The 56513-nt window shown below is 63.4% G+C and carries 51 protein-coding genes and 4 tRNA genes (1 of these 55 running past the window's edge); 31 read left to right on the plus strand and 24 right to left on the minus strand.

What is annotated here, in order from left to right; genetic code table 11:
• A protein-coding gene (locus BLR57_RS07020; protein WP_089695848.1) for a hypothetical protein crosses the window boundary here: on the plus strand, positions 1-292 show its 3' portion. Its footprint begins 53 nt before the window's first position; only the last 292 of its 345 coding nucleotides appear in the window; the start codon falls outside the window, past its left edge; the stop codon is at positions 290-292.
• Positions 293-351: 59 nt separating this feature from the next.
• Here the strand turns inward: BLR57_RS07020 and glyA are convergent, their stop codons facing one another.
• Complete coding sequence (gene glyA, locus BLR57_RS07025) at positions 352-1599, minus strand: serine hydroxymethyltransferase (protein ID WP_089695850.1); 1248 nt, start codon at positions 1597-1599, stop codon at positions 352-354.
• Between the two features lie 120 nt (positions 1600-1719).
• On the opposite strand from glyA, the gene BLR57_RS07030 reads away from it, so the two are divergent.
• Positions 1720-3762, plus strand: coding sequence for a hypothetical protein (locus BLR57_RS07030; RefSeq protein WP_089695852.1), 2043 nt, complete (start codon positions 1720-1722; stop codon positions 3760-3762).
• Positions 3763-3816: 54 nt separating this feature from the next.
• On the opposite strand, the gene BLR57_RS07035 is transcribed toward BLR57_RS07030, so the two are convergent.
• Positions 3817-4020: a hypothetical protein gene (locus BLR57_RS07035; RefSeq protein ID WP_089695854.1), complete on the minus strand. Its 204-nt coding sequence runs from the start codon at positions 4018-4020 to the stop codon at positions 3817-3819.
• 183 nt (positions 4021-4203) lie between these two features.
• Here BLR57_RS07035 and tbsP point away from each other — a divergent pair, with 183 nt between their 5' ends.
• Both tbsP and BLR57_RS07045 read left to right on the plus strand, forming a co-directional pair.
• Positions 4204-5022, plus strand: a complete 819-nt coding sequence (tbsP, locus tag BLR57_RS07040) for a transcriptional regulator TbsP (RefSeq protein ID WP_089695856.1) — start codon at positions 4204-4206, stop codon at positions 5020-5022.
• 254 nt (positions 5023-5276) lie between these two features.
• Entirely contained in the window at positions 5277-6983 is a 1707-nt protein-coding gene (locus BLR57_RS07045; protein WP_089695858.1) for a YcaO-like family protein, read from the plus strand.
• A gap of 24 nt (positions 6984-7007) precedes the next feature.
• On the opposite strand, the gene BLR57_RS07050 is transcribed toward BLR57_RS07045, so the two are convergent.
• The 3 genes from BLR57_RS07050 to BLR57_RS07060 form a co-directional block, all read right to left on the minus strand.
• Positions 7008-8144, minus strand: coding sequence for a DUF63 family protein (locus tag BLR57_RS07050; RefSeq protein ID WP_089695860.1), 1137 nt, complete (start codon positions 8142-8144; stop codon positions 7008-7010).
• A gap of 59 nt (positions 8145-8203) precedes the next feature.
• The gene (locus BLR57_RS07055) at positions 8204-8653 is read right to left on the minus strand and encodes an Lrp/AsnC family transcriptional regulator (RefSeq protein ID WP_089697620.1); all 450 of its coding nucleotides are present in this window, start codon (positions 8651-8653) and stop codon (positions 8204-8206) included.
• Positions 8654-8876: 223 nt separating this feature from the next.
• The gene (locus BLR57_RS07060; protein ID WP_089695862.1) at positions 8877-9677 is read right to left on the minus strand and encodes an inositol monophosphatase family protein; all 801 of its coding nucleotides are present in this window, start codon (positions 9675-9677) and stop codon (positions 8877-8879) included.
• Positions 9678-9777: 100 nt separating this feature from the next.
• Between BLR57_RS07060 and BLR57_RS07065 the strand changes: the two genes are divergently transcribed.
• The 3 genes from BLR57_RS07065 to BLR57_RS07075 all read left to right on the plus strand — a co-directional run bounded on the left by BLR57_RS07065 (position 9778) and on the right by BLR57_RS07075 (position 11918).
• Positions 9778-10050, plus strand: coding sequence for a DUF8101 family protein (locus BLR57_RS07065; protein ID WP_089695864.1), 273 nt, complete (start codon positions 9778-9780; stop codon positions 10048-10050).
• 1006 nt (positions 10051-11056) lie between these two features.
• Positions 11057-11329: a hypothetical protein gene (locus BLR57_RS07070; protein WP_089695866.1), complete on the plus strand. Its 273-nt coding sequence runs from the start codon at positions 11057-11059 to the stop codon at positions 11327-11329.
• Between the two features lie 76 nt (positions 11330-11405).
• The gene (locus tag BLR57_RS07075) at positions 11406-11918 is read left to right on the plus strand and encodes a cytochrome b N-terminal domain-containing protein (protein ID WP_089695869.1); all 513 of its coding nucleotides are present in this window, start codon (positions 11406-11408) and stop codon (positions 11916-11918) included.
• A 254-nt stretch (positions 11919-12172) separates the two neighbouring features.
• Here the strand turns inward: BLR57_RS07075 and BLR57_RS07080 are convergent.
• A tRNA-Leu gene (locus BLR57_RS07080) sits at positions 12173-12256 on the minus strand.
• Between the two features lie 171 nt (positions 12257-12427).
• On the opposite strand from BLR57_RS07080, the gene BLR57_RS07085 reads away from it, so the two are divergent.
• Together BLR57_RS07085 and BLR57_RS07090 are read left to right on the plus strand one after the other, a co-directional pair.
• The gene (locus tag BLR57_RS07085; protein WP_089695872.1) at positions 12428-12919 is read left to right on the plus strand and encodes a DUF309 domain-containing protein; all 492 of its coding nucleotides are present in this window, start codon (positions 12428-12430) and stop codon (positions 12917-12919) included.
• Positions 12920-13006: 87 nt separating this feature from the next.
• Entirely contained in the window at positions 13007-13810 is an 804-nt protein-coding gene (locus tag BLR57_RS07090) for a M14 family metallopeptidase (RefSeq protein WP_089695875.1), read from the plus strand.
• 86 nt (positions 13811-13896) lie between these two features.
• Here BLR57_RS07090 and BLR57_RS07095 read toward each other — a convergent pair whose 3' ends face one another.
• Together BLR57_RS07095 and BLR57_RS07100 are read right to left on the minus strand one after the other, a co-directional pair.
• Positions 13897-14346, minus strand: coding sequence for a UPF0179 family protein (locus BLR57_RS07095; RefSeq protein ID WP_089695877.1), 450 nt, complete (start codon positions 14344-14346; stop codon positions 13897-13899).
• 65 nt (positions 14347-14411) lie between these two features.
• The gene (locus tag BLR57_RS07100) at positions 14412-14801 is read right to left on the minus strand and encodes a DUF5820 family protein (RefSeq protein ID WP_089695879.1); all 390 of its coding nucleotides are present in this window, start codon (positions 14799-14801) and stop codon (positions 14412-14414) included.
• Between the two features lie 470 nt (positions 14802-15271).
• Here BLR57_RS07100 and BLR57_RS07105 point away from each other — a divergent pair, with 470 nt between their 5' ends.
• The 5 genes from BLR57_RS07105 (at position 15272) to BLR57_RS07125 (ending at position 24653) form a co-directional block, all read left to right on the plus strand.
• A complete protein-coding gene (locus BLR57_RS07105; protein ID WP_089695881.1) occupies positions 15272-17344 on the plus strand; it encodes a PrkA family serine protein kinase in 2073 nt (690 codons plus the stop codon).
• A 2-nt stretch (positions 17345-17346) separates the two neighbouring features.
• Positions 17347-19611, plus strand: coding sequence for a PrkA family serine protein kinase (locus tag BLR57_RS07110; RefSeq protein ID WP_089695883.1), 2265 nt, complete (start codon positions 17347-17349; stop codon positions 19609-19611).
• Complete coding sequence (locus BLR57_RS07115; RefSeq protein ID WP_089695886.1) at positions 19602-20921, plus strand: YeaH/YhbH family protein; 1320 nt, start codon at positions 19602-19604, stop codon at positions 20919-20921. Before BLR57_RS07110 ends, BLR57_RS07115 begins: the two co-directional genes overlap by 10 nt.
• Before the next feature lie 48 nt (positions 20922-20969).
• Positions 20970-22994, plus strand: a complete 2025-nt coding sequence (locus tag BLR57_RS07120) for a SpoVR family protein (protein WP_089695888.1) — start codon at positions 20970-20972, stop codon at positions 22992-22994.
• Positions 22995-23162: 168 nt separating this feature from the next.
• Positions 23163-24653, plus strand: coding sequence for a DASH family cryptochrome (locus BLR57_RS07125; RefSeq protein ID WP_089695892.1), 1491 nt, complete (start codon positions 23163-23165; stop codon positions 24651-24653).
• 20 nt (positions 24654-24673) lie between these two features.
• Here BLR57_RS07125 and BLR57_RS07130 read toward each other — a convergent pair whose 3' ends face one another.
• The 3 genes from BLR57_RS07130 to BLR57_RS07140 all read right to left on the minus strand — a co-directional run bounded on the left by BLR57_RS07130 (position 24674) and on the right by BLR57_RS07140 (position 26846).
• Positions 24674-25096: a disulfide bond formation protein B gene (locus BLR57_RS07130; RefSeq protein WP_089695894.1), complete on the minus strand. Its 423-nt coding sequence runs from the start codon at positions 25094-25096 to the stop codon at positions 24674-24676.
• A gap of 32 nt (positions 25097-25128) precedes the next feature.
• Positions 25129-25824: a DUF7344 domain-containing protein gene (locus BLR57_RS07135; RefSeq protein WP_244509950.1), complete on the minus strand. Its 696-nt coding sequence runs from the start codon at positions 25822-25824 to the stop codon at positions 25129-25131.
• Between the two features lie 725 nt (positions 25825-26549).
• Positions 26550-26846, minus strand: a complete 297-nt coding sequence (locus BLR57_RS07140; RefSeq protein ID WP_089695897.1) for a hypothetical protein — start codon at positions 26844-26846, stop codon at positions 26550-26552.
• A gap of 1002 nt (positions 26847-27848) precedes the next feature.
• On the opposite strand from BLR57_RS07140, the gene BLR57_RS07145 reads away from it, so the two are divergent.
• Positions 27849-31730, plus strand: a complete 3882-nt coding sequence (locus BLR57_RS07145) for an Eco57I restriction-modification methylase domain-containing protein (protein ID WP_089695899.1) — start codon at positions 27849-27851, stop codon at positions 31728-31730.
• Positions 31731-32037: 307 nt separating this feature from the next.
• On the opposite strand, the gene BLR57_RS07150 is transcribed toward BLR57_RS07145, so the two are convergent.
• The 5 genes from BLR57_RS07150 to BLR57_RS07170 form a co-directional block, all read right to left on the minus strand.
• Positions 32038-32763 carry a hypothetical protein gene (locus BLR57_RS07150; protein WP_089695901.1) on the minus strand — a complete coding sequence of 242 codons (726 nt, stop codon included), beginning with the start codon at positions 32761-32763 and terminating at the stop codon, positions 32038-32040.
• Positions 32764-32978: 215 nt separating this feature from the next.
• A complete protein-coding gene (locus BLR57_RS07155) occupies positions 32979-33473 on the minus strand; it encodes a hypothetical protein (RefSeq protein WP_139173291.1) in 495 nt (164 codons plus the stop codon).
• 5 nt (positions 33474-33478) lie between these two features.
• Positions 33479-34591: a tyrosine-type recombinase/integrase gene (locus BLR57_RS07160; protein WP_089695904.1), complete on the minus strand. Its 1113-nt coding sequence runs from the start codon at positions 34589-34591 to the stop codon at positions 33479-33481.
• Positions 34592-34742: 151 nt separating this feature from the next.
• A tRNA-Glu gene (locus BLR57_RS07165) sits at positions 34743-34817 on the minus strand.
• Between the two features lie 79 nt (positions 34818-34896).
• Positions 34897-36873, minus strand: coding sequence for a 3-hydroxyacyl-CoA dehydrogenase/enoyl-CoA hydratase family protein (locus tag BLR57_RS07170; RefSeq protein WP_089695906.1), 1977 nt, complete (start codon positions 36871-36873; stop codon positions 34897-34899).
• 140 nt (positions 36874-37013) lie between these two features.
• Here BLR57_RS07170 and BLR57_RS07175 point away from each other — a divergent pair, with 140 nt between their 5' ends.
• Positions 37014-37628 (plus strand): DNA-3-methyladenine glycosylase family protein, encoded by a 615-nt coding sequence (locus tag BLR57_RS07175; RefSeq protein WP_244509952.1) that lies wholly within the window; start codon positions 37014-37016, stop codon positions 37626-37628.
• A gap of 49 nt (positions 37629-37677) precedes the next feature.
• Positions 37678-38289 (plus strand): class I SAM-dependent methyltransferase, encoded by a 612-nt coding sequence (locus tag BLR57_RS07180; protein ID WP_089697621.1) that lies wholly within the window; start codon positions 37678-37680, stop codon positions 38287-38289.
• A gap of 148 nt (positions 38290-38437) precedes the next feature.
• On the opposite strand, the gene BLR57_RS07185 is transcribed toward BLR57_RS07180, so the two are convergent.
• A complete protein-coding gene (locus BLR57_RS07185; RefSeq protein ID WP_089695911.1) occupies positions 38438-39802 on the minus strand; it encodes a putative ATP-dependent zinc protease in 1365 nt (454 codons plus the stop codon).
• A 117-nt stretch (positions 39803-39919) separates the two neighbouring features.
• Here BLR57_RS07185 and BLR57_RS07190 point away from each other — a divergent pair, with 117 nt between their 5' ends.
• The 8 genes from BLR57_RS07190 (at position 39920) to BLR57_RS07225 (ending at position 45845) form a co-directional block, all read left to right on the plus strand.
• Entirely contained in the window at positions 39920-40945 is a 1026-nt protein-coding gene (locus BLR57_RS07190) for a succinylglutamate desuccinylase/aspartoacylase family protein (RefSeq protein ID WP_089695912.1), read from the plus strand.
• A 241-nt stretch (positions 40946-41186) separates the two neighbouring features.
• Complete coding sequence (gene sdhC, locus BLR57_RS07195; protein ID WP_089695914.1) at positions 41187-41579, plus strand: succinate dehydrogenase, cytochrome b556 subunit; 393 nt, start codon at positions 41187-41189, stop codon at positions 41577-41579.
• 1 nt (position 41580) lies between these two features.
• Positions 41581-41952 (plus strand): succinate dehydrogenase/fumarate reductase transmembrane subunit, encoded by a 372-nt coding sequence (locus tag BLR57_RS07200; protein ID WP_089695916.1) that lies wholly within the window; start codon positions 41581-41583, stop codon positions 41950-41952.
• A 1-nt stretch (position 41953) separates the two neighbouring features.
• On the plus strand, positions 41954-42832 hold the full coding sequence (locus BLR57_RS07205) for a succinate dehydrogenase/fumarate reductase iron-sulfur subunit (protein WP_089695918.1): 879 nt from the start codon (positions 41954-41956) through the stop codon (positions 42830-42832).
• A gap of 17 nt (positions 42833-42849) precedes the next feature.
• Positions 42850-44685: an FAD-binding protein gene (locus BLR57_RS07210; protein ID WP_089695920.1), complete on the plus strand. Its 1836-nt coding sequence runs from the start codon at positions 42850-42852 to the stop codon at positions 44683-44685.
• Positions 44686-44819: 134 nt separating this feature from the next.
• Positions 44820-44913, plus strand: a tRNA-Pro gene (locus BLR57_RS07215).
• 182 nt (positions 44914-45095) lie between these two features.
• Positions 45096-45311: a TrmB family transcriptional regulator gene (locus tag BLR57_RS07220; RefSeq protein WP_089695921.1), complete on the plus strand. Its 216-nt coding sequence runs from the start codon at positions 45096-45098 to the stop codon at positions 45309-45311.
• 294 nt (positions 45312-45605) lie between these two features.
• Positions 45606-45845, plus strand: coding sequence for a DUF7999 family protein (locus tag BLR57_RS07225; protein ID WP_089695923.1), 240 nt, complete (start codon positions 45606-45608; stop codon positions 45843-45845).
• 36 nt (positions 45846-45881) lie between these two features.
• Here the strand turns inward: BLR57_RS07225 and BLR57_RS07230 are convergent.
• Both BLR57_RS07230 and BLR57_RS07235 read right to left on the minus strand, forming a co-directional pair.
• Positions 45882-45955, minus strand: a tRNA-Thr gene (locus BLR57_RS07230).
• A gap of 31 nt (positions 45956-45986) precedes the next feature.
• On the minus strand, positions 45987-46466 hold the full coding sequence (locus tag BLR57_RS07235; protein ID WP_089695925.1) for a GNAT family N-acetyltransferase: 480 nt from the start codon (positions 46464-46466) through the stop codon (positions 45987-45989).
• Positions 46467-46669: 203 nt separating this feature from the next.
• Here BLR57_RS07235 and BLR57_RS07240 point away from each other — a divergent pair, with 203 nt between their 5' ends.
• From BLR57_RS07240 to BLR57_RS07260, 5 genes are all read left to right on the plus strand, one after another.
• Positions 46670-47776 carry a branched-chain amino acid ABC transporter permease gene (locus tag BLR57_RS07240; RefSeq protein WP_089695927.1) on the plus strand — a complete coding sequence of 369 codons (1107 nt, stop codon included), beginning with the start codon at positions 46670-46672 and terminating at the stop codon, positions 47774-47776.
• Entirely contained in the window at positions 47773-49110 is a 1338-nt protein-coding gene (locus BLR57_RS07245; protein ID WP_089695929.1) for a branched-chain amino acid ABC transporter permease, read from the plus strand. Before BLR57_RS07240 ends, BLR57_RS07245 begins: the two co-directional genes overlap by 4 nt.
• Complete coding sequence (locus BLR57_RS07250) at positions 49103-49948, plus strand: ABC transporter ATP-binding protein (RefSeq protein WP_089695931.1); 846 nt, start codon at positions 49103-49105, stop codon at positions 49946-49948. Before BLR57_RS07245 ends, BLR57_RS07250 begins: the two co-directional genes overlap by 8 nt.
• 79 nt (positions 49949-50027) lie before the next feature.
• Positions 50028-50732: an ABC transporter ATP-binding protein gene (locus BLR57_RS07255; protein ID WP_089697622.1), complete on the plus strand. Its 705-nt coding sequence runs from the start codon at positions 50028-50030 to the stop codon at positions 50730-50732.
• A gap of 171 nt (positions 50733-50903) precedes the next feature.
• Complete coding sequence (locus tag BLR57_RS07260; RefSeq protein WP_089695933.1) at positions 50904-51221, plus strand: RPA12/RPB9/RPC11 RNA polymerase family protein; 318 nt, start codon at positions 50904-50906, stop codon at positions 51219-51221.
• Positions 51222-51315: 94 nt separating this feature from the next.
• Here the strand turns inward: BLR57_RS07260 and BLR57_RS07265 are convergent, their stop codons facing one another.
• The 3 genes from BLR57_RS07265 to BLR57_RS07275 form a co-directional block, all read right to left on the minus strand.
• Positions 51316-52650 carry an ABC transporter substrate-binding protein gene (locus tag BLR57_RS07265; protein WP_089695935.1) on the minus strand — a complete coding sequence of 445 codons (1335 nt, stop codon included), beginning with the start codon at positions 52648-52650 and terminating at the stop codon, positions 51316-51318.
• A gap of 128 nt (positions 52651-52778) precedes the next feature.
• The gene (locus BLR57_RS07270; protein WP_089695937.1) at positions 52779-53342 is read right to left on the minus strand and encodes a CBS domain-containing protein; all 564 of its coding nucleotides are present in this window, start codon (positions 53340-53342) and stop codon (positions 52779-52781) included.
• 46 nt (positions 53343-53388) lie between these two features.
• The gene (locus BLR57_RS07275) at positions 53389-54192 is read right to left on the minus strand and encodes a GTP cyclohydrolase III (protein WP_089695965.1); all 804 of its coding nucleotides are present in this window, start codon (positions 54190-54192) and stop codon (positions 53389-53391) included.
• A 161-nt stretch (positions 54193-54353) separates the two neighbouring features.
• Between BLR57_RS07275 and udk the strand changes: the two genes are divergently transcribed.
• Entirely contained in the window at positions 54354-55049 is a 696-nt protein-coding gene (gene udk, locus BLR57_RS07280) for a uridine kinase (RefSeq protein WP_089695968.1), read from the plus strand.
• Between the two features lie 30 nt (positions 55050-55079).
• Here udk and BLR57_RS07285 read toward each other — a convergent pair whose 3' ends face one another.
• The gene (locus tag BLR57_RS07285; protein ID WP_089695971.1) at positions 55080-55406 is read right to left on the minus strand and encodes a DUF5785 family protein; all 327 of its coding nucleotides are present in this window, start codon (positions 55404-55406) and stop codon (positions 55080-55082) included.
• A 51-nt stretch (positions 55407-55457) separates the two neighbouring features.
• Positions 55458-56090, minus strand: a complete 633-nt coding sequence (locus tag BLR57_RS07290) for a hypothetical protein (RefSeq protein WP_089695973.1) — start codon at positions 56088-56090, stop codon at positions 55458-55460.
• Positions 56091-56513 lie beyond the last annotated feature (423 nt).

The following is a 56513-nucleotide window of genomic DNA, read 5'->3' on the forward strand; positions in this document are numbered from 1 at the left end:
GAGACGGTTCTCACGGTCGGTCCGCAAGCACACGTTCGACCTCGTCCGCCATCCGATTCGGACCGTCGTACAGACTTCGTTGATGACCGCGATCTTCCTCTTCTTGTTCGTCCTCGTCACCAACCCCGAGGGACTCGCGACGCTGGCAGCGACGGATGGAGCTGGGGTCACCGATGTGCTCGCCGTGCTCCCGCATCCCGTGTTGCTCGTGCCGCTCGTCGCCGGTCTCGTCCTCCTCGTGCTCTTCGCGACGGTCTCGGCGAACGTGAAGAACGATATGCGGTTCCGGTGACGGCGCGGGAGACGAGAGCGTGAGAAAGAACGGCCGAAAACGGCTCGTGAGGTCGGTACCTACTCGTAGAGCGTGAACTGCTCGGTGAGACCCTGAACGCGCTCGGTGACCTCCGCGAGCACGTCGGTGTCGTCGTGGTTATCGACGACGCGGTAGATGAGGTCGCCGACCTCTTCCGTGGCTGCCTCGTCGAAGCCGCGGGTCGTCAGTGCGGGCGTCCCGGCGCGGATGCCCGAGGGGTTGAACGCCGAGCGCGTCTCGCCGGGGACGGTGTTGGCGTTGAGGACGATGCCCGTCGACTCCAGGGCGTCCTCGGCGTCGCCGCCGGTCAGGTCCGGATGCGACTCCCGGAGGTCGACGAGCACAAGATGGGTGTCGGTGCCCTCGGAGACGACCTTCAGACCGTGCTCCTGGAAGCGGTCCGAGAGCGTCTTCGCGTTGTCGACGACCTGCTGGGCGTACGTCTCGAACTCGGGCTGGAGTGCCTCTTTGAAGCCGACTGCCTTGCCAGCGATGTTGTGCATGAGGGGACCGCCCTGCCCGCCGGGGAAGACCGCCTTGTCGATGTCGGAGGCGTACTCCTCGCGGGTCATGATGATGCCACCGCGACCGGCGCGGATGGTCTTGTGCGTGCTGCCGGTGACGAAGTCCGCGTGCGGGACGGGCGAGGGGTGGACGCCCGCGGCGACGAGGCCCGTGATGTGGGCGATGTCCGCGAGATGGTAGGCGTCGACGTCGTCGGCGATCTCGCCGATGGTGTCCCACTCGACGGCGCGCGGGTAGGCCGAGTAGCCCGAGACGATGATGTCCGGCTCGAATTCGCGGGCCTTCTCCTCCAGCTCGCTGTAGTCGATGTAGCCCGTCTCGGGGTCGACGTGGTACTGTTCGACCTCGTAGAGCTGGCCGGTGAAGTTCGCCGGATGGCCGTGCGAGAGGTGGCCGCCGTGGGTCAGATCGAGCGAGAGAATCTTGTCGCCAGCGTCGAGCATGGCGAGATAGACGCCCATGTTGGCCTGCGTGCCGGAGTGCGGCTGGACGTTGACGTGCTCCGCGCCCCACAGTTCCTTGGCGCGGTCGATTGCGAGGGTCTCGACCTCGTCGGCGTACTCACAGCCCGCGTAGTAGCGTTTGCCGGGATAGCCCTCGGCGTACTTGTTCGTGAGAGCAGACCCCTGCGCTTCGAGGACGGCCTCGGAGACGTGGTTTTCGGAGGCGATCATCGCCAGTGTGTCGCGTTGCCGGTCGACTTCGCCTTCGAGCGCGTCGGCGACTGCCGGGTCGACGTCCCGGACGTGACTGTAGTCCATATCGGCTCTCGGAGGCACGGGCACATGAAGCTGTGTACTATCGGCGAGAATTCCCGAGAGTTTCGATTTCCCGTGTCGACAGAGATATACGTCCGCCGTGGAAGGTTGTGACGACCGGGAATGATCGAGGTCGAATCGACCGGAACAGGGGTTCGTGCCGTCGATTCAGCGAAGACGTCCATCGAAGTCAGCTCCGACGACTGGACGACGCTCGACGGAACCGGAGCGGTGCCACGGCCGACGGATACCACCGTCTCCGGAGAGACGTCAACGCTCAGTTTTCCGCCCGTCTTCGTCGTCGCCGAACGTCTCGACGGCGACGAGACGTTCGAACTCGGCAGCGACGTCGGCCCCATCGATCTCCCACCCGACGAGTACGTCGTCCGCGTCGATGGCAACGTCCTCACCTACGTGCAGTTCGACGGTCCCGCCCGCCTGGAGAAGCCGGGGTTCGAGCGCACCGTCCTCAGCTTCCCGCACCGAACCACAGTCACCCTCGGCTTCCGCAGCCGGGTGCAGTCGCCGCCGGAGACCGTTACCGTTCCCCGGACGCCAAGCGGTGTCGCGACCGCGCTCTCGGTACTGTCGTCGGGCCACCGGACGACCACGCCCGACCGCACCTTCCCGACGATGCGCGGCCATCCGCCGCTGGTCGAATTCGGTGCCGAGACCCACGTCCCCGACGTGGTCACCGAACGGCGCGAAGCCGTCGACGTCGGCCTCGTCGTCCCCCCACGGCTCGACTATCTCATCCCGTCGTCGTCGCTGGTCCACTATCTCGGTGCGACCGTCAGCGTCGAGCCAGGCGCGACGCCGCGACTCCGAGTCGCCGACCGGACGCACGAGCTGTCGACGCTCCCGACGTTCCAAGACGAGTGTGCGTCCCTGCTCAGGCGTGTCTTCATGCTGGACTGTCTGGTCCGCAACGCCGGTCCCTACGGGACTGACCTCGCGGAGATGCCCGCGCTCGACGACCTCGGTCTTGACGCCGACGACCTGTACGAGACGTCCATCGCCACGCGGGTCGACGCCTACCTCGACGTGCCGTTCGACAGCGTCTCCGAACGGCTGCCCGAGTGGCATCTGTCGATGTACGTCGACCCGACGTTCGACCACGTCGAGGCCTTGCCGTATCTGCTCCACACGGTCCCGAACGTGTTCCTTCCGACCTCCAAACCCCTGTCGGGCGACGAGCGGCTGACGCGCTCGCTCGACGACTTCTACCGCCAGCAGACCTCGAGCGTGTCCGTCGACCTCGTCGACCCGGACCTCGGTCCCGGCCGCGTCCACGGCTGGCTGGCGGACGGCGCGCCCATCGACGCGTTCACCGCGGTCCCCGAGGCCTACGCCAACCGGTTCGACTACCTCCAGCGTACCTCCGACGCCATCTCGGTCGTCGCCGTGCTCAACGACAACGACATGGCCGACGAACACGCCGAGGCGGCCCGTATCTACCGCCAGCGTGCCAGCGACCTCGACATCGACATCGCCGTCCGCGAACATCTCTCGACGGACGAACTCGCCGAGGTGTTCGAGACGCCGACCGACCTCGTCCACTACATTGGCCACTGCGAGGAGTCCGGCCTGCGGTGTCGCGACGGCAACCTCTCGCTATCCAGTCTCCGCGAGTCGAACGCCCAAACGTTCTTCCTCAACGCCTGCGGGTCGTTCCACGAGGGCGTCGAACTCGTCCGACAGGGCAGCGTCGCCGGCGCGGTGACGTTCAACAAAGTCCTCGACAGCCACGCCGCCCGCGTCGGCACGGCGTTCGCCCGGTTCCTGATGAACGGGTTCAGCATCGAGCAGGCACTCACGCTCGCCCGTCGCCGTATCATGATGGGGAAAGACTACACCGTCGTCGGCGACGGCACACACGTGCTCACGCAGAGCGACGACTACGTCCCGGCGACGGCAGAGCTGTGGCACGCCACCGACGAGGGCTACTTCGACCTCGACTACGAAGTGTTCTCACCGGCTGCCCACGGCGGCTACTACCAGCCGTATCTCCCCGGAAACGAGCAGTCACATCTCATCGGACAGAAGACGAGTCACCGACTCGACCGCGAGACGCTGGACGAGTTCCTCGAGCGTGCCGACGTGCCCATCGTCTACGACGGCGACATCCACTGGTCGGGGACGCTGCTGGAGACGCTCGACGAGTGAGGGCGTGAATAGCGTCGCTCGCCGTTCGATAATCGAGAAGACAGCGGGAGGGCGTTACGGACCGGTCGACGCGCCGTGACCGCCGTTCGGTTCGTAGAGACCGCCACCGCTGATGGGTTCGAGTTCGGCACTCACAGTTCCCTGCGTGAGGAGCAGTACGAGGAGGAACGCTGCAACGAAGAGAGCGCGCGGGTGGGCCGCAACGAACGCAGTCACGTTGGAGAGTTCCGAGCGGGCGACAATGGGTGTGCTTCGCATAGCCAAGTCAAGTGTAAAGACCAAAACGTATATATTTTTCTTTCATGTTGACAGGCGTACATTCATACCCTATTGGTCTAGTTATTATCAGTCATAGGGTGCTTAGCCTGTCGTCAGCGGTGGTTGCTCCAGTCGTGCTGCGGTAATATTAAATATCCCTCCGACCATTATCACTGTAGGATTATGAGCTCGAATTTACTAGAGAACCAAATCGAGGATATCCTCCGTACCGTCCTCTCGGACGCCGGAGACGAACTCCTCATCGTCGATCCGTCAGCCGGGACCATCGAAGAGCTCGTCGAAGTCACGACAGCCTTCGACGGTGAACTGCCGTCGATGCATCTCGTCGCCGACGAGTCGGTCTTGAAAGAGGTCATGGACGACTTCATCGTCGCCAGCAACGCGGCCGACCTCATCGACGCCGGGACCCTCGTGATGCGGACGACCGAGGCGGACATCGACAACTCGCTGCTCATCACCGACGACGCCGTGATGGCACTCGTCAGTGCGGGCGACCACGTGGCCGCGCTCTCGACGGACGACGCGGACTTCGTCGACAGCGCGACCGAGACCTACACCGACCTCTTCGAGGCCTCGCCGGACTTCCGTCTCCGGACACCCGCCATCTCGCGTGTCCGCGACACGCTCCGGACCGAAATCAGCGAGGAGACCGAGGCCGACTTCAACGGCGTCCTCGCCTCGCTCGAGACCGCCCGCGGCGACGGCAACGGACTCGACGAGGTCACCATCAGCCTCCTCGTCGCCGCCAAGAACGACGTGCTCCTCTACGACATCTCGAAGTGGGGCGAGGACGTCGGCATCGCCAGCAAGGCGACGTTCTCCCGGACGAAGACCAAGCTCGAAGACATGGGTCTCATCGACACCGAGAAGGTCCCCATCGACGTGGGCCGCCCGCGACTCCGCCTGAAGCTCGGCGACGACCGTCTCCGTGACGCCAGCACCGACCAGCTCGCTGGCGTCGCACAGAGCCTCCTGAACTGAACAGTACTTCTCCGTTTTTCCTTCGTTGAGCGGTACGCATCGACTTTTTACAGACACACTGAGTCCGCGCGGCTGACAGCTGACACTGGAGAGGGCTGACAGTCGGCACGCTGCGATCCGTGAAATGCTTTGCCGTCCGTTCGCGGGACGTTCCACGGTGAGACTCACTTCACGGGTCGCGGTGGCCCCGTCTTCGGACATAAACCCTCGCCGCCACCAGACGACTTTTCTCCCTCTCGGCCGACCACGCCGCCATGGACATCGGTCTCGTCGGCAGCGGTCCGGCCGCGGAGGCGGCACGGGCGGCCTTCACCGACATCGACGCCTCGGTCGCAGAGACAGCCGTCGGCGACCTCGCTCGGTTCGACCTCGGTCTCGTCGTCGCACCCGCCGGCGCGGACGTCTTCGAGCGCGCGAACGACGCGGCCGAGCGGTGGCTCGCCGTCGAAATCGGCGGACTCGGCGGGCACGCACTCGACGGCGTCGACGCCGCAGTCTCGGCGTTCACGGCCGAGTCGGGCTGCTACACCTGCCTCCGCGCGCGCGTGGCTTCAAATCTCGACGCCGCAGCCGACCGGCCGCGCGGTGACCGCAGTGCCGTCCGTCTCGCCGGGGCAGTCGCCGGGCGTCGGGCGGTCCAGCTGCTCTCGGGCGCGGAGTTAGGAGGAACCGTCGTCGAGGTTCCCGGTCCCGAACGCGAGTTCCTACCGGTACCGGGCTGTGACTGCGGTGCGACGCCCGACCGGACGCTCGAACTCACCCACCGCGACGTGTCCGTCGACGACTCGCTCTCGCGGGCCGAACGCGGGCTGGACGACCGCCTCGGACTCGTCCGGCAGGTCGGCGAACGGGAGTCCTTCCCCGTCCCGTACTACCTCGCACAGACCGCCGAGACGACCGTCTTCAGCGACGCGCGCGCCGCGGAGTTCGCCGCCGGTGTCGACCCCGACTGGGACCGTGCGTTCATGAAGGCACTCGGCGAGGGACTCGAACGCTACAGCGCGGGCGTCTACCGAGCCGCTGACTTCACGACCGCGCCCGAGGTGAACCTCTCGGGGACCGTCTCGCCCCGCGCGTTCGCCCGGCCCGAGGGCTTCTCGGCTCCCGACCCCGAGACGCCCGTCCAGTGGGTCGAGGGGACCGACCTCGCTTCGGGCGAGGAGGCACTGTTGCCCGCGGAGTACGTCCACTTTCCGCCGCCGACGCGGGGCGACCGGACGAAGCCAGCCATCACCACGGGGCTGGGTCTCGGCAACTCGACGGTCGAAGCGGTCCTCTCCGGACTCTACGAGGTGGTCGAGCGCGACGCGACGATGCTCGCGTGGTACTCGACGTTCGACCCGCTCGGACTCCGCGTCGACGACCCGGTCTTCGACGAACTCGTCGGCCGGGCGCGGGCGGAGGAGCTGTCGGTGACGCCGCTGCTCGTCACGCAGGACGTCGACGTGCCGGTCGTCGCCGTCGCCGTCCACCGCGAAGGAGAGGAGTGGCCGCAGTTCGCGATGGGGTCGGGCGCGGACCTCGATGCGGCTGCCGCGGCCCGCTCTGCACTCGCCGAAGCGTTACAGAACTGGATGGAACTCCGAACGATGGGGCCCGAGCAGGCGGCGGCAGAGGAGGGTGCCATCGGCGAGTACGCCGACTTCCCGTCGGCGGCCCGGCGGTTCGTCGACGTCGACGGTTCGCTGCCCGCCGAGAGCGTCGGCGAGACCGACCGCTCGGGCGAGGACGAACTGGAGACCGTCGTCGGCCGCGTCGCCGACGCCGGACTCGACGTCTACGCGGCCCGGACGACGCCGCGCGACGTCGAGCGGTTGGGCTTCGAAGCCGTCCGCGTGCTGAGTCCGCAGGCACAGCCGCTGTTCACCGGCGAGCCGTTCTTCGGCGACCGCGCTCTGGAGGTTCCGGAGTCGATGGGCTTCGAGGCGCGGCTGGACCGGCCGTTCCATCCGTATCCGTAAGTCGCTGAAAAGAGGTTTAGCCGTTCAGACGCCGAAGGTCGCCCGAAGCATATCGCGCGTTCCCGGGCCGAGACCGACGGCGAGAATCGCGATGAGCAAGAGCATGGTGTAGCGCGGACTCTCCTCGAAGATCTCCTCCTCGAACACCCAGACGACGAGCGTCGCGGCCACGAGCTTGACGAGGAGGAACGGCCAGGCGTCGCCCGTGACGGCCAGTACCGACGCGGGCAACGTCGCCGCGGTGATGTCGACGATGGCCTGGTTGACGGGGTGCTTCGGGACGAGGTTGGGACCGGCACCGAGTTTGGTCATGAAGTCGAGACCGACCACGTTGGCGACGCCGTCGACGGCGTGGCCCCAGATGATGACGAAGCCGATGGTTCCGGTCCCCTTGTTCACCTCGGGGACGTACCGTTCGACGAGTTTCCACGTCACGACCGCCGAGAGCGTCGCGCCGACGAGCATGACCGTGATGACCTGCGGGTAGAACGTGACGCCGTTTCCGCCGGTGACGGCGAGATAGGCCAGATAGCCGAGGGTCGGCAGGAGCGCGAGCAGGCCGAAGCCGAGAAGCGGCCGAGCGTAGTCGTCGACGACGCCGTTGCGGTCGAGGGCGACGGCGGCGACGACGGCGACGAGGGTGATGGCGAAGACGGTGACGTAGATGACCGGGCTGATGAAGAGCGTGTTCAACGGGTAGGAGATGAGTGCCTCCGCGCCCGCGGTGTCGTTGGCGTCCTCGACGACGCGGAGCGCGCCGCCGAAGAACATGAACGGCAGCAACGCGAAGAAGAACTCTCTGTCCTCACCGATGTCCAGTCGCTGCAGGAGGAAGACGACGCCGATCAGTGCGATGAGCAGGACGACGATGTAGCCGACCTCCGAGACGAGCGTGTAGCCCGGATACGCGACGGGTTCGGCCGCGGCGGTGCAGGCACTCGAACTGGAGAGATACTGGGTCACGCCGCCTTCGCGAATCGCACAGACCGCGGAGTTGGCGTCGGCCTGTACCGGACCCCAGAAGTAGTGCCAGACGAAGCCGTCGTAGACGATGCGGGGGAAGACCAGAGAGCCGCCGACCAGCCCGACGAGCAGGGCGAGGACGCTCCCGCCCCACAGCCGCTCGGGCTCGATACCGAGGCGCTCGCTCACCGTAGACATATGCCAACTGGCGACGCGGCCGATGTTGAGGGTTCCGGTCTCGTGCGTTTCGGCCGCAGTTAGAGTGGCAGCTCCTCGCTCTCGTAGTCGGTGCCGAGAATGACCATCGTCTGCGACCGAGAGAAGCCCTCCATCGCGGCGATGTGCTCGAACATCAGCTCTCGGAGACCGTCGGTATCGGCCGCGTAGACCCGCAACACCACATCCCACTCGCCCGTCGTCAGGTGGACCTCTTGGACGCCGTCGAGGTCTCGAAGCTGCTGAAGCGTCTCCTCCTCGTGACCCTGTTCGACCGTCAGCCCGACGAGCGCCGACGTGCCGAAGCCGACGGCCTTCGGATTCACCGCTGCGTGGTAGCCCTCGATGACACCGGCCTCCTCCATCCGCCCCACCCGGTCGTGGACGGTCGCACTCGACATATCGATCTGCCGGGCGATCTCGCTGAACGGGGTCCGGGCGTCTCGCTGGAGGATACGGAGAATCGCGCGGTCCGTGTCGTCGAGTTCCATACCGGAGACAGAGCCAGGAACGACTTTGCCCTTGTGAATCGCGCAGGCGGCGCGGGGGCCGTCGTCGTTGGTTTTGTTGGCATAGTGCCGCTCAGTCGTCCACACCACCGCGGCTGCACGAGACGCGCGCCAAGACGCGCGTCAGTGTGGTGCCGCTCAGTCGTCTACACCTCCGCGACTGGCGCGTCCTGCGCGACAAGCCGCGCGCAGAGACGCGTGTCGCTCAGTCGTCCAGTCCCTCGATAGCCCGCGTCGCCGCCAGCACTTCGTCGTGGACCGCCCCGTTCGAGGCGACGAGACCCGTCGAGTCGTGTCGCCACGGCTCGCCGTGGATGTCGGTGACCGTCCCGCCCGCCTGCCGGACCATGTGGACGCCCGAGACGGTGTCCCACGGGTTCGTGACCTCGTTCGTCAGCGTCCCCTCCAGTGACCCGGCGGCGACCATCGCCAGCACCACCTGCGCGCTGCCGAACCGCCGGAGGTCGCCGAAGCGTTCGACGATCTCGCGGGTCGCCGCGGCGTACTCCTCGCGGTGGTCGAAGTCCCACCAGAAGGTCGGGACGACCGTCGCCCGCTCGGGGTCGGCGACGTCGCTGACGGTGACCGGGGTTCCGTTGAGATAGGTGCCCTCGCTGTCGGCCGTGTAGACGTCGCCGCAGGCGGGGAGGACGTTGGCGGCGGCGACCGGCTCGCCGTCCTGCGTCGCGGCGACGGCGGTGGTCCACGTGCGGATGTTGCGAACGTAGTTGTTCGTCCCGTCGATAGGGTCGATCACCCACGCCGCGCCGTCGTCGGGGACGGTCTTACGGACGTCCTCTTCCTCGCCGACGATCGCGTCGTCGGGGTAGTGCTCGGCGATGACCTCGATGACGCGCCGCTGGGTGTCACGGTCGGCCTGCGTGACCACGTCGGTCTTCCCGCCCTTCGTCTCGACGTCGATACCGTTGCGGAACGAGGAGAGGGCGACCTCGCCGCCAGCGGTCGCGGCGCGCTCGGCGAGCGCGACACGGGATGGTTCGCTCATGCCACCGACTGCGGCGGAGGGATGTGTATAGCCGTCGGTTCGTCAGCCCAACTGACAGTCCGAGTCGAACTTATTGTTCGCCAGTGCGTCTCTCAGTGTCATGGCATCGCTCCCTCCGGACGTCCACGCGACGCTGACACAACTCCTCTCGACGGCCGAGCGTAACGTCCGCGACGGCGAGACGGACGCCGTGGCCGACCTCGTCGCGACCGTCGAGACCGTCACGAAGAACAAAGTCCCGCGGAGTTCGCTCAAGGAGCGACTTCTCCACGGCTGTGCGGAACTCGACGGACTCGTCGGCGACGAGCCAGCCGTGGCAGCCGAGTATCTCCGGTCGATGTGCCAACTCGTGGAAGCCACCGACCGGCAGTAACTGTCTGTCTCTGTCTGACTCTCGACACCGACTACAGCTCGACAGTAACCGAAAACGGGGGTCGAAAACGGGGGTCGAAAACAGGAGCGTAACCGACAACCAGAACCGCCGCTCGCGAGGGAGAGAATCGAAGAAGCGAGACACGCGATTTGGACCCGGACGAGAGACGTTTTCAACAGCCCCTACGACCCGTCCGTCCACGCCCGATTTCTCGAACGCGCCGATTTCACGAACACTGTTTTCACAGCATCCGATACTTGGTCTTTCCACCGCTCTTCTATGGAGCGGTCCTGGGCTGCTACGGTTCTCCGGCGGTGCGTTGTCCTTGTTCTCCTGTTACGGAGCCTTTGGTTGTTGCACCTCACCACTGCCGGTTTCACCCGACTGCGGCCGTCCGGTGTGTCCTCGCGGACTCGCACACTGTTGTATGTCACCACACTACATGAACGTTTTTCAGGGTTCTCCCGACTGTCCCGGTAGTCGACACGACGGGCGAGACCGCACCTCGGCTCTCCGTCGATCGCGGAACGCTCCTCACGACGACGGTCGCGTCCGCTCGTGAGGGTGAGAATCGAAGAAGCGAGACGCACGATTTGGACCCGGACGAGAGACGTTTTCAACAGCCCTTTCGACTCGTCCGTCCACGCCCGATTTCTCGAACGCGTCGGTTTCACGAACGCCGTTTCCACGGCATCCGATACTTGGTCTTCCCTCTGTTCTCTCTGGAACAGTCCTGGGCTGTGGCGGTTCTCCGGCGGCGCGTTGTCCTCGTCCTCGTTTTACCGAGTCTTTGGTTGTTGCACCTCACCGCTGTCGGTCTTATCCGACTGCGGCCGTCCGGTGTGTCCTCGTGGACTCGCTCTTCATAGTATGCCGCATTACATAATGAACATTTTGCATGGTTTGCGGGACTATCTCGGCCACCGACAGATCGCCCCGGTTCCAGCAAATTAACTCATTTGTGAATCCGCGTACCTTTTTGACCCTCCTTCCGGTATGCTGTTCTATGCACCCGGAGACGGCAGTTCGACAGCTGGAGTACGCGGTCGCCTCGAAACTCGAAGACGATACCTGGGGACACTGGGAAGCGACAGTCTACGCCGACGTCTTCGAGCACGTCGCAGAACGCGGAACGAGCGCCGACGTGGCCGAAGTGGTCGGCCACATCTCCGAGAAAGTCAGCGACGGCTACCGCCCGAACCCGGCGGACGTGAAGGCCCACGCCGACTCCCTCCTGACTGCTGGCGGCCGACCCATCACCGACGGCGGCGAAGAGTAACCACCGTCGTCGGGTCGCTGCCGACGGCTCTTTTCGCGCCCCAAGCCTTTTCGAGCGACTGCCCCAACGCCGGGTTATGTCCTCCACTTCCCTCGATAGCGAACCGCTCGAAGGCTGGCTCCTCGCCGGTCTCGTCGTCCTCGTCGTCGCCGTCGAACTCCTCCTCGTCTTACGCCCGGCACTCGGCGCGAGCGAGACGGTCCGCGTCGCACTCGCCGCGCTCGTCCTGCTCGTCGTCCCGACCGTCGTCGTCGGCGGCGTCGCCCGCGAGACGCTCCCTCCGGCCGCGCTCGTCGTCTCGCTCCCCCTTGCGGTGCTCTACGCTTACACCGGCCTGCTCCTCCCGTGGACACAGCTGTCGTTTCGACTCGGCCAACTCGGCGTCGAACTCGCCCTGGCGGTTCCCGTCGTCGGTGGCGACCTCGCTGGACTGCTGTTCGGTGGCTCCACGCTCGGCCAGCCGACGCTCGAACACGCCGCCTTCGGCCACCGGCTCTCTGTCGTCGCCGGGGTGGCCGCCGTCGTCGCTGCGGCGGTCCGGTCGCGGTCGACGTCGACCCACTTGGCTCGCGGCGATACCCGCGAGTGACGGTCCCGCAGCTCGCGGGATTGTTCACTACAGGAATGCAACGGGAGGGATTTGAGCCACTCCCAGACGTGCTCGCTTCGCTGCGCGCGTCTGGTCTCCTTCAAATCCCTCTGTCAGCGTCTCCACTCCTCACTGTCGTTCGTCGGGAGAGTGCAAAGGGAGGGATTTGAACCACGGTCACTCACTTCGTTCGTTCCCTGATTCAAATCCCTCGTAGAGATTCCTGTGGCTCGCGGGGTTGCTCGCCACAGGAATGCAAAGGGAGGGATTTGAACCCACGGACTCCTACGAGAGCGGATCTTGAGTCCGCCGCCGTTTCCAGGCTTGGCTACCTTTGCGCAGCGTCTTGTAGACAACCGGCTTATAATTATCCAGCGATTTCACGGTGGCCCCGGCCGGTCGTCTGACCGCTTCGTCCGCCACGCTCAGACGCTCGAGCACTATGCCGCACGCGACGTGTCGAAGAGTGACCAACAACTCATTAGGAGCTTCGCGTCGACTGGCTCGGTATGGACGAACACACCCGCGATCCTAGCGTCGCCCCACCGCTCGGCAATCCGACGGGGTGGCGCGTCGACCACCGCCGGTGGGAGCACGCAACGCTCCGTCGGGCGACCGAACACGGCGTCCGACTGTTCAACGACGGCGCGTACCACGAGAGCCACGACTGCTTCGAGGACGAGTGGTACAACTACGGCCGCGGCAGCCCCGAGAGTGCCTTCCTCCACGGAATGGTGCAGGTCGCCGCCGGAGCGTACAAACATTTCGACTTCGAGAACGACACCGGGATGCGGTCGCTCTTCCGGACCGCCCTCCAGTATCTCCACGGGATTCCCAACGACTTCTACGGCGTCGATCTCGAAGACATCCGCGAGACGCTCTCGGCCGCGCTCGACGACCCGACACGGCTCCACGGGTGGCGCATCTCGCTCGACGACCACCGCCCGACCGCCTACGACATCGACTACGAGTACGCCGAGGAACTGGAACACGGTCCCTGACCGACCGGACCGTCCGCGGCCACGAGACGACTGTCTCCGCAAGTCAGATTCTTAAGGCACTTTAGCCGGCAGGTGGTAGGGCGAGCAATGAGAGTCTATCATCTCGGGGAGGGAACCCCCGAAGTCGCCGTCGTGGGGAGTATCCACGGCGACGAGCCGTGTGGCGTCCGGGCCATCGAACGGCTGGTCGCCGAGGACCCCGACGTCGAACGCCCAATCAAACTCATCGTCGCCAACGAGGAGGCCCTCGATGCTGGTGTCCGCTATCTCGACGAGGACCTCAACCGGGCGTTCCCGGGCGACCCCGACGCCGACAGCCACGAACGCCGTCTCGCACACGAACTGAAACAGGAGCTTCGCGACTGTACCGTCCTCTCGCTGCACTCGACGCAGTCCTACGGCGAACCGTTCGCGCTCGTCGACACCGTCGACGCCGTCACCCGCGCCATCTGCCCTCGTCTCCCCGTCGACGTCGTCGTCGAGACCGAGAAGTTCACCGAGGGGCGACTCATCAAACATCCTCACACCATCGAGGTCGAATGTGGCTTCCAGGGTTCCGACGAGGCCGCCGAAAACGCCTACTGGCTGATTCGCGCGTTCCTCGCCGCCACCTCCGTGCTCCCGGCCCCGACGGCCGAGGACCCGGTCGACGCGGGCGGCCGCAAGGACGTCACCGTCTTCCGTCTCTTAGAGAAGATTCCGAAGGGACCCGCCGAGGAGTACGAGGTCTTCGCGACCAACTTCGTCGAGGTCCAAGCGGGCGAGCGGTTCGCCGCAGCCGACGGCGAGGACTTCTACGCCGACGAAGCCTTCTATCCGATCTTGCTCTCGCCGTACGGCTATCAGGACGTCTTCGGCTACGCAGCGGAGAAGGTCGGCGTCCTCGACTGACTCACTCTCCGCTCGTCGCGACGACGTGGCTCGGTCGTCGTCTCCCGGTGCCTACTCGTCTCTCGATTTTCTCCGTTTCTCAGCACCTACTCGTCTCTCGGTTCCAGTTCGACGCGCGTGAGCGTCCGGTCCAGATAGCAGTGGTCGTGTGGCGGCTCGCCGACGACCTCCTGAATCCGGTATTCGGTGTCGAAGTCTGCGCCCTCGGGGACGCAGAGTTCGTGACTCGGACACTCGGTGTGCGGGCAGGGGCCTTCGAGTTTCGCCTTGCTCCCGGCGTAGGCTCCCTTGGAGGCGACGTTGGCAGGGACGGTGGTCGGTTCGACCTCGACGGCTTTGACGCCGGTGTCGTGGACCGCGCAGTCGAGCGTCTGTGTGTTCTCGCGGACGTCCGTGATCCGGTAGCGCGAGCCCTCTGTGAGGTTGAGACACTGGGTTCGATAGGGACAGCCCTCACAGAGCGTCGACTCACCCTGGTAGACGAACTCGCGGCCGGGTTCGGCGAGACGGGCCCCGATGAGCGTGACTTTGGACATGGCCCGCCCTTCGTCACCCGTGGGAAAAAGACTCCCGTCTCGGGGGGTCCGTTCGGTGCTCCCCCTCAGCCGTCGTCGCGGTCGAGCAGCCGGTCGAGTTCGTCGAAGTAGTCCTCGCGGGGGACCTGATACAGCCCGCGGTAGTCGACCGCGCCGTCGACGAACCGCTCGGCGTAGTCGACCGCGCCGACGACGGCGTCTTCGCGGCTGTCGAACTCCTCGGTCCCGGCCTCGATGTCGGGTTCGAGAAAGAGCGTCGCGTGCCAGACGTCGGTCGAGACCTGTGAGGCACCGGGTCGCTTCGAGCGCGACCCGTTGGAGACGAAGATGGTCGGCATACAGGGTGCCGGAAAGTCCTCGGTGTTGAACACGTCGGGACGGTAGGCCAGGATGGCGCGTCCCTCGGGTTCGTCGTTCCAGACGACCCAGCCGTCGGGCAGCGAATCGAAGCTCATAGCTCCCGGTTCTGCACGGAGCCCCAAATCCTGTTCGTTCGCGTCTCCCCCCGGAGACCACCGTACCGGTCCGTCCGGCTCCGAATACTGTCCGTCGGGCCGGAGTGTCGAGATCGTGAGAGAACCGACCGCGACCACAGCCACGTCGCCGACTTTGGTACGTCACGATTCCGAGATATCTCCCGAAACCAGAGAAAGCGTTATGTGTTACCGTCACTCATACTTCTAATAGTCTCGGTCTGTCTGACCGGACATCTGCCCTCCCGCGCGGACCGCCCGCCACCGGCCGCCATCCTCCGACCTTCGGACGGTGCTGTCTGGCGCGCGCACGGGACTCTGGCACACCTACACGCCGTGTCGGCGGCCGTCTGACGCCGACCACCCCGGTGGTGACCCGGCTTCTCTCTGTCTCTCTCAGCACACGCCGCGTGTGCCCCTCTGCGGTCAGACGAGACACGAACCCAATCACAATGACTGGAGATATAGACACACTCGCAGAACTCAGCCAGAAGTACAAGGAGTCGATGCCAGCGGACCTGCGAGACGCCAAGTCCTTCGACTGGTATCTCGAAACGCTGTACGAGGACCCACGAATCGCACGCAACGCCCACCAGCGGGTGGCCGATATGTTCGATTTCTACGGGACCGAGTACAACGAGGACCTCGGTATCGTCGAATACCGGCTGGCCTCCGAAGACCCCCTCCACGACGGAGAGAACGTCTTCTACGGCCGGGAGATCCACGACGCGATCCACGAGTTCGTCAACAAGATCAAGAGCGGGGCCCGCGGTCTCGGTCCCGAGAAACGCATCAAACTGCTCCTCGGTCCCGTCGGCTCGGGGAAGTCACACTTCGACTTCCTCTCGCGACGCTACTTCGAGGACTACACCCTCCGCGACGAGGGGCGGATGTACACCTTCCGGTGGGTCAACCTCTGTGACATCATCCGCGACCAGGACCCCGCCGACAACGTGGTCCAGTCGCCGATGAACCAGGACCCCATCGTCCTCCTCCCGCAGGAGCAGCGCGACGACGTCATCGAGCAGCTCAACACAGTACTCGACGCGCCGTACACCATCCGGAACGACCAGGCACTCGACCCGGCCTCGGAGTTCTACATGGACCGGCTGCTCGCGCACTACGACGACGACCTCCAGGAGGTCCTGGAGAACCACGTCGAGATCATCCGCCTCGTCGCCAGCGAGAACAAGCGGCAGTGCATCGAGACGTTCGAACCGAAAGACAAGAAGAACCAGGACGAAACCGAGCTGACGGGCGACGTCAACTACTCGAAGCTCGCCATCTACGGCGAGTCCGACCCGCGGGCGTTCGACTACTCGGGGGCGTTCTGTAACGCGAATAGAGGGATTTTCTCCGGCGAAGAGCTGCTCAAGCTCCAGCGGGAGTTCCTGTACGACTTCCTGCACGCGACGCAGGAGCAGACCATCAAGCCGAAGAACAACCCCCGGATCGACATCGACCAGGTCATCGTCGGCCGGACGAACATGCCCGAGTACCGCGACAAGAAGGGCGACGAGAAGATGGAGGCGTTCAACGACCGGACGAAACGCATCGACTTCCCGTACATCCTGGAGTACGACCAGGAGTCCCAGATCTACCGCAAGATGCTGCGGAACGCCGACGTGCCGAACATGCACATCGAGCCGCACGCGATGGAGATGGCCGGACTCTTCGGCGTGCTCACCCGCATCGAGGAACCCGACAGCGAGCGCGTCTCGCTCGTCCAGAAGGCGAAAGCCTACAACGGCGAACTCGACGACGGCGACGACGTGGACGTGAAGAAACTCCGCGAGGAGGGCGAGGCGAAAGCCGACATCGCCGAGGGGATGTACGGCGTCTCCGCGCGCTTCATCGGCGACGAGATCGCCGAGGCCATCATGAACTCCACGCACCGTGGCCGCGACTACCTGAGTCCGCTCACGCTGTTCAACCACTTCGAGGAGAATCTGGAGAACCACGGTTCCATCCCCGAAGAGAACCTCGAACGCTACTACCGCTATCTCGAACTCGTCCGCGAAGAGTACAAAGAGCGCGCCATCGAGGACGTTCGCCACGCACTCGCGTACGACCTCGACGAGATCCAGCGGCAGGGCGAGAAGTACATGGACCACGTCATGGCCTACATCGACGACGCCACTATCGAGGACGAACTCACCGGCCGCGAGCAGGAACCCGACGAGAAGTTCCTGCGGTCGGTCGAGGAGAAACTCGACATCCCGGAGGACAGAAAAGAGGACTTCCGACAGGAGGTCTCGAACTGGGTCTCCCGGCGTGCCCGCGAGGGGACCTCGTTCAACCCGCAGGACAACGACCGCCTGCGCCGCGCGCTGGAGCGCAAGCTCTGGGAGGACAAGAAACACAACATCAACTTCTCGGCGTTGGTGTCCGCGAACGAACTCGACGACGACGAACGCAACGCGTGGGTCGACGGGTTGGTCGACCAGGGCTACTCGCGCGAGGGTGCCCGTGAAGTGCTCGAGTTCGCCGGCGCGGAGGTCGCCAAAGCCGAGCTGGAAGAGTGAGCATGACAGACTACATCGGTGAGGCGGACCGCGCGCTCGATACGGCATACGAACCGCCGATGAGCCTCGCGGAGTACGTCGACCTGGTGTTCGAGCGGCCCTCTATCGCGTCGCACGCCAGCAAGTATCTCCTCGAGGCCATCGAGTCGATGGGCACCCGGCCCGTCGTCGAGGAGGGCAAGACCGTCGAGCGGTACCGCTTCTTCGACGACCCGCACAACGACGGCGAACACGCCATCCTCGGCAACACCGAGGTGCTCAACGGCTTCGTCGACGACCTGCGAACCATCGCCGCCGACCGCGGCAAGGGCGAGAAGATCATCTGGTTCGACGGGCCGACAGCCACGGGAAAATCGGAACTCAAACGCTGTCTCATCAACGGCCTGCGCGAGTATTCGAAGACCGAGGCGGGCCGACGTTACACCGTCGAGTGGAACATCGTCAGCGCGAGCGACACTCGCGGGCTGAGTTACACCGACGAGAGCGTCGACCAGGAGGCCGACTGGTACGAGAGTCCGGTCCAGTCGAACCCTCTCTCCGTCTTCCCAGCGGAGGTCCGCCGGGCACTCCTCGGGGAGTTGAACACCGGCTCCGACGAGCATATCCCGGTGACGCTCACGGCCGAACTCGACCCGTTCTGCCGTGAGGCCTACCAGTATCTCGAAGGCACGTACCGCCGCGCAGGGAAACAGGAGCTGTTCTCGAAGATCACGGACCCGAAACATCTCCGGGTGAAGAACTACATCGTCGACGTCGGCCGCGGCATCGGCGTGCTCCACTCGGAGGACGACGGCTCGCCGAAAGAGCGGCTCGTCGGTAGCTGGATGCCCGGCATGCTGCGCGAGTTGGACTCGCGCGGCCGGAAGAACCCGCAGGCGTTCAGCTACGACGGCGTGCTCTCGCAGGGTAACAGCCTCCTGACCATCGTCGAGGACGCCACCCAGCACGCGGACCTGCTGCAAAAGCTGCTGAACGTGCCCGACGAGCGGCGCGTCAAGCTGGACAAGAGCATCGGGATGGATATCGACACCCAGCTCCTGATCATCTCGAATCCGGACCTCGACGCGGTGCTCGACCAGCACGCCGACAGAAACGGGAGAGACCCACTGAAAGCCTTGAAACGCAGACTCGACCGCCACGAGTTCCGCTATCTGACGAACCTCTCGTTGGAGACCGAACTCATCCGGCGGGAACTGACGAACGAGACGACCGTGTGGGACGCCGACGAGTACGCGGAACTCGCCGAGCGCATCCGCGCGCCCGTCGTCCTCACGGTCAGCGAGGGCGGCGGCGTGGTGACCGACCTCGAATTCGCGCCGCACGCCGTCGAGGCGGCCGCGCTCTACAGCGTCGTCACCCGTCTCGGCGCGGAGGACCTCCCGCCGGGACTGGACCTCGTCGACAAGGCGTTGCTCTTCGACCAGGGCTACCTGCAGGAGGGCGACACCCGACGCGACGCCGACGAGTTCGACTTCGACCACACCGACGACGGCACACACGGGATGCCGGTGACGTACACCCGCGACGTCCTCGCGGACCTGTTGCACGTCGACAGCGACCGTCACCATCCGACCCTGCCCGTCGAGCGGGTCATCATGCCCGAGGACGTCCTCGACGCACTCGTCGAGGGGCTTCCCGTGGCTCCGGTCTTCTCCCGTGGCGAGGCCACGGAGTACGAGAGCCGTGTCAACGTCGTCCGCAAGCACGTCGCCGCCCAGCAGGAACGCGACGTGCTCGACGCGCTCTTGGCGGAGAAGGGCGTCGAGGAGGAGACCGTCGCCGAGTACGTCGAACACGTCTACGCGTGGGCGGCGGACGAGGAGATCGAGACCGAGCACGGCCCGGTCGAGCCGGACGGCCTGCTCATGAAGCTGTTCGAGACCGAGCATCTCGGCCGGTTCAAGAAAGACGACTACGTCGGCAACGAGCCGTCGGAGGCGGTCGAGGAGTTCCGCCGTGAGAAGATCATCACGGCACTCAACCGCTACGCGTGGGAGAACCGCGACGACGAGTTCTCGGCGAGAGACGTCGACTTCTCGGAGATTCCGGTCATCCGTGCGGTGCTCGAATCGCACGACTGGGACGACGTGAAACGCCTCTTCGAGGACTTCGACCCCAGACAGTGGGACTCGCCCCCGGCGAACACGGAGACTGCCACAGTGAAACGCAAGACGATACAGGAGCTGACGACGCGCGGCTACAGCGAGGCCTCGGCCGAGTTGACCAGCCGTGCCGTGATGGCGGGGGTGCAAGAGACGTGGGACTGAGAGAAGACTTAGAACGGTTCCGCGAAGTCGGCGAGAAGCGCCGACAGGACCTCAAGGAGTTCATCAGCTACGGCGACCTCGGCGGGTCGGCACCCAACAGCATCAACATCCCGATCAAGATCATCGACCTCCCGGAGTTCGCCTACGACCGCCGCGACATGGGCGGCGTCGGCCAGGGCCAGGGCGGGACGCCCGACGTGGGCCAGCCCGTCGGCCCGCCACAGCCAGCCGACGGCGACGGCGAGGACGGCGACCCCGGCGAAGAGGGCGGCGAGCACGAGTATTACGAGATGGACCCCGAGGAGTTCGCCCAAGAACTCGACGAGGAACTCGGACTCGACCTCGAACCCAAAGGGAAGCAAGTCGTCGAGGAGATCGAGGGCGACTACACCGAACTCACCCGGACGGGACCGAACAGTACCCTCGACTTCGAGAAGCTGTTCCGTGCGGGCCTGAAGCGCAAGCTCGCGATGGACTTCGACGAGGACTACGTTCGGGAGGCCTGCAAGGTTGAGGGCGTCACCGCCGAGGACGTCTTCCGGTGGGCGCGCGAGGAGAACATCCTCGTCTCGCACGCGTGGGTCAAAGACGCCTACGACAAGGTCCCCGACGAGGAGCGCGGGACGTGGGCGAGCTTCGAGGAGATGGCGGAGAACGTCGAGCAGACGACGACGCTCCAGCGCATCCGCCGCGACGGTCTGCGGAAGGTCCCGTTCCGTCGCGAGGACGAGCGGTACCGCCACCCCGAGATCATTGAGGAGAAACAGAAGAACGTCGTCGTGGTCAACATCCGCGACGTTTCGGGGTCGATGCGCGAGAAGAAGCGCGAACTCGTCGAGCGGACGTTTACGCCGCTCGATTGGTATCTGACCGGCAAGTACGACCACGCGGAGTTCGTCTACATCGCCCACGACGCCGAGGCCTGGCAGGTCGAACGCGAGGAGTTCTTCGGCATCCGCTCCGGCGGCGGCACGAAGATCTCCTCGGCGTACCATCTCGCCAAGGAGATTCTCGACGAGCAGTATCCGTGGGCCGACTGGAACCGCTACGTCTTCGCCGCGGGCGACAGTGAGAACTCCTCGAACGACACGAAGGAGAACGTCATCCCGTTGATGGAGGAGATTCCGGCGAACCTCCACGCCTACGTGGAGACCCAACCCGGCGGCAACGCCATCAACGCGACCCACGCCGAGGAGGTCGACAGCGCGCTCGGCGGCACCGACAACGTCGTCGTCGCGTACGTCAAGTCGCCCGACGACGTGCTCGACGCGATCTACAAGATTCTGAGTACGGAGGCAAACGATGAGTGAACGCAGACAGCCGACCGACAGCAACTCGAACGCGCGGGGGGACCCGCCATGAGAGACGACCGTATCGACGCCCAGCGCGTCGCGAAGGGGCTCGAGGAGCCGGTCCGCGAGGCCGGCCACTTGGCCCGCAAGCTCGGCTTGGAGCCGTATCCGGTCAACTACTGGATCGTCGACTACGACGAGATGAACCAGCTCATCGCCTACGGCGGCTTCCAACAGCGGTATCCGCACTGGCGGTGGGGGATGACCTACGACCGCCAGCGCAAGACCGACCAGTTCGGCATGGGCAAGGCGTTCGAGATTGTCAACAACGACAACCCGAGTCACGCCTTCCTCCAGGAATCGAACTCGCTGGCCGACCAGAAGGCGGTCATCACCCACGTCGAGGCGCACGCCGACTTCTTCGCCAACAACGAGTGGTTCGGGATGTTCGCGAAGGAGGGCGACAGTCTCGACGCGGCGGCGATGCTCGAACGGCACGCGACCGCCATCGGGAACTACATGGACGACCCCGAGATCGACCGGGGAGAGGTCGAGAAGTTCATCGACGCGGTGCTCTGTCTGGAGGACAACATCGACCAGCACCGCCCGTACGACGAGGCCGGAGGTCCCCGCGAGAAGCAGGACCCCGAAGACCTCAGAGACCGCCTCGACGACATGAACATCTCCAACGAGGTGCGACGGCAGGTCTTCTCCGAGGAGTGGCTCGACGCGCTCGCCGAGGCCGAGGCGGCCGAGGCGAAACTCGACGACCCGCAGAAGGACGTCCTCGCGTATCTCCGGCACCACGGCATGACCTTCGACGAGGAGGAGGGGAAGGCCGCCGAGATGGAGCCGTGGCAGAAGGACATCCTCGATATGTTGCGCGAGGAGTCCTACTACTTCGCCGCCCAGAAGATGACGAAGGTCATGAACGAGGGCTGGGCCGCCTACTGGGAGTCGCTGATGATGGCCGACGAGCATTTCGCCGGCACCGACGAGTTCCTGACCTACGCCGACCACCAGTCGCGCGTCCTCGGGTCGCCCGGACTCAACCCCTACAAACTGGGCAAGGACCTCTGGGAGTATATCGAGAGTGCCGCGAACCGTCGGGAGGTCGCCGACAAACTCCTCCGTGTGAAGGGCATCACGCCGCGGAACTTCCACGACGAGGTCGACTTCGAGCAGGTCCAAGAGCTACTCGCCCCCGACCCGGCCATCGACGGCGTCAACAGCGACACCGTCGACGACCTCGCCGCACTCGGTCCCGACGACCCGCGCGTCGACCACGAGACGCTCGACAGCGTCGTCTCGGCGCGCGAGGCGGGCGAGGAGCCGCCGTTCGACGTCGACGCCTACCCGTGGAAACTGTTGACCTACGAGGGGATGGTCGAGCGTCACTACTCGCTCATCAAGCCGCAGAACCGCGGCTTCCTCCGTCGCGTCCGCCGCTCGGAGCTGGAGCAGCTCGCGCGGTACATGTTCGACGACCAGCTGTACGACTCCGTCGAGGAGGCACTGGCCGACGTCGACTACGCGGCGGGCTGGGACCGGATGCGCGAGATCCGCGAGAGTCACAACGACGTGACCTTCCTCGACGCCTTCCTGACCCACGAGTTCGTCACGGAGAACCACTACTTCGCCTACGAGTTCACCCGCGCCAGCGGCGACTTCCGCGTCACCTCGACCGAGTACGAGGACGTCAAGAAGAAGCTGCTCTTGATGTTCACCAACTTCGGGAAGCCGACGGTCGCTGTCTACGACGGCAACTACGACAACCGCGGCGAGCTGCTCTTGGGCCACCAGTACAACGGCATCATGCTGGACCACAAGCAGGCCAAGGGCGTGCTCGAACGGCTCTACGACCTCTGGGGTCGGCCGGTCAATCTGATGACCATCGTCAAGGAGTACGACGAGCACGACCTCGAAATCGCCCGGCGTCGCAACCGCGAACCGGAGCCGGTCGAAGCGGGCAAGCGAATCCGCTACGACGGTGACGGCTTCGAGGTCCACGATCTGCCGAGCGAGCTGACGGAGCGTATCGCCGCCAGCGACATCGACTACGACACCAAACCCGACGAGTGGCTCGCCTGAGCGCGGTTCTTTCGAATCGCTTTACCCTTTTCGTTCGACCTACTCTCTTTCTCGCCGTACTCACCGTACTCGTCGTTGCCACGGCCGACCGGCACCCTCGGCGGTGGTCTCCAGTGAGCGGGTCGCCGCAAGACCCGCGTTCAAGACCGTTCGCCCCCAACGAGGATTATGGCCGTCGACACCGCGCTCGTCTGGTTCCGCCGCGACCTGCGACTCCACGACAACCCCACGCTCGACGTGGCCGCAGGTGCCGGAGAACTCCTCTCAGTCTACTGTTTCGACCCGCGCGAGTACGGCACGGTCCGGTTCGGCGGCAGCGACTCCTTTCCGTTCCAGAAGACCGGCAGCCACCGCGCACGCTTCCGCCGCGAGTCGGTCGCGGACCTCCGTGACTCGCTTCGCGAGCACGACAGCGACCTCCTCGTCGCCCACGAGAAGCCGGAGGACGCCATCCCCGCGCTGGCCGAGGCTGTCGACGCCGACGCAGTCTACTTCCAGACGTTGCCGACGAGCGAGGAGTCGGCACTCGAACGGCTGGTGAAAACGCGGCTCCGTGAGCGCGACGTGGCGGCTCACAGCTTCTGGACCCATACGCTCTATCACCTCGACGACCTGCCGACGCCCTACACCCAGATCGACGATACCTTCACCCCGTTCCGCAAGCAGGTCGAGTCGTCGTCAGCGGTGCGCGAGCCGCTGGCCGTCCCGTCGCTGCCGCCGTCGCCGTCGCCGTCGGACTCGCTCGACGATATCGACGCTCTTGACGACCTTGACGGCGGCTTCGACGCGCTGCCGACGCTCGCGGACCTCGGGCTGGACGACCGCTCGGTCGACGACCGTGGCGTCCTGCCGTTCGCTGGCGGCGAGTCGGCCGCACTGGACCGCCTGGAGACGTACGTCTGGGAGCACGACCGTCTGCGCGAGTACAAGCAGACCCGAAACGGCCTGCTCGGTGCCGACTACTCCTCGAAGCTCTCACCGTGGCTCAACGAGGGCTGTCTGTCGCCGCGGTACGTGAAGGTCGAAGTCGACCGCTACGAGTCCGAGCGCGTCGCCAACGACTCGACCTACTGGCTGTTGTTCGAACTCGCGTGGCGCGATTTCTTCCAGTTCCAGTTTCAGAAACACGGCGACCGGTTCTTCAGCCGCGGCGGCATCCGCAACCCAGACATCGACTGGCAGGAAGACCGCGACGCGCTCGGGCGGTGGGCGGCGGGCGAGACGGGCATCCCGTTCGTCGACGCGAACATGCGCGAGTTGAACCGGACAGGCTTCATGTCCAACCGCGGCCGCCAGAACGTCGCGTCCTTCCTGGCGAACAACCTCCGCGTCGACTGGCGATGGGGGGCGGCCTACTTCGAGACCCAACTCGTCGACTACGACCCCTGCAGCAACTACGGCAACTGGGCCTACATCGCCGGCGTCGGCAACGACTCGCGTGATCGCTACTTCAACGTCGTCAAACAGGCGAAGAAGTACGACTCGCAGGCCGAGTACGTGAAACACTGGCTGCCCGAACTGTCGGCACTTCCGGCCGACAGGGCACACGAGCCGTGGACACTCTCGCCGGAGGAGCAGGCGAAGTATGGCGTCCATCTCGGTGTCGACTATCCGCAGCCGATGGTGGACGTGGAGGCGTCGTACGAGAAGCTACGGTAACCCGGTCGAGCGGAGGAGAATCAGTGCTCCAGCCACGTCGGCTGCCGCCACAGCACGAGCAGACAGGCCGTGACCAACACGAATCCGACGAGCGACAGCCGCGGAATCGTGAGCAGGCCACCGGCCATCGGATAGAGGATGGAGGCACAGCCGCCGCCGACGCCGCAGGTCGCACCGATACTGGGGTTGATTTGGAGGTAGCTGTGGTAGGCGGCGATACCCATTCCGAGCAGCGACAGCGGGAGACCGGTCCGCCAGACGCGGCTGTTACCGTCCAGTGTGGCGACGCCGAGGACGACCACGAGCGGATACATCAGAATGCGTTGGTACCAACACAGCTCACAGGGGACGAGGCCGAGACCGAGGCTGAAATAGAGGCTTCCGGCCGTAGCGACGCTGGCGACGAACGTCGAGACGGCGAGGACGAGGCGGGACTGAATCATCGGCTGTTGGGTCGACTGCGTTCGGGGCGTACTTAATCAGTCTTGTCCGACGTCGCCTTGACAGTCTGTCGGCTCTCTTCGGCCACGCTCTGGGAGTCGTTACCGTTTTTGCCGGCTCGCTCTGCGAGCGTCGGCTGCTTCGCGACCGTGTTGGCACCCTTTTCGACGGGTGCGTTCGCCCCGCCGAGTGCCGACTGGCGGGTCAGATAGGTGTGGACACCGGCGGCGACGCCGAAGACGACGGCGATGAGTGCCGCATACCCCAACGGTGGAATCACGCTGGCGGGGACGATTCCCGCCCAGACGACGAGGACGAGCCCGAGTGCCACCGCCGAGAGACCGAGATAGAACTCGCTCCACGGGAGTTCGTCCTTCGGGACGACTTCGAGGTAGACGTCCAGCTCCGCCGACGTCGGTGTGAGCGTGATGTGGCCACGGTCACGGTCGTATTCGACGATGTTGCAGTCGTCCATCTTCGGCAGATGGGTCTGGTGCAGGGACGTGTAGACCCGCTTGCGTTGTTTGTATGTCAGTTCGTTAATCTCGATGCCGTTCTCCCACGCCGCGATCTGTTCTGCGAGGTCTCGAATCCGAACCTGTTCCGGATGTTGCTTCAGGTAGTGAATAACGTACCGTCGGCGTTGGTTGCTCAGCGTCGAGAAAATCGTGTCTCTCGACAGTTGGCCGTCTGGCTCTGCTTGCTCCCGCTCGTTTATTTCAGTCCCCATGTCTTGTCCATCCCCGTGCCTTGGAGGGCACTCAATCTAGACGAACAGATAGTACGAGAGATGAGAATATAATGCTAGTGTATGTTACTACTTCAGAATGTCACACTAATCGAACTCATTGTTTGTTAGAAAATAATGCAACACTGACTGGTTCACCCATGGTATCGACTACCTACCCGAGCGTGATTGGCGACGATTGAGGGACGCGCTCCCTGAATCGACTCCCCCGTCGGCAGTCGACACCAATCAGGCTCGCGGCGCGATGAAACGCACCGCTCGACGTTTAGCTTCTGAAGAATGCTCGGTAGGCTTCAAATCCCTTCGTCCGCATTTCCCGCTTCACAGCCGGAGCGACACGCACAGAAGTCGCTCCGGGCGTAGTTAAGTGGAAAAGTGCTCGGTAGGGGATTCGAACCCCTGTCCTCGGCTCGAAAGGCCAAGATGATTGGCACGCGCCTTCGGCGCGTATTCAACCACCAAACGGCCCAAATCCGCTTTGTTTCAGCAGTGGGTACTACATCCTAATGTATGAAGGTACTTAAAACCCGGTTGTTGGGCCGACAGCCAAGTGACACTCACCGCAAATCGGTGGAATCTCAGTCTGCTTGGCTTTCCGGGCCGACCATACTCAGACGATAATTGAGACGTGGAGTGATGAGCAAGATAGTTGCCAAAAGACGGCTCAGATGGCTTTCTCGGACGATTCAACGCATCGAGCGGGCTGTTCAGTCTTCCGAGTAGTCGATACTCTCCACCGCGACGAGGTCGCCTTCCATCGGGTCTTCGTCTGCGTGGTGGTAGTAGGCTGTCTCCACCGTGTTCCCCTCGGAGTAGGAGAGGATGAACTGCTCTTCTTCGCTGTCAACGAGGTCGATGAAGCGAACCGCCTCACCGGGACTCGGCTGTTCTGTGCGGGTCGTGACGACCTCGTACTCTGTCCCGTTCAGGGAGAGGAAGTCGCCCTCCTCGATCTCCTCGAACGCGGGAAGCCGCTCTCTCACCGCATCGACGGTCATGACCATGCGTTCCGGGTTGCGTGTCCGTCACTTGAAGTTTCTCCACCTCACGCTCTACCGCATCGAGGAGGGTTGTTTCACTTGTTCGCCTGAAACGCCGTCGAAAGCCCCGTTCTTTGGCGAGAAGCTCTCATACAAGCACTTTCCTCAGACTCTAAGACGCCTGAAATCGCAGTCTCAGACCGGGATTTTCGCAGGCGGAGTCACCTACTCACGCGATTAGCGATTCGGGTAATGTTCTAACTTGACTCTATTTCAGAAGAAATTAAACATTCGTAATATTCACTCCCGCTCTCAATTCACTGTGTCTCCGAATACTTCAGCTTCTCTCTGAGGTCGTCTAAGAGCGTCTTGATTGCCAAGATGAGTCCTCCATCTCGGTGACTATTGAACGCGATTCTGACGGCACTCTGCCACCACAGAATCAGACTGCATTGTCAGGGGAACCCCGACTCCATGAGACGGCACACTGTGGCTTTCCATTACTGCTGTCACTCCGTGGCCTACAATGAGTGTATTACCACTACGGACACCAAAGCTGGATAAACACTACGAATCAACGCATAGAGGCGGTGTGTTTGGTTTGTACGTTAGATCGATACACTGGTTGAGTGGCCTTACTTACAGTGTACATACTACTATCGTACATCCGTAGTGTATGCCCCCTGTTGCTACCAGTGAAGTAGAAACGACACCATGAACCTTACAGATGTTTCCTAAACGCTGTTTCTAGTATCTGCTTGTAATATAGTGGGTGCGTGGTTATCTTTTGATGGTATTAGCGCATCATAATATCTGTGTCATCAACCACTGGCAGGGTGTCGAGTCGAGCTGTGACTGGCACTCCAACCCCAGCGGTGATAGTCGAGATAACCACGCATCGAGGTCGAAAGAGCAGTCGACCGGTGGGGTCTGTCGAACCGAAGACGAACTCCGCACCTCGATGCGGTAAAACACGATAGGTCGAACACATGAAACGTTATGTCCCCATCTTGAGACTGACAACCCATGACGGACACGGCGACCTTCCTCGAAGCCCTCCACGGGATTGGTTCCCGGATTGATGGGGAGATGAGCGAGAAGGACGTGGAGAACGCCTTTTTAAACGAGAACTTCTACGAACTGCTCGGCTACGATGGTGCAGGTCACGACCTACGGAGTGAAATGACACTCCCCGATAGTCGTCGACCGGACTACATCACACTCGACGAGAACGAGTCAGTCACAGCGGTCTACGAGTTCAAAACCTCGGGACGCGATCTTGACCCCCACGAAGACCAACTGTTCCACTACGTTGAGGCACTCAAAGCCGACTATGGTGTCCTGACGAACGGTGAGGAGTTCCGTCTGTACCAACGAGACGGCCATGCTCGGATGGTGACAGTGTCGTTGGCTGAAGCCACCGAGAGTGACGCCAACGACGTTCAGGTTGCACTCGAAAAGCCAGTGTGGGACATCCGTGACCCCGAAAGTGTCAACAAATATCTCAACACCCTCGATGAGGTGAGTCTCGAAGAAGAACTCGGACGAGAGCACTTCTTCGACACCTTCCGCTTGGAGGACGACAGTCCTTTCGCGAATCTTGTGACTGCAATGATGGACTTACTCGTAGAACTTCGCGACGACCACGAAGCGAAGTTCGTCAGAGGGGCATACGACTTCTGGGAAGCCAGCTACGCGAGTGAACCAGATGAGACTCCCGATTCGTGGGAAACATTCATCGACGGGAAGCAGTCACTCCGCGACTTCATGTTCTGTCTGGAGTCCGGCCATGCACTTCTTGCTCGACTCCTACTGGCAAAGGCAACTGACGACCACGACTTCTTCCCGACAGACAAGGGGCTACGCCGCTACTTCGATGAACTCGGTGGCTTCAGTGGAAACATCACCCTCGATGCGTACCCAATCGCCGCCAACGGGATGATCGAGGATATGCGGAACCAGCTTGTCGAGAGTTTGTTCGAGGACGACATCTTCATCTGGTGGACTGACGGGTACGGTGAGCAAACCGCCAGTCAGCACAAGAACCCGTACAGCCGGTTCAAAGAGGTGGCGACGGAGGGAACCAACGTAAGCCGTGTGACGCCAGCAACCCGAGAACGGTTCAGTCGTGCCGTTGCCAACGTCGCTTTCGCTGTCCTGAAGTTCGACTTCTCCCGCATCGAAGGCGACCCGCTCGGAAACCTCTACCAGCGATACTTCGACCCGGAGACACGGAAGGCCCTTGGGGAGTTCTACACTCCACAGCCGGTTATCGACTACATCATGGACGGAGTCGACTACAACGTCGGTGTGTCTGAGGAACGCATCATTGACCCCTCCTGTGGCTCCGGTACGTTCCTCGTCGAAGCAGTGAATCGCTATCTCGAAGACGTACGTCGCTACAACGACGACCCTGATTGGGCAAAGCACCTTTCAGAACTCTGTACCCGTCCGCACATCGTCGGATTGGACATTCACCCCTTCGCTGTCCTCATGGCACAGATTCGCTTCATGGTCACAATCCTCCCGGAGTATCGGGAGGCAAAACAGGGACGGGAGGACTTCACCATCCGCCGACTTCCGATCTTCCGGACTGACTCACTCCGGAACGAGCGTGAGCTGACTGGTATCGACCTCGGTGACGAAGGCCAGACACAGATGACGCTCGACTCGATAACCGAGGACAACCAGGATGTGATGATTCCAGTGCCTCTGCCCATCGAGGTCGACGAAAGCGAGGTGGCCCAGTCCGACATCGAAGATGGGTTCCTCGTCCAGCGGGTTCGGATGCCCAAATACAACACAGCGAAGGTCAACGCTCAAATTCGGAGCTTCGGCGAATACTTCGCCGCGCTACAGGGCGTCCTCGACGTGGTGAAGTACCATATGCACGAAGGGTTGTGGGAATATACCGGTGGTCTGGAGACAGGCATCAACCGCTACACGACCCGCGAGTACGACGGTGTCGAGGAGTTCTTTGAGCCGTACGTCAACGACGTGTTGGGGACGGTTCGCTACCTCCGTGAAGACCACGGCGACGGACGGCTGTTCAAGATGTTCGAGGACAGCGTTCTCGCACTCGTCGTGAAGAACTACATGGAGTACGACTACGTGGTCGGGAACCCGCCATACGTTCGCGTTCAAAACCTCCCGGATAGACAAAAAAAGATTCTCGAAAAACAATATGATTCCACGACAGGAAACTACGACATTTACTGTGTCTTCTACGAGCGAGGACTGGAATTACTAAAGAACAGGACAGGAAAACTCGGCTACATCACCTCGAACCAGTTCCTCCTTGCAGACTATGGGGAAGGAATCCGTCGTGTGCTTCTGGAAGATGCGGCGATTGAGGAGGTGTACGACTTCCGAGATTCGGGAGTTTTCGATGATGCCGCTAATCTGCCAGTGATTCTCTTCGCGCGCGACGAGCAGGATTTAGAGGTACGGGAGAACAATCAGATTCGATGTGTACGGGTGAAGTCAAATATCGATGAACACAGTCAGAACAAGCTTGACGAGGAAGTTGTTGCCTCGGTTCGTAAGCACCGCGACGAGACACGATATAGCGACGAATATATCGATGTCTTTGACTTCCCACAGCAGAAGTTAGACGACCAGTTTTGGTCGTTGATGCCACCAGAAGAATTGAAAGTCTTCGAGAAGCTGGATTCGAAGAAAGACGGTACGATTGGAAATTTCACCGATTCCGTCTTCGCTGGCACTCAAACCAGTGCTAATGATGTGTATGTCGTGACGCTACAAGACGCCGATTATGTCGGGTCAAACGAAATTGGAGATACGGTTCATGTTTCTCCCACGGGTGATGAAGGAGAAACATTCGAGATTGAAACTGATCTGCTACGACCTTGGCTACAAGGAATTGATGTTCAACGCTGGCGTGGTGATTGGTCGGGTCAGCACGTCATTCTTCCCTACTACTTGGAGGAAACTGACGAGGGGGAAACGGTAGGAGTATACTCCCCGGAATATATCCAAGAAAATCTACCTCTCACGTGGGAGTATTTCGAATATTATCGTGATACTTTGGAGGGGAGAGAGGGCGGCCGCATGAAGGGTGAAGAGGACTGGTATGCGTTCATATACCCCAAAAACCACGAGCGATTCGAGAAGCCCAAAATCATCAATGCAGATATGGCTAGCAACGCTCGATATATGCTTGACGAGGAAGGTGAGTGGTATTTCAAGACACCGTACGGCCTCCAACTCACGACAGAATATAGATCACAAACGAAAGAAGTCGCCGGTCAACTCAATTCAGGGGCTTTGGACTTCTATCTGAAACACATCGCCCCGATGCTCCTCGGTGGAAAGTACCGTTACCAATCCCGGTATATTAGCCCGCTTCCGTGCATTGTTGAGGACGACGGTGAGTTCGAAGTTATTAGGACTGCTTTAGAGCCGATATTAGAATCGTTAGATACGAAAAATAAAATCAACCGTTTCCCGGAAGCCTATCTCGGAGACTTCGACGGCGACCTGGGTTACATCGACTACGAGTGGCAGACTCGTCGGTATCCGGTAAACGCTAACATCCAAGAGAAGGGAACTGAAGGCCGGTTCGCTGTGACGGCTGGCCGCTCAGACGAGATCTCTCATCCGATGATGGACAAGGGTGACAGGGAAGAACGGAAGCTCCGAGCGAAGTATGTCCACGCCGCCGTCGACGGACGTGACATGAAGAAGGGCGAGGGGCAGACCATCCCCATCCCTAAGACCGCTAATGGCGTGGAAGAACTCATCGAGGCACTGGAAGCCGACAAGCAAACTGTCGAAGAAACCAGCATCGAAGAACTCGAAGCCGAGATCGACGAAGCCGTCTACGACCTGTTCGACCTGACCGACGACGAGCGGCAGGTCATCGAAGACTATCTCGAAGTCTTCTGAAACAGGTCTACCGACGTGAGGGGTGGGGTACAGGGTCGGAACATCCCCGTCCAACCTTTGGATTTCTGAGTGGCACTTCGACTGTTGGAATCGAGGGGTTCACCGCATCGAGGGAGTTGCATCTCGTCTTCCAGTTGGACTCACGCTACCCCTGTCGGGTATAACTAACAGCCATGGATTCAACACTCCGCCTCGATGCGTTCGACCACTCGACAGTACCCTCGTGTTGAACCTCTCGTGTATCATCAGTGTATGCCGCTCCACTCTAACGTAATGCTAAGGGGTTTATATACCACCCCTCGCGGCTCTACTGAGCAGTCGCCGGTTCCCAGTTGGGCTTCCGTCCGTCGAATCCTCGCGGTGGAACCTGCTCGGTGAACTGCTGGTCGAACTGTCGACAGACGCGGTTGATCTCACGCTCGCTCAGGTCGAAGTCGTCGGCAACCTCCTCGAAGATTTTGTCAGTCTCCGGGCTGTTAGGATGGAAGTGCCGTTCGCTCGCGTATGGCGTGGAGTCGTCTCGGTGGACAACGTACCCGCAGGCACAGTATGCGATGAGTTCGAGGCTCTTTCCGAATCGCTCGGCATCGACGTTCGTTGCCCTCGCTTTCGCACGCCGAACTTGGCGGTCGGTCAGGTTCAGGCGTTCCCCGATATTCTCCACGATATGAGTTCGGAGGGCATATGTGTGCCATTCGGAGTGTTCCCACTTCGGCCCGTTCTTCTCCCCTCGGTGAATCTCAACGAGCATCTGGAAGTACGACTCCTTGTCGAGCTTCAAGAAATCGGAGGCCCAGCGTTCGTCGCGCACATCTGATGGGCAGAAGTATGTGTTCCAGTTCGGGTCGGGCTTCTTGAGCTGGTTGTACGCCGCCCCATCGATGCGGAGTTCCTTCTCGGCTGTCTCCTTAGACTTCTGCTTCAACGTCTGTTCGACCCGAGTCTCGGTTGGCTTCGGGTTCGACTCTGAGGTGAAAGCGTATGAATCATCGGTCGGTTCAGATTCGTCTACGAGGTAGTTCTGTCGCGTCATGGTGGGATAGCAAGAGATGTAGTTGGCAGTCTGGTTCAGATTCGGTTAACCGCGAGAAAGTCCCTTCACTCTAATAGACGGGAGCTAGCCCCTTAGTGCTGGTGTGAGAGCCATATAACAGGCGGTGACAGGGCAACTGAAGAATCAAAAAGTGGGTGGCGTTTCTCGGGATGCTTCCCTCCGGGGTTACGGTGTGAGTCCCCTTCCAAAGCGGCCTACATCTCGGTCAGGTACTCTCGCTCCTCGTCGGTCAACCCGTTGGCCTCTCGGTGACGGAGCATCCCCTTCTCGTCGAACGCTCCGAGTTCCTCGCAGACGCGAAGCCGGAGGTAACGGCGCATCGAGGCGTCGTGTCCCTCGAAGCTGTCGTGGTAGTCCATGAGGTCGTGGTACGAGGCATAGGGGAGCGGTCGGCTGTCGAACTGCTTGACCTCGTCCAAGCCTGCTTCTGCGACTTCCACCTCCCGCTCGATGAGTTCGACCACGTCGTCGTCATCCGTCTCGCGGTGAAGTCGGATGAGTGCCGCGAGGAGTGGCGCACCGGAAGGGAAGCCTGTCTCCGGTGGGGCGTCGTCGGGATAGACTGTCCCCACTGTCGCCTCGATAATCTGCCCCTCGATGCGCTGTTTCTCTCCGGGAGACTCTGCCAGTCCGTACTCGACAATCAACCGCTGTACCTCGTCAGTGTCGTACAGGTATCCGTCTGTCATCGTGTTCACCCCATCCGCTCTAGTGCGTCTCGGCGGTGTTCGACCGGGACGTTGTCGTACTTCATCGTCGTCTGCTCGCTCTTGTGCCGCAACTGTGCCTTTGCCGCCGCGAGGTCGCGTTCGTGAGTCATCGCCGTCCCCGTGGAGTGGCGAAGCGCGTACCAGCTCATCTGCCGGTTGTCCGTGGGAATCCCGGCTATGTCGCAGAGCTTCACGAGTAGCCGACGGAGGCTCTGTGTCTGGTACGGGTTTCCTTCGCGCGTGAGCCACAGTTCGTCGGCGTCGTCGTACTGCTCGTACTGCTCACGCTCGTTCATCCATCGTTCGAGGGCGTCGGTCGTTCGGTCGGAGAGTGCGACCACCCAGTTGCCATCGTTCTTTGCCGAGTCCTCTTTCGGGATGCGGAGGACACTGTTCTCCACGTCGACCCACGACACCTTCGCACGCTCCACTTCGATGGGTCGAAGCCCGCAGTCGAGGCTGACCCACGTCATTGAGGTGAACTTCCAGCTGTTCGCCCGCTCCCAGTCGTCGGCGGTGATCTCCTCTTTCGGCTTCCCGAACCGTTGGGCGAGAACCGCCTTCCACTTGTCGAGGTCGTCGCCGTGGGTATTGCTGTACGACGGAATCGAGCCGTACTCCAGTGCGGCTTCTCGCACCTTCTTCCGCTCCTCGATGGTGAGGTACTCTCGCGGCCCGGAGTCGCTACTCGTGTTGCTGAACGAACGCTCCGGTTCCCACAAGTCGTCGCCCTTCTCGTTTGCCCGCCATTTGAACAGCCGCTTGAGGGCCTTCTGTGTGTTCGCCTTGTGCGTCGCCGTTGTGTCCGAGTAGAGGAGTTCGGTCATGTAGGCGTCGGCGTGGTCGTGGGTGAACGCGACCGTGTAGCTGTCCTCCTGCTCCGTCCACACCCATCGAGCGAACTGGTCGGTTCGGTACGCCGTCGCTCGGATGGTGTCGCGTCCGTAGCCCTCTGCGAGTTCAGGGTTCTTGCCGAGATGGATGAGCCAACGCACGAACTCGATGCGGTGAGCCTCGTAGTCGGTGGCCTGCTTTTCCTTCAAGATTTCACGGCTCTTGTCGGTCACAAGTGGGAAATCCTCGGGGTTGAGACTCATGGAGAAATCCCCTTCTCGTGAATTGAGCCTGACAAGAACGCTAATCGCTGTACGGCGTCGGGGTGGGTATACGTACGAATCGAGTTGGCCTGTGGGGTGAACATAGTTTTGTCACTCCACGGCTGAAATTGGGCGGTAGAAGCCGTAAGGATGCTCGGTAGGGGATTTGAACCCCTGTCCTCGGCTCGAAAGGCCAAGATGATTGGCCGGACTACACCAACCGAGCTTCCATTTACGTCTGGCGCGGGGATTTGTTTAAAGATTCCGTTACGGCGCGGGTTCGGTAGGGAGAGTCACCCGGGGGCTTACTTGCCTTCGAACTCCGGCTCCTCGTCGCTCATGAACGCCGTGATGCCCGTCATCAGGTCCTCGGTGTTCATGAGGTGGCCGAACGCCTGCGCCTCGATTTCGAGGCCGGCTTCTTCGTTCTCCCAGCCCTTGGACATCGCACGCTTCGTGAACTTCTGGGCGATAGGCGGCCCACCAGCCATCGACTGCGCGAGTTCCATCGCCTTCTCGTGGAGTTCGTCGTTGCCGACAACCTCGTTGAGGAAGCCGTAGCGTTCCATCGTCTCGGCGTCGAAGCGGTCGGCCGTGAAGATGATCTCCTTTGCACGGCCCTCGCCGACGATACGCTGGAGCCGCTGGGTGCCGCCCCAGCCGGGCAGCAGCCCGAGGTTGTGCTCGGGCTGGCCGAGTTCCGACCGCTCGCTGGCGACGCGCAGGTCCGCACAGGTCGCGAGTTCCATCCCGCCGCCGAGACAGTAGCCGTCGATACCGGCGACGACCGGCATATCGCAGTCCTGCAGTTTGCCGAACGTCGACTGGCCCTTCCGCGAGAGTTCGACGGCACCGATGGGGTCCGCGCCACCGGCGGCCATGCTCTGGACGTCGGCTCCGGCGGAGAAGGCGCGGTCGCCCTCACCCGTGAGTAGAATCGCCCGAACCTCGTCGTCGGCTTCGAGCAGGTCGATGGCCTCACTGAGTTCGTCCAGCAGCTCGCCGCTGATGGTGTTCATGCGGTGCGGGCGGTCGAGGACGACGTGGCCGACCTTCCCCTCGCGCTCGATGCGGATGGTCTCGAAGTCGTGGCCCGCCTCCTCTTCCTCGTCTCCGCCGTAGAACCCCTCGTCAGCCTCGGCGAGTTCGCGGAGATAGTCGACGGCGACGTAGCGGTCCTCGCCCGTCTCGTCGTGCAGGTCGTCGAGCGTCTCGACGAGGCCTGCGAGGCCCGCACTGTCGGCCATCTTCGCCGGGCCGTCCGGGTAGCCCGCACCGAGTTGCATCGCGCGGTCGATGGCGGCCGGGTCGGCGACGTCGTTCGCGACGAGTCCGGCGACCTCGTTGGCCATCAGCGCGAGCAGACGGTCGGCGACGTCTTCGCGACCCTCGTCGCTCGGTACCTGCGCGCCGTCGCCGTCCTCGTAGTCGTAGAAGCCCTTGCCGCTCTTCTTGCCGAGATTCCCGTTTTCGACTTTCTCAGCCAGGAGCGGGCACGGCCGGTAGGCGTCGCCGAGTACCTCGTGCATATACTCCAGCACGTGGAAGCCGACGTCGATGCCGACCTGGTCGGCGAGTTCGAAGCTGCCCATCGGCAGCCCGAGGTCGTACTTCGTCGTGCTGTCGACTTCGGCAATCGTCGCGGTCTCGTTGTCGACGATCCATGCCGCCTCGTTCATCAGGGGGACGAGCACGCGGTTGACGATGAAGCCGGGGCTGTCCTTGCGGACGCGGACGGGCGTCTTGCCCATCTCGTCGGCGAGCGCCTCGATGGCGTCCATCGTCTCGTCGGAGGTGTGCGCGCCGGAGATGACCTCGACCAGCTGCATCCGCACCGGCGGGTTGAAGAAGTGCATCCCGCAGAACTGCTCGGGGCGGTCTGTGACTTCCGAGAGTTCGGTGATGGAGAGACTGGAGGTGTTGGTCGCGAAGATGGCGTCGGCGGGCGCGTGCTCGTCGATCGCGCCGTAGACCTCCTTCTTGATCTCCATCTTCTCGGGGACGGCTTCGATGACGACGTCGGCGTCGGCGACGGACTCGCCCGCGTCGACGAAGGTGGTCACGCGGTCCAACGCGGCCTCGGCCTCGTCGGCACTGATGCGGTCCTTCTCGGCGAGCTTGTTCAGCGACCACTCGATCTGGTCGTAGCCCTTCTGGACGAACTCCTCGTTGATGTCTCGGAGGTTGACCGTGTAGCCTGCGAGGGCGGCGACTTCGGCGATACCGTGGCCCATGTTCCCGGCACCGAGAACCGTGACCGTGTTGATATCATCAATGTCCATGCGAGATGGGTCGGCTTCTGCCCGTTTCAACGTTTCCACTCTCCGCGTTTCCAACTCACGACGAGTTTATTTCGTCTCACCCCGACCGCCGGACGTCGGCGGGGCGCAACCGATTTGCACCTCCGCGACAACGTCAGCACGTGACAGACGCCGACGCTCCGACCCCCCACGACCATCTGCGGACGACCGACCTCGAACCGCTCGTCGAGACCTACGGTGAACTCCATCTCGACCCCTCCGACGACCTCTTTCAGCGGCTCGTCGTCTCCGTCGTCAACCAACTCATCTCGACGGAGGCCGCGAAGACGATTCGCGGTCGGCTGTTCGACCGGTTCGAGGTGACACCGGCGGGAATCCTCGCGGCCGACGCCGACGCCCTCAGAGAGGTCGGTCTCTCCGGGCAGAAGGTCGAGTACGTCAAAAACGTCGCCCGTTGGTTCGACGAGCAGGACGTGACCCGCGACCGCTTCACCGACATGACCGACAGCGAGGTCGTCGCCGACCTCACGGAAATCACGGGCATCGGCGACTGGACCGCCGAGATGTTCCTGATGTTCGGTCTCGGCCGCGAGGACGTCTTCCCGGTCGGCGACCTCGCCGTCCGCCGCGGCATGGAACAGCTGTTCGGTGAGATGACCCGCGGCGAGATGCGCACCCGAGCGGAGCCGTGGGCACCGTACCGCTCCTACGCAGCACTCTACATCTGGCAGCACTACACCGACGGCGACGCCGACATCGACGGCATCGAGTTCTGAGACCTTCCGCCACCACAAACGAGATTCGCTCTCCGCCCCAACTATGACCATGCACCGCGACGCGGTCCGGCGGGCGTGGGACGCAGTGGCCGACGACTACGCGGCAAAACGTCGCGCCGACGGCGAAGACGCCGCGCTCATCGAGGACCTGCTCGCCGACCTTCCTGCGGACGCCCGCGTCCTCGACGTGGGCTGTGGCGACGGCCAGCGAACCCTGACGAACCTCGTCGGCGCGGCCGACGCGCTCGGTCTCGACTTCTCGCGTCGCCAACTCGAACTCGCCCGCGGAGCCGCTCCCGACGCCCGTCTCGTGCAGGCGGACATGACTGCCCTGCCCGTCGCCGACGGGGCGGTCGACGCCATCACGGCGTACCACGCGGTCTTCCACGTCTCGCGCTCTCAGCATCCCGCGGTCTACGAGGAGTTCGCCCGCGTCCTCGCTCCCGGTGGCCGTCTGCTCATGACCGTCGGCGCGGGCCGCAGCGACGCCACCCGCCGGAACTGGCTGGACAGCGGCCACGCGATGTACTGGAGTACGCCGGGCCGTCGCGCGACCGTCTCACAGCTCGACGAGGCTGGCTTCGACGTGGTCTGGGAGCGGTTCGTCGACGACCCGCTCGGCAGTCAGGCACTGTTCGTGCTCGCCGAGCGGCGACCGTAGCGGCCCGGACGCGAGCGTGCGCTCGGTTTTTCTCTCTCTCCTTCGCACACGATCGTGAGAGAGAGACAGGACTGGGAGCGAAGCGAGAGAAAGGGGGAGAAAACCGAGAGGAAGGAGAGACAGAAGAACCCGTGAACCGCGTCGGAGGTTACTCTTCGAGGAAATCTTCGCCGTCGGTACGCGGCTTGTTGTCGGCGTCGGAGCGGCGACGGACGTCGACGCGGTAGTGTTCGAGGATGTCGCGGCCGAGGAGGAGGGGATAGTCCATGTGGCTGCGGTCCTCGACGCTGGCGGTGACGGTGTGCTGCGTCCCGCCGATACCGATGACGAGGTCGACGACGGGGCGTGCCTTGCCGGTCTTGAGGCTCCCGGACTTGACGCGGGTCATGCTCTTGATGGGACCGGCACCGATCTCGGCGGCGAGGCTCGTGTCGATGCTGGTCCGGGTCGCGCCCGTGTCGGACTTGGCCTTCGCCTGCGTGGAGCCGCTGGTCCCCGAGACGACGACGTCTTCGATGTAGCCGATGATGGGGACGTCCTGGTGTTCCGGCGGTTCGACCCGCGGCTTGCAGGAGGGTTCGGAGTCGTCGAGCGTCGCGGCGAGGTCCTCGACGCGGTCCATGTCGACGGTGCCACCAGCACGCTCGATGGCCGTCTTCGCGATGTAGGGCGCGGGGCTGGTGCCCGTCGCCTTGTGGAGGCCCTTGAACCCGGCCGTGGGGTTGACTTCGAGGACGAACCAGCCGTCGTTGCCCTCGATGAGGTCGACGCCGGCGTAGTCGAGTCCCATGACGTCTGCGGCGTAGAGCGCGGTCTCGGCCGCCTCGTCGGGCATCTCGTCGGTGGCGTTGAGCACGTCGCCGCCGAGGGCGACGTTCGTCCGCCAGTCACCCTCGGGGGCGAAGCGGTACATCGCGCCGATGATCTCGCCGTCGACGATGTAGACGCGGAGGTCGCGGTGACGCTCGCCGTCGCGGTCGATGAGACTCTGGAGGAACGCCTGGCGGTTGCCGACCTTCGGGTTGACCGGCTCCGTCAGGTCGACCTTCCACGTCCCGCCGCCGTGGGTGCCGATGGCGGTCTTGTAGACGCCGACCTCGCCGAACTTCTCGCGACCCTGGTTCAGCCGGTCGTTCGAGAGCGCGAGCAGGGCGTCGGGGACCTTGATGTTCCAGTTCGCGAGCGTCGCCGCCGTCGCGAACTTGTGGATGGAGGCCATCACGGCGTCCGGCTCGTTCAGCATCGGCCGGACGCGGTTGAACGTCGTCGCCAGCCCGAGCAGTTCTGCGGGTTCCTCCGTGTTCGAGAGGAGCAGCCGGTTGGCGACGATGTCGATGTCCGGCTCGATGGTCAACTTGCTGTTCTCGACGCTGATGGCCGTGTTCTCCTGGCGCAGCCAGACAGGGGTGTGGCCGAGGTCTTCGACGGCGTTGAGGATCGCTTTCGTCTCCTTACTGTTGTGGAGCGAGAGGACGCCGACTCGGACCGGGCCTGTTTCGTCGGATGAATCCATTAGACTGTGGTATCAGACTCCGGTTTCAAATGGTTGCCGGTCTGCTAAAACGAAAGTTCGGGAACATCTCGGGGCGCGGCAGGGGCGTTTTATATACGGCCCTCTCCGAGGAAGGGTATGAGCGACGACGGGGCCTTCACCTACTCCGGAGGCAAAGTCGCGCCGGGCGAACGGCAGAACATTCGCTACGGCATCAGCGAGACGTATCTCGGCGACCCAATCAGAATCCCGGTCAGCATCATCAACGGCGAGCGGCCGGGACCGACGGTGTTCCTCTCGGCGGCGGCCCACGGCGACGAACTCAACGGTATCGAGGTCGTCCGCGAGGTCGCCTACGAGTGGGACCTCTCGGACCTCGCGGGCACGCTGGTCTGTATGCCCGTGCTGAACGTCCCGGGCTTTCTCTTCCAACAGCGGTATCTCCCCATCTACGACCGCGACCTGAACCGCTCGTTCCCCGGTCGGCCGGACTCGACGAGCGCGAAACGGATGGCCCACCGCATCTTCCAGAACTTCATCGAACCCTGTGACTTCGGGCTGGACTTCCACACGTCGACGCGAGGGCGGACGAACATGCTCCACGTCCGAGCCGATATGTCCGACGACAAGGTCTCGCGGCTGGCGAAGGCCTTCGGGACGAACGTCGTCATCGACAGCGAGGGACCGAGCGGCAGTCTCCGGGGCGAGGCGAGTCGTGCCGGCGTCCCGACCATCACCATCGAGATGGGCGAGGCCCACCGGTTCCAGCGCGTCCTCATCGACGAGGCACTCGCCGGCACTGACAGCGTCTTCGCCGAATACAGCCTGCGCGAGACGACGGCCGTCCGCTGGCCCGGCTGGCGGACCATCATCACCGACGACCAGGAGAAGACGTGGATCCGCGCCGACGCGGGCGGCATCGTCGATATGCATTTCGAACGCGGCTCGTTAGTCCACGAGGGCGACCGCATCTGTACCATCACCAACCCGTTCAAAGACGACAACACGGTCGTCGAGGCACCCTTCACCGGACTGCTCGTCGGTCTCCTGGAGAACCCCGTCGTCTACCCCGGCAACCCGCTGTGTCATCTGGTCGAACTCGACGACGTGACCCGCCGGGTCGTCGAACAGGAACAGTCGCCGGAGCACGCACACCACACGTAGCTCGTCGGTGACACAGTTCGTCGGTGACACGTGGCGCGTCGGTAATACGTAGCCCACTGTGAGCCACTGTGACCGACCCCTGGTAACAGGAGAGTCGACCGCCCGGTCGGTGGGCCGTGTCCGGTGTGTCGGACGGCCGCGACACGGAGACGGCCGTTCGTCACACCCGGCATCCGTTGCCGGATCTCGACGCGCGCACACGTAACTTCTATGACCCCCCGCTCCTGAGGCTTACAGGAGTATGAGTCAGTCTTACAATCGAGGCCTCATCGAGGACTTCGGCCGGTGGCGGGAGTTCTCGGCTGGTATGTGGGCCTGGATCTTCCACAAGTTCACCGGGTGGGTGTTGGTGGGCTACCTGTTCACCCACATCGCCGTCCTCTCGACGGCACTCTCCGGTGACGCGGCCTACACGACGACGATTCAGGCGCTCGAGAGCCTGCTCGTCGTCCGACTCCTCGAAGTCGGCCTGCTGGCGGTCGCAGTCTTTCACATCCTGAACGGACTGCGTCTGCTGATGGTCGACCTTGGAATCGGGCTGGAGGCACAGGACAAGAGTTTCTACGCGTCGCTGGTCTTGACCGGCGCGATCGTCGTCGCGAGCGTTCCGACGTTCGTGGCGGGGGTGTTCTAAGATGGCAGAACGTTACAGCTCCTTCCAAGGCGGCACGCAGCGGTGGCTGTGGCAGCGTCTCACGGCGGCGTTCCTCGTCGTCGTGCTCGCGTTCCACTTCTTCCTGCTTCACTTCGTCAACCACGCCGACGAAGTGACGTTCGCGATGAGCGCGGCACGGATGGAACAGCTCACGTACTTCTCGTTGATGATTCTGTTCCTCGTCACCGCGACGTTCCACGGCGTCAACGGCGTCTACAACGCGCTTGTCAACCAGGGACTCACGGGCCAGAAGCTGGCCGCCGTGAAGTGGACACTCGTCGCCGCGAGCGTCGTCCTCATCGTGCAGGGCGTCCGTACGGCACTGGCATGGGCAGGAGGCGTTCCGATCTAACATGAGTACGCAAGTACCCGAAACACAGGAGACGGCAGAGCCGGAGGCCGAGGAGACCTCCGCCGCACAGCAGAAGCGTCAACAGAAGAAAGAGAGCCGTCGCGAGATGGTCGAGCGCGCGAAGCAGGAACTCGAAGCCGAACGTGACCTCGAAGACGAGGAGACGTACAAGCTGAAGGTCTTCCGTTACGACCCCGAGGTCGCCGCGAAGCAGGAACCCCGCTTCGACGAGTTCCACGTCCCCTTCCACAAGGGGATGACCGTCCTCGACGCGCTGATGTACGCCCGCGACCACTACGACGCCAGTCTGACCTTCCGACACTCCTGTCGGCAGGCGGTCTGTGGCTCGGACGCGCTGTTCGTCAACGGTCGCCAGCGACTCGGCTGTCAGACCCAGCTCGCGGACCTCGAGGAACCGGTCCGTATCGAGCCGCTCCCCCACCAGGAGGTCGTCAAGGACCTCGTCGTCGAGATGGAGCACTTCTACGACCAGATGGAGTCGGTCGAGCCGTACTTCGACGCCGAGGAGACTCCTGAGGGCGAAGAGCAGCGACAGAGCCGCGAGAACCACGAGAAGGTCAAGATGTCCACGCGCTGCATCTGGTGTGGTGCGTGTATGTCCTCGTGTAACATCGCCGCCGGTGACAACCAGTATCTCGGTCCCGCCGCCATCAACAAGGCCTACCGCTTCGCGATGGACGAGCGCGAGGGCGAGAACCGCAAGGAACACCGGATGGAGATCCTGGAGCAGGAACACGGCGTCTGGCGGTGTCAGACCCAGTTCTCCTGTACGGAAGTGTGCCCGAAGGACATCCCCCTGACGGAACACATCCAGGAGCTGAAGCGTGAGGCAGTCAAGAGCAACCTGAAGTTCTGGTAACAACGGAGAACACAACAATGTACGAACACGATGTGCTGGTCGTCGGTGCAGGCGGTGCGGGACTACGTGCGGCTGTCGCGGCCCACGAACAGGGTGCGGACGTGGCGATGGTCACGAAGCTGCACCCGGTCCGCAGCCACACCGGCGCGGCCGAGGGTGGTATCAACGCGGCACTGCAGGAGGGCGACTCCTGGGAGCTGCACGCCTACGACACGATGAAGGGGTCGGACTATCTCGGCGACGCCCCGACCATCGAGACACTCGCGCAGGAGGCACCCAACGAGGCGATCCAGCTCGAACACTGGGGAATGCCGTTCTCCCGCGAGGACGACGGCCGCGTCTCCCAGCGACCGTTCGGTGGCCTCTCGTATCCGCGGACGACGTACGCGGGTGCGGAGACGGGCCACCACATGCTGCACACCCTGTACGAACAGGTCGTCAAGCGCGGCATCACGGTCTACGACGAGTGGTACGTGATGAACCTCGCCGTCAGCGACGAGGAGGACCCGCGCGACCGGAGCTGTCACGGTGTCGTCGCCTACGACGTCCAGAGCGGTAACATCGAGGGCTTCAAGGCCCGAAACGGGGTCATCCTCGCGACCGGCGGGCTCGGGCAGGCGTTCGACCACACGACGAACGCCGTCTCCTGTACCGGCGACGGGCAGGCGATGGCCTACCGAGCGGGCGTCCCGCTGGAGGACATGGAGTTCGTCCAGTTCCACCCGACGACGCTCCCCTCGACCGGCGTCCTCATCTCCGAGGGTGTCCGTGGCGAGGGTGGCATCCTCTACAACAAAGACGGCGAGCGCTTCATGTTCGAACACGGCTACGCGAACAACGACGGCGAACTCGCCTCCCGCGACGTGGTGTCGCGTGCCGAGTTGACCGAAGTCAACGAGGGCCGCGGCATCGAGGACGAGTACGTCCACCTCGACATGCGCCATCTCGGTGAGGAGCGCATCATCGACCGCCTGGAGAACATCCTCCATCTCGCTCGGGACTTCGAGGGCGTCGACGGACTCGAAGAGCCGATGCCGGTCAAGCCCGGCCAGCACTACGAGATGGGCGGTATCGAGACGAACGAGCACGGCGAGACCTGTGTTACGGGTCTGTACGCGGCGGGCGAGTGTGCCTGTGCCAGCGTCCACGGGGCGAACCGTCTCGGTGGCAACGCGCTGCCCGAACTCCTGGTGCTCGGTGCCCGCGCCGGTCGCCACGCCGCTGGCGTCGACCTCGGCGAACCGCAGGTCGGAACCGGCCGTAGCGGTGACGAGGAGACCGACGAGGTCGACTCTCCGGTCACGCTCGGCGAGGCAGGTATCTCCGACGAAGCCATCGCGGACGGTGGGTCGGCCGCCGTCTCCGGTGCGGACGAACTCATCGAACTCGCCGTCGACCGCGAGAAACAGCGCGTCGACCATCTGATGGAGAAAGACGAGGGGCTTCAGCACGCCGAGATCCGCGCGAAGCTCCAGAAGGCGATGACCCGCTGGGTCAACGTCTTCCGCGAGGAGGAGGGCCTGAAGAAGGCGCTCGAAGTCATCCGCGAGGTCCGCGAACTCTACGAGGAGGTCTACGTGGCCGACCCCTCGAAGACGTTCAACACCGACCTGCAGATGACCTACGAGACGCGTAACGTCATCGACGTCGCCGAGGCCATCACCGTCGGCGCGCTCGTCCGCGAGGAGTTCCGCGGTGCCCACTGGCGCAAGGAACACCAAGAGCGCAAAGACGAGAACTGGCTCAAGCATACGATGCTCGACTGGAACGACGGCAGCCCGGAGGTCTACTACAAACCCGTCGTCCTCGAGGGCGAAGAGAAGACCTACGAGCCGAAAGAGCGCAGCTACTGAACCCATACGGGCTTTTTTCGACCGTCGATACGACACGCCGAGCACCGGCAGTCCACACGCTCTGACGCCGCCCGTGTCGGCCCGCCGTCGGCCGGTAACGAAGATATTTGTGCCCCCGACACTTACAGTCGGGTGGAAGGGTGGCTCAGTGGTAGAGCATCACCGTTGGGGGCATTGCCCCAGCGCGGTGGATATTGGCTTCGCGTGGTTCGACTCCCGCCCCTTCCGCTGTCGACGACAGTCGAAACCGTGAGCGACTCGCCGGTAATCCGTGCCGCTCCGACGGATTCACTCGAAAACGAATTCGCGCTGAAACGGGGCCCAGGCGGTCGCTCTCTCCTGTTTCATCTGATTTCGACAATCGTTGAATAGGGGTTTTATTATCGTCGAAACCACAGTCACGTCTAACGATGATGCAGCAACCACAGGCGGCGACACTCCCCGCAGAGCTCAACTCGCCGCGAGCGAAGCTCGTCTATCTGTACCTCTCGACGCACGGCGGTGCCACGCTTTCGGAACTACAGGACGGACTGAACATGAAGAAGCTCTCGCTCTACAGTATCCTCCGGACGCTCACCGACCAGCAGCTCGTCGCACGCGACGCCGACTACTACGCGCCCCAGTAGTCAGAGCAAGCTCAGCACTGCTCCGAGCAGGACGAGCGCGAAGATGAGGAGTGTGACGGCGAGGAAGAACGTATCGGAACCTTTCATAATTACTCTTTGGCGGTTCTGCGTTATACCTTCTCCGCTGGCGCGGACTCGTTCCCGACCAAAGCGAATCCACCAAGCTGCCGGTGGTGAGACGCCGTAGCCGCCTCTCACGGACGCCTCACCGACTCCCGAGGACTCGTGAGCCGAACGTACCGGTCCGGAGACAAAATATCGACGCTTAAGCTGCTGGAATTAGTTCGTGTCTCCATGGGGACCCTCCAAACTCGGGATACGGCGACGCTCGTCCGGATCACTCGCACCATGAACAGCCACGGGGCGATGACCGTCGAGACCCACGACACCAACGCGACCCGCTACGTCGTCGACTACGCCGACGAAGACCTGCGGGCGACGCTCCGACAACTGCCGGAGGGGTCGTCGATCCCGCTCACGCTCGAGTCGGCCGGGAGTCGCGCGAACGTCTGGAAGGCTATCGACATCCGGTAACGCGGTCTGACCTCTCGCTGTCGCTCGGAGATTTCAAGCCAAGAGTGGGATTCGAACCCACGAAGTCTCGATTACAAGTCGAGTGCATGAACCGCCCATGCTCTCTTGGCACACCGGACGTCGTCAGCGTCCTGCCGTTAGTTACGTCTCCTCCTTCGAGTTATTATCGTTTTCGACACGCTTCTCCAATTCCACGCGGTGGACGTCGTAGCCGTGTCGCCGATAGAAGCGTCTCGCAGCCTCGTTCTCGGCCATCGCGTCCAACGTGACGACCTCGATGCCACCGGAGGCGAGCATCGACTCCGCTCGTTCCAGGAGGGCCGAGCCGACGCCCTCGCCCCGGCGGTCCGGCCGGACGTAGATGTTCTGGACGACGCCGCGGACGGCGTCCTGTTCGTACTGGCCTGCTTCGGGGGCGAACATGACGAAGCCGACGATCTCGGTGTCGCGGGCGACCAGGATGCCGCCGGCGACGACGTGATGGGCGATGCTGTCGCGGATGTGGTCGCGGTTCTCGGGCGCGAGGAGCCGCGACCCGTACCGCCGCTGGTCACGGGCGAGTGCTACCCAGAGGTCGGCGAGTTCGTCGACCTCGTCGGTCGTCGGAGGTTCGATATCCATGAGAGCCCGTCGCGGTGGTGTGTGACGGTGGGAACCCCTTCGGCGGACACGGGATTAACCCTTTACTCCTCGTGCCCGCGCGGTCGCCGTCGCTCGGCCCTCGCGACCGGGAGACCTGACAGCCGTCTCCGATAATCCGCGCTCGGAGGTAGGAACCCTTTTATGTGAATGAGTGTCCCAGAGTAACGTGTGGTTGAGTAACAATGGGGATAGCAGATAATACCAGCCGTGGTCGGGAGCTCGTGACCGAGCGTCCGATGGTGCTTCTCGGGCTGATCGTTGGCCTGGTGGTGCTGGTCGACCTCGTAAACAAGCTGATGACCGGGCAGGTGAGCAGTTCGACGCTCTTCGTCTACGTCTGGCGTGGCGTCGTCAACGGGCTCGTTATCGGCTTGGCGGGTGTCGGCCTCTCGATGACGTATAGTATTCTGAACTTCGCGAACTTCGCACACGGCGACTACATCACGAGCGGCGCGTTCGCCGGATGGGTCGCCACGTGGGTCGTCGCCGGCTTCGGCATCGCCGACATCGGCAGCCTCCTCGTACTCGGTGCGGGTGGCGACGTGTTCTCCTCGCAGTTGGGGACGAGCGTCCTCCGCGCGCCGCTGGCCATCGTCGTCGGCCTCGTCGTCGCCGGTCTCGGAGCCATCGCGCTGTCGCTTCTCATCGACCGACTCGTCTACAAACCGATGCGGAACCAAGACGGTATCGCGCTCCTCATCGCGAGTATCGGTGTCGCGTTCATCCTGCGGTATATGCTGGTGTTCGTCTTCGGCACGTCGGTCCGCTCCGTCGCCGAGACGCCGCCTGCGGTCAGAGGCACCATCGGCGGCCTGGAGTACGGCTTCGGCTACCACGAGATCACGCTCGCCGTCTGCGCCATCGCGCTGATGCTGGGCGTCCATCTCCTGCTCCAGCGAACCAAACTCGGCAAAGCGATGCGGGCGATGTCCGACAACCAGGACCTCGCACGCGTCACGGGTATCCCCACCGAGCGGGTCATCCGCTGGACGTGGATCATCGGTGCGGGTCTCGCCGGCGTCTCTGGCTACCTCCTCATCTTGGAGTCGGGGACGATCGCGTACAACCGCGGCTGGATTCTCCTGCTGCTCATCTTCGCAGCGGTCATCCTCGGCGGTATCGGCTCCATCTACGGGGCCATCTTCGGTGGTCTCGTCATCGGCCTGACCGACACCGTCTCGCAGGTCTGGCTGCCGAGTGAGTTCACGCAGGCCGCCGCGTTCGCCCTGATGATTCTCATCTTGCTGTTCAAACCGAACGGACTGTTCAGCGGGAGGACGACTGCATGAGCGTCCTCGACCGCTTCCTCGGCGACGATACCACCGAGGAGAAGACGCCGCTGCAACGCGTCTTCTCCAGTGACGCCGCGATGGTCGTCGGCCTGCTGTTGGCCGTCTACGCCGTCTTCGTCGTCATCGGGACGATTCTCGGCTACAACCTCAACGGACAGGTCAACGCCCTCGCGCGGCTGACGTTCCTGACGGCGGTCTATTCGCTCGTCGTGCTCGCGTTGAACCTCCACTGGGGATACACGGGCCTGTTCAACATCGGTGTGGCGGGCTTCATGGCCGTCGGGACGTACACGATGATGATGGTCTCGGCCGCGCCCGACGCCCGCGTGCCCGGACTCGGCCTCCCGCTGTGGGTTGGCATGATCGCCGGTATGGCTGCGGCTTCACTCATCGGCCTCATCGCGGCGTTGCCGGCACTCCGGCTTCGCGCGGACTATCTCGCTATCGTCACCATCGCGTTCTCCGAGATCATCCGTATTTCCTATCTCTCGTCGACACTCCAGTCGTTCACTATCGCCGGAACCGAACTCGGGACCGGCGGTGGTGGCGGTATCGGCATCCAGAACGACCCCGATACGGTCATCTTGGAGGCACTCAACGGTCTCCCCGGTATCGGCGGTCTCCTCTCGGGGATCACGAACGTTGCACAGAGTGCGGGCGTCCAACCGACAGTCATCAACAACTGGATCTACGCCGTCGTCCTGCTCGTCTTCGTCGTCGGGTTCTACTGGCTGCTCTCGCGTATCAGCAACTCGCCGTTCGGCCGCGTGCTGAAGGCGATCCGCGAGGACGAAGACGTCGCCCGCGCACTCGGGAAGAACACGAACCTGTTCAAGATCAAGGCGTTCATGGTCGGCTGTGCCCTCATGGGGCTGGGCGGCATCCTCTGGCAGGGAAGCCGCGGGTTCGTCAACCCCAACTCGTTCCTGCCGCAGGTGACGTTCTTCATCTGGATCGCGCTCATCATCGGCGGTGCCGGTTCGAACACCGGCAGCGTCGTCGGCGCGGCGTTGTTCGCGGCCGTCCTCTTCGAGGGACCGCGCTACATCGCCAACGTGGCGAGCCAGACGCTCGACCTCGGCAGATCGCCGCAGACGTTCGCCGCTGCGGTCGGCGCGCTGTTCGACCTCGAAATCGCGACGTTCTTCGCGTACGCGCTGAACAACATCGCACCGCTTCGGCTCGTATTGGTCGGTGTGGTGCTCATCTGGCTGATGCAGAACCGTCCGGAGGGACTGCTCGGCCACCGCAAAGAGTCGGCCTCCAGCATTCCGCTCGGCCGTCCGGCCGGGAAGTCGGTCGCCGCTGACGGAGGTGAGTCCGATGAGTAGCGATATGCCGACGGTCACAGACGAGGACGACCGAGGTGCCTCGGCCGTCGAACCGACGGCTGGCGACGCGCCACCGCTCCGTGTCGAACATCTCCGAAAGACCTTCGGCGGCATCACCGCCGTCGACGACACCTCCTTCGAGATCGAGCAGGGCAAGATTACGGGTCTCATCGGCCCGAACGGCGCGGGCAAGTCGACGACGTTCAATCTCATCACGGGCTTTCTGAGTCCGGACAGTGGGAGCGTCGAACTGTACGGCCAGGACATCACCGGGATGGCCCCGTACAACATCGCCGACCGCGGGATGGTCCGGACGTTCCAGATCGCCCGCGAGCTGTCGGAGATGACCGTCCTCGAGAACATGATGCTCGCCCCGAAGCACCAGCAGGGCGAAGCTCTGTGGCGCTCCGTCGCGCCCGGCGCGCGTGCGCAGGTCCAGAAGGACGAACAGGCCGTCCTCGAACGCGCGTGGGAGATGCTCGACTTCTTCGACATCGACCATCTCGCCGAGGAGTACGCCGGCAACCTCTCGGGTGGCCAGCGGAAGCTGCTGGAGATGGCCCGCGCGCTCATGACCGACCCGGACATCCTGCTGCTCGACGAACCGTTCGCTGGCGTCAACCCCTCGCTGGAGGAGAAACTCCTCGAACACATCCGTGAACTCCGCGAGCAGGGCTACACCTTCCTGCTCGTCGAACACGACATCGACCTCATCATGGAGAACTGCTCGCGCGTGCTCGTGCTTCACCAGGGCAAACTGCTCGCCGAAGGACCGCCGGAGGAGATCAAGAACGACGAACGCGTCATCGAGGCGTATCTCGGAGGTGAAGTCGAATGAGTACCGCAAGACGTTCCGGCTCGCTTCGCTCCGCGGGCTGCGACTTGCGTACTCACGCTCACCACTGGGGGTGGTTCGCGTGAGCCTCCTCAACGTCAGCTCCCTCGACGCCGGCTACGGCGACCTCCAGATCCTGACCGACGTCGACCTCGAAGTCGAGGACGGCGAGTACGTCACCATCGTCGGCCCGAACGGCGCGGGCAAGTCGACGTGCATGAAGTCCGTCTTCGGGCTGACGACCCACATGGGCGGAACCGTCACCTTCGACGGACAGGACATCACCGGCCTGCCGCCCGAGGAGATCATCCACTACGGCATCGGCTACGTCCCACAGAACGACAACATCTTCGGCAACATGACCGTCCGCGAGAACCTGGAGATGGGTGCTTACATCCTCGATGAGGTGCCGCAGGACGCACTCGACGCGGTCTTCGAGCGGTTCCCCATCCTCGAAGAGCGCCAAGAGCAGAAGGCCGGGACGATGAGCGGTGGTCAGCGACAGATGCTCGCGATGGGCCGCGCGCTCATGCTCGAACCCGACCTCCTGCTCCTCGACGAGCCGTCGGCGGGACTCGCCCCCGACCTCGTCCAGGACATGTTCGACCGCATCGACAGGATCAACGACGCCGGCACGGCCATCCTGATGGTCGAGCAGAACGCCAAGCAGGCACTGCGCCGGTGTGACCGCGGCTACGTCCTCGTCAACGGTAAGAACGGCTACGTCGGCAGCGGCGACGACCTCCTCGGCGACGAGGAAGTCCGACAGCGGTTCCTCGGCGGCTGACGGTCGCCTCGCGGTTCGTCGACGCCCCGTTTTTTGACCGACTTTCTCCGGCGACGCCCCGTTTCCGACCTGTTGGGACGATCCTGTACCAGTCTGCCTGGACAGTTGCCCGGCGTTCACGACGGAGCGGAAGTTGACAGCTATATCCGACAACCGTGTGTTCCCACGGATATGCAGTTCTGTGACGAGTGCGGTTCGTTGATGCACACGGAGGGCGACAGGTGGGTGTGTCGCTCCTGTGCGAACGAGGAGCGACGGGACTCGCAGGCGGAAGCGGCGATGTCGCTCCAAGATGGACAGCAGGACGACGGCGCGCCCGCCGTCGCCGACGCAACACAGTCAACCGGAGAGACGATGCAGGAGTCCTGTCCGGCGGACGACTGCGATGGCGACCGAGCCTACTCCCAGATGATGCCGAAGCCGGGTGGCTCCTACGAGGTTCGGCTGTTCACCTGCGCCGAGTGCGGCCGCAAGTGGCGCGAGTCCTGACTCCGCCGTCACTCAAGCGTCGCCGGTTCTCCGAATAGAGGCGACGCCGACAGCCGTCGCTCGCGACGAGTGAAAAAACGGGAAAACTGGGTGGTTACGCCTCGAACTGAATCGTGTCGACGACTTCGATACCGGAGTCGGTGTCGGGCGCGAACTGCCAGACGGCGTAGGTAACCGCCTTCATATCGCCGTTGTCGTCGAAGTCGACGCTGCTGGAGGCACCGGCGTAGTTGATGTCTTCGCCGTTGGCGGCTGCGACGACACCCTCTGCGAGGTTCTCGATGGTGACTTCCATCCCCTCGGGGTTGGCGACTTCACGCATCGCATCGCGGACGGCCGTCCCGTCGTTCTCCCCTGCCATCGCGTTCGCGAGGATGAGCGCCGCGGCGGCGTCGTAGGAGTGGGCGTTGAAGACCGAGGGAGCGCGTCCGTACTCCTCGCGGTAGGCCGCGGCGAAGGCGTCTGCGGCCGGGCCGGACGGCTGCGGGACGGTCCCGGTGACGTTCTCCATCGGGTTGCCGACCTGCTGTTGCATCCCGGCGTCCTGCATCCCGTCCGTCACGAGGATGTCGGTGCCGTCGTCGAAGTCGGCGTAGTAGTCAGTGAACAGCTGGACACCCGAGGCCGGGTAGCCGATGACGACCAGCGTGTCCGGGTCGTTCGAGAGTGCCGACTGGAGCTTCGAGGTGTACGACGCCTGCTGCTTCTCGAAGGAAGTCTGCGACTGGACCGTTCCGCCGTTGTTCTCGAAGGCGTTGGCGAACGCCTGCGAGAGGAGCTGGCCGTAGTCGTTGTTGACGTAGAGCGTCGCCGCGGTACTCGCTTCGACGCTGTCACGGGCGACCTGTGCGACGACCTGCCCCTGCAGGGCGTCGGAGGGAACCGTCCGGAAGATGTAGTCGTCGTCTTCGAGGTCGGTGACGCTCGGAGCCGTACTGGACGGCGAGCAGCCCACGATCCCGTTCGGGATGAAGACCTGCCGGGACACCTGGATGTTGACACCGGAGGACGCCGGGCCACAGACACCCGGGATGCCCGAGTTGACGAGGTTGTTTGCCGCACTGATACCCGCGGACGGCGAGGTCTGAGTGTCCTCGACCGTCTCTTCGACGGTCAGGCCACCGAGGTCGGCATCGGCCAGCTGCGTCGATGGGAGGACTGCGGCGTCACGCATCGGCGTCCCGACGGAGCCGAGGTCACCGCTGAGCGGGAGGAGGACACCGTACCGGATGGTGCGTTCCATCCCGCCGCTGCCGCCGTCGCCACCGTCACTGCTTCCGCCGTCTCCGCTGCCACCGTCGCCGCTGCCACCGTCTCCGCCGTCTCCGCCGTCGCCACCGTCTCCGCCACTGGTACAGCCAGCAAGACCGATGATGCCTGCAGTACCTACGCCCTTCATGAAGTCACGGCGTTCGATATCACGTATCATACCCGCATGGTGGGAGGTCCGGTTTATAAAGTTATCTTTCACACCCCGACGAGGGACCACGATTGTGGGATGCTTGTCTAAAAAGGGCCACCAATGCACATCTATGGTGAGTTCTTCACAGCTTCTCGTCAGACCTCGCGACAGTCCACACAGACGAGTTGGCCGTTGACGTTACCGAGGTCGTGGACCAGCGCGCCGCAGACTTCACAGATACTCTGCGTCGAGAACTCGTCCGTCTCGGTCTCGAAGTCGGAGCCGTCGGTCAGGAGTTGACCCCCATCGACGTCGGCGGTCGGTCCGTTGTCGGGGGTTCGCGAGGCCGTCGCGGCCATCACCTCCCGCTGGGTCAAGAGACCGACGAACTCGCCGTCGTCGAAGACGAGCAGCCGGTCGACCGCCTCGGAGAACATGATGTCGGCGGCGACGTCGATATCGTCGGCAGCGTCGACCCGCGGGACGAGTTCGGACATGACCGTGTCGACCGTCCGCTCGGCGGTGTCGGTCCCTGCCAACAGTGCCCCGAGCGCGTCACGGCTCGTCAACATTCCGACCGGGTCGCGGCCACGGAGGACGACGATCGAGTCGACGCCTTCTGTCAGCATCAGCTCGGCCGCCGCCTCCACCGTGTCGCCCTCGCTCACCCCGACGTACTCTTGACCGGTGATGTCGTGGACTGTGACATTCTCACGCATGGCCGAATCTTGGCGCGACCGCGGCTAAAAGCTACCTCCAGCAGGCTTATGCGTCGAGCGAGGCTATCTGTAGCTTCGGACTCTTCCCGCCGTGGTCACGGACGACCGGCGCGCCCGACTCCCGACAGTGCTCGAGGGCGTGTTTCGCTTTCATCCCCGCCTCCTGTGCCGTCAGCCCGGTTCCGACGCCGACTTTGAGGTCGACGTTCGCGTCCGCCCGCACGTGAGCGATGGCCTCGTGGTACGCTTCGTCCGAGAGGGCTGGACAGACGGCGATGACGTTGTCGCCCCCGGCGAAGAAGGCGAGCGCGCCGTGCTCGGTCCGGAGGTGGCGCGCAAGCGACGAGAAGCCGCGTTCGATGGCGAGATAGGCGTCGTACTCGTTCAGCTGGTCGGTGTAGACGCCGGTGGCGTCGTCGACGTCGAAGTGGGCGACGTGGAGGTCGTCGTCGGTTCGGGCCTCGCGAGAGAGCGGCTCCCCACCGAAGACCTCGGTCCGGTCGCTGTCTTGCGCGCTCCCGGCCTCGTGGAGGTGGGTGCTGGCGGCGTCGAGTGCGTCCGCGGGACGGGCCGCGCTGCCGACGCCGAGGCTCAGCGTCACGGGATACCGGTTCCGAACCGACTCCTGGAGCGTCTCGTGCGCTCGGCGGTCGAGACCGTTGGTGACGGCGATGAGGTTGTCGAAGCGGGTCGGGAAGACATAGCCGCCGTCGCGGCCGACTGCCTGGGCGACGTCGGCGAAGAGCCGCGTCTGGAGCGTCTGGAGGTCCATCTCGCGGCGCGGTTCCGGCGTCACGGTCCACGGCCCGTAGTTGTCGAGCTGGAGGTGAGTCAACTGGACGTTCGTCACGTTTGTGGAGTGCGTCCAGTAAGTGATAAGCTCTCCTGAATCGGGTGATGAATGTGGCGTGTGCGCACACATCACGGTTTCGGCGGCCGGTCGTCTGCGACACCGGCGCACGGGTCCGGCGAAACAGTACATTCAAACGGGTTCAGCGGCGTCTCTCTGGCATGGCTATCCCGTCGTTCGTCATCGGCATCGCGGGCGGGACCGGGGCTGGCAAGACGACGGTGGCGCGGCTCATCACCGAGAACGTCGGCGAGTCGGTCACCCGCATCCCACTGGACAACTACTACGAGGACCTCAGCCATCTCGAGATGGACGAGCGCGAGGAGGTCAACTACGACCATCCCGCCGCGTTCGAGTGGGACCTCTTGCGCGAGCAGTTGACCGACCTCTTGGAGGGTCGCGCGGTCGAGATGCCGCAGTACGACTTCTCGATTCACAATCGGAAGGACGAACGGCTCCACGTCGAGCCGACGGACGTCATCATCCTCGAAGGCATCCTCGCGCTCTACGACGAGACGATCAACGACATGATGGACCTCTGTCTCTACGTCGAGACCGACGCCGACGTGCGCATCCTCCGGCGCATCCAGCGCGACGTCGTCGACCGCGGCCGCGACCTCGAAGGCGTGATGGACCAGTATCTCTCGACGGTCAAGCCGATGCACGAGCAGTTCATCGAGCCCACGAAGAAACACGCCGACCTAATTATCCCCGAAGGGGCCAACACGGTCGCGGTCAACCTCCTCGAAGAGAAAGTGCAGGCCGAAGCGGCGGGCGAAGGGAGCCGCGGCTTCGAGCGGCAGGACTTCGAGAAGGGACTCAGCGAGAACGTCGGAATCGACTCCTCGGAAGACTGAGACCGGAGTCGGCGACCGGAAGACGCCCGGTTACGCCTTCGTGTTCTTGACGAACTTCTCTGCGCCCTCGTAGAACCAGTAGCCGTTGGCGCGCATCGCGCGACCCAGAGCCTTGTGGAGGTCCGGGAAGTCGACGAACTCCTCCTGGTCGACCTGCTCGAAGATGTCTTTCATCGGAACGATCGTCTCGTAGTCGATGCGGATGGGGTCTTCGCCGTACTCGGCGACGAACTCGTCGCGATTGAGGGGAAAGTCCTCGTCCTCGTCGATCTTCTTGGCGATGACGGCGTGGCCGTACTTCCGCATTCCCTCGCTGCCCTCTTCGCCATCGGGGTCGTGTGGCCAGTCGGCACTCATAGTTGCACCTTGGCAGGGCGACTCAAAGCCGTTACGGATAGCGGAAGCTGCTCAGTCGAGGACGGCCGTCCGCCTCCCGACGAAGACGGGGACGGTCCTCTCGGACGCACGACTATCCAGCGACAGCGATACTTCGACTGCTGAGGGCGTGAGCTCCGCGACGCCATCCAGCGTGACTGACGGTGTCCGCGTTTCGCCGTCTGCGTAGCACGTCGAGACGAGGTCGAGAGCCACGACCCGCTTTCCATTGCGTGTGGCCGCACTCGCCCGGAGTCCGACGTCGCGGCCGAAGACGTCACGAGCGAACTCCGAGACGTGGCTCGCGGCGGCCTCGGCGGCCTTGACGGCGGCCCACTCGCCGAAAGGGACCGTCTCGTAGACCGGTTCGCGTTCAGCCGGTGCACCCTTCTCGACGGCGTCGCCGTTCGTGACGCGCTGTCCGGTGACGTATCGGACGGCGTCTTCGTCAGGGAGGTAGGTCAAGTCGTCGCCGACGACCGTCTCCTCGACGGCGACGGGGTTGCTCTGCCCGCGAATCGGTTCGCCGTCGTCGGAGACGTCGCAGCCGCGGGCCTCGGCGTCGTCGACGGCGGCTAGTGAGGTGATACGCCCGGCACAACCGGTGAGTAAGCCGAGCGAACAGATTCCGATCGTATGGAGGAGCGAGCGGCGGGAGGAGGGCATTTTCTCGGATTCGATGTGGCTCGGACAAATGCTTTCTGTTGCGCTCGGTGGATGCAGACATCGTGGCGCGTGGCTTCGCGGCGTCTCGTCGCCGCGAGCCACTCGTGCGAGGGATGAGTGAGTGACCGCAGGGAACGAGCGAATCGGTTGGGGAGGACGTGGCTGCGGCGGGAGTGCAGAGCGCCTGGGCTTTCGAGGTGTTCCCAGACACTGTGTCCTGCCACTGCTCGAAGAGACTCGAACGAACAACTCCCCGAACTCCAGACACTCCGTTCGAGACGGTTGCCACCAACCCAAGCAGTTTTTAACACCCCGGCGTGTAAGCCTCAACTACCAACAGCCCGCGGGTAATGCGCGAGACGACACTCGCGCAGCGGGGTCCTTCGACCGACGTGCTGTAAGACGCCGGGGCCGACGGCCCCC

The sequence above is a fragment of the Halogranum gelatinilyticum genome (assembly GCF_900103715.1).
Lineage (GTDB): Archaea > Halobacteriota > Halobacteria > Halobacteriales > Haloferacaceae > Halogranum > Halogranum gelatinilyticum.

What these genes read in the sequence shown, in the direction of transcription:
- glyA (WP_089695850.1), bottom strand. Translation starts at nt 1,599, where the DNA reads ATGGACTACAGTCACGTCCGGGACGTCGACCCGGCAGTCGCCGACGCG.
- BLR57_RS07030 (WP_089695852.1), top strand. Translation starts at nt 1,720, where the DNA reads ATGATCGAGGTCGAATCGACCGGAACAGGGGTTCGTGCCGTCGATTCA.
- BLR57_RS07035 (WP_089695854.1), bottom strand. Translation starts at nt 4,020, where the DNA reads ATGCGAAGCACACCCATTGTCGCCCGCTCGGAACTCTCCAACGTGACT.
- tbsP (WP_089695856.1), top strand. Translation starts at nt 4,204, where the DNA reads ATGAGCTCGAATTTACTAGAGAACCAAATCGAGGATATCCTCCGTACC.
- BLR57_RS07045 (WP_089695858.1), top strand. Translation starts at nt 5,277, where the DNA reads ATGGACATCGGTCTCGTCGGCAGCGGTCCGGCCGCGGAGGCGGCACGG.
- BLR57_RS07050 (WP_089695860.1), bottom strand. Translation starts at nt 8,144, where the DNA reads ATGTCTACGGTGAGCGAGCGCCTCGGTATCGAGCCCGAGCGGCTGTGG.
- BLR57_RS07055 (WP_089697620.1), bottom strand. Translation starts at nt 8,653, where the DNA reads ATGGAACTCGACGACACGGACCGCGCGATTCTCCGTATCCTCCAGCGA.
- BLR57_RS07060 (WP_089695862.1), bottom strand. Translation starts at nt 9,677, where the DNA reads ATGAGCGAACCATCCCGTGTCGCGCTCGCCGAGCGCGCCGCGACCGCT.
- BLR57_RS07065 (WP_089695864.1), top strand. Translation starts at nt 9,778, where the DNA reads ATGGCATCGCTCCCTCCGGACGTCCACGCGACGCTGACACAACTCCTC.
- BLR57_RS07070 (WP_089695866.1), top strand. Translation starts at nt 11,057, where the DNA reads ATGCACCCGGAGACGGCAGTTCGACAGCTGGAGTACGCGGTCGCCTCG.
- BLR57_RS07075 (WP_089695869.1), top strand. Translation starts at nt 11,406, where the DNA reads ATGTCCTCCACTTCCCTCGATAGCGAACCGCTCGAAGGCTGGCTCCTC.
- BLR57_RS07085 (WP_089695872.1), top strand. Translation starts at nt 12,428, where the DNA reads ATGGACGAACACACCCGCGATCCTAGCGTCGCCCCACCGCTCGGCAAT.
- BLR57_RS07090 (WP_089695875.1), top strand. Translation starts at nt 13,007, where the DNA reads ATGAGAGTCTATCATCTCGGGGAGGGAACCCCCGAAGTCGCCGTCGTG.
- BLR57_RS07095 (WP_089695877.1), bottom strand. Translation starts at nt 14,346, where the DNA reads ATGTCCAAAGTCACGCTCATCGGGGCCCGTCTCGCCGAACCCGGCCGC.
- BLR57_RS07100 (WP_089695879.1), bottom strand. Translation starts at nt 14,801, where the DNA reads ATGAGCTTCGATTCGCTGCCCGACGGCTGGGTCGTCTGGAACGACGAA.
- BLR57_RS07105 (WP_089695881.1), top strand. Translation starts at nt 15,272, where the DNA reads ATGACTGGAGATATAGACACACTCGCAGAACTCAGCCAGAAGTACAAG.
- BLR57_RS07110 (WP_089695883.1), top strand. Translation starts at nt 17,347, where the DNA reads ATGACAGACTACATCGGTGAGGCGGACCGCGCGCTCGATACGGCATAC.
- BLR57_RS07120 (WP_089695888.1), top strand. Translation starts at nt 20,970, where the DNA reads ATGAGAGACGACCGTATCGACGCCCAGCGCGTCGCGAAGGGGCTCGAG.
- BLR57_RS07125 (WP_089695892.1), top strand. Translation starts at nt 23,163, where the DNA reads ATGGCCGTCGACACCGCGCTCGTCTGGTTCCGCCGCGACCTGCGACTC.
- BLR57_RS07130 (WP_089695894.1), bottom strand. Translation starts at nt 25,096, where the DNA reads ATGATTCAGTCCCGCCTCGTCCTCGCCGTCTCGACGTTCGTCGCCAGC.
- BLR57_RS07135 (WP_244509950.1), bottom strand. Translation starts at nt 25,824, where the DNA reads ATGGGGACTGAAATAAACGAGCGGGAGCAAGCAGAGCCAGACGGCCAA.
- BLR57_RS07140 (WP_089695897.1), bottom strand. Translation starts at nt 26,846, where the DNA reads ATGGTCATGACCGTCGATGCGGTGAGAGAGCGGCTTCCCGCGTTCGAG.
- BLR57_RS07145 (WP_089695899.1), top strand. Translation starts at nt 27,849, where the DNA reads ATGACGGACACGGCGACCTTCCTCGAAGCCCTCCACGGGATTGGTTCC.
- BLR57_RS07150 (WP_089695901.1), bottom strand. Translation starts at nt 32,763, where the DNA reads ATGACGCGACAGAACTACCTCGTAGACGAATCTGAACCGACCGATGAT.
- BLR57_RS07155 (WP_139173291.1), bottom strand. Translation starts at nt 33,473, where the DNA reads ATGACAGACGGATACCTGTACGACACTGACGAGGTACAGCGGTTGATT.
- BLR57_RS07160 (WP_089695904.1), bottom strand. Translation starts at nt 34,591, where the DNA reads ATGAGTCTCAACCCCGAGGATTTCCCACTTGTGACCGACAAGAGCCGT.
- BLR57_RS07170 (WP_089695906.1), bottom strand. Translation starts at nt 36,873, where the DNA reads ATGGACATTGATGATATCAACACGGTCACGGTTCTCGGTGCCGGGAAC.
- BLR57_RS07180 (WP_089697621.1), top strand. Translation starts at nt 37,678, where the DNA reads ATGCACCGCGACGCGGTCCGGCGGGCGTGGGACGCAGTGGCCGACGAC.
- BLR57_RS07185 (WP_089695911.1), bottom strand. Translation starts at nt 39,802, where the DNA reads ATGGATTCATCCGACGAAACAGGCCCGGTCCGAGTCGGCGTCCTCTCG.
- BLR57_RS07190 (WP_089695912.1), top strand. Translation starts at nt 39,920, where the DNA reads ATGAGCGACGACGGGGCCTTCACCTACTCCGGAGGCAAAGTCGCGCCG.
- sdhC (WP_089695914.1), top strand. Translation starts at nt 41,187, where the DNA reads ATGAGTCAGTCTTACAATCGAGGCCTCATCGAGGACTTCGGCCGGTGG.
- BLR57_RS07200 (WP_089695916.1), top strand. Translation starts at nt 41,581, where the DNA reads ATGGCAGAACGTTACAGCTCCTTCCAAGGCGGCACGCAGCGGTGGCTG.
- BLR57_RS07205 (WP_089695918.1), top strand. Translation starts at nt 41,954, where the DNA reads ATGAGTACGCAAGTACCCGAAACACAGGAGACGGCAGAGCCGGAGGCC.
- BLR57_RS07210 (WP_089695920.1), top strand. Translation starts at nt 42,850, where the DNA reads ATGTACGAACACGATGTGCTGGTCGTCGGTGCAGGCGGTGCGGGACTA.
- BLR57_RS07220 (WP_089695921.1), top strand. Translation starts at nt 45,096, where the DNA reads ATGATGCAGCAACCACAGGCGGCGACACTCCCCGCAGAGCTCAACTCG.
- BLR57_RS07225 (WP_089695923.1), top strand. Translation starts at nt 45,606, where the DNA reads ATGGGGACCCTCCAAACTCGGGATACGGCGACGCTCGTCCGGATCACT.
- BLR57_RS07235 (WP_089695925.1), bottom strand. Translation starts at nt 46,466, where the DNA reads ATGGATATCGAACCTCCGACGACCGACGAGGTCGACGAACTCGCCGAC.
- BLR57_RS07240 (WP_089695927.1), top strand. Translation starts at nt 46,670, where the DNA reads ATGGGGATAGCAGATAATACCAGCCGTGGTCGGGAGCTCGTGACCGAG.
- BLR57_RS07245 (WP_089695929.1), top strand. Translation starts at nt 47,773, where the DNA reads ATGAGCGTCCTCGACCGCTTCCTCGGCGACGATACCACCGAGGAGAAG.
- BLR57_RS07250 (WP_089695931.1), top strand. Translation starts at nt 49,103, where the DNA reads ATGAGTAGCGATATGCCGACGGTCACAGACGAGGACGACCGAGGTGCC.
- BLR57_RS07260 (WP_089695933.1), top strand. Translation starts at nt 50,904, where the DNA reads ATGCAGTTCTGTGACGAGTGCGGTTCGTTGATGCACACGGAGGGCGAC.
- BLR57_RS07265 (WP_089695935.1), bottom strand. Translation starts at nt 52,650, where the DNA reads ATGATACGTGATATCGAACGCCGTGACTTCATGAAGGGCGTAGGTACT.
- BLR57_RS07270 (WP_089695937.1), bottom strand. Translation starts at nt 53,342, where the DNA reads ATGCGTGAGAATGTCACAGTCCACGACATCACCGGTCAAGAGTACGTC.
- udk (WP_089695968.1), top strand. Translation starts at nt 54,354, where the DNA reads ATGGCTATCCCGTCGTTCGTCATCGGCATCGCGGGCGGGACCGGGGCT.
- BLR57_RS07285 (WP_089695971.1), bottom strand. Translation starts at nt 55,406, where the DNA reads ATGAGTGCCGACTGGCCACACGACCCCGATGGCGAAGAGGGCAGCGAG.
- BLR57_RS07290 (WP_089695973.1), bottom strand. Translation starts at nt 56,090, where the DNA reads ATGCCCTCCTCCCGCCGCTCGCTCCTCCATACGATCGGAATCTGTTCG.